Below are 57,671 nucleotides of genomic sequence, written 5' to 3'. Positions count from 1 at the left end.
CCTAAAATGTTGAAGATTGCTGTCGAATTTTAGCTAAATTCGACTAAAAATTTTCATCTATCCAAAAGGAGAATGACCATAAATAAGGAAGATATAACTGATAAATTCTTGTACTCTTTATATTTAAAAGTATTCAATATAGAGAATCATTCATGCAAAGTGAAACAATCACATCTGCGTGTGTTGACAGAAAGGAAGAGGAAAAACATGTGGGAAAAACACCTATTGGTTGAACCGCCCTATCACTTCGATCAAGTGCTGAGACGTTTGTCGAGCGATCCATTAAAGGCGGTCGATCTGGATAAAAGAGAAATCAAAGTACCGATGAGGCTGAATCATAAACCGTACATTGCAGTCGTTCAAGCGACAGGAACAAAAGAAGCGCCTTCGTTCCGGGTACAGGCAAACGGGCCGGAGGAAGCGATCCTTTCTGAGGTGAAGCGGATATTTGGCATGGAGCATCAATTACATGCCGTGCATGACCATTTTGCTCAAACAAATCTTGCGCCCATTTTTGAACGTCATATCGGAACGCCGCTTATGCTGGATTTCCATCTATATCATTGCTTGATGAAATGCATCATTCATCAGCAGCTCAATCTTGCATTTGCTTATGAGCTGACGAAACGGTTTGTTCATACGTATGGTGAGCAAATCGACGGCGTTTGGTTTGACCCTTTACCGGAAACCATTGCATCACTTGAAACCGATGATTTGAGAAAACTGCAATTCAGTCAGCGAAAAGCGGAATATGTCATTGATGTCTCAAAGCGAATAGTGAGCGGCTCTCTGAATTTAGAAGAATTACACGACTTAACGGATATTGAAATTGAAGAACGTCTGCTTCCGATTAGAGGGATTGGACCTTGGACGGTTCAAAATGTCCTCATGAATGGACTTGGAAGACCAAATCTCTTTCCAATGGCAGATATCGGGATTCAAAATGCGATCAAACGTCACTTTGACCTGCCAGAAAAGCCAACAAAAGAAGAGATGGCAGTTTTAAGCAAGGAGTGGGCACCGTATTTAAGCTACGCCTCCCTTTATTTATGGAGAAGTATTGAGACAGACAAATAATTGAAAGGCATTTTCTCTCTTCGTCCAAGTCGTGATATACTATTCAGATGGAATAAAATGAGGACAACCGATAAAGGTTTAAATAGAACGGAGAGAATAAACGTGAAAGAAAAACAGCAAGGAGCCCTTCTGCAAAAGGGGCAGCAGTTCCCGCTTACCATTAAACGCCTTGGCATTAATGGGGAAGGGGTCGGTTATTTTAAAAAGCAAGTGGTCTTTGTCCCAGGTGCACTTCCAGGTGAGGAAGTAGTAGTGGAAGCAACGAATGTTCAAGCGAAATATGCAGAAGGTACGGTGAGGAAAGTTCGCAAGCGCTCAGAACATCGAGTGAAACCGCCGTGCCCAGTATACGAAGAGTGCGGAGGCTGTCAGCTTCAACATTTGGCGTATGAGCAGCAGCTAAAGGAAAAACGCGATATTGTCATTCAATCAATGGAGCGTCATACAAAGCTGTCGGTTGAAAAGATCGACATTAGACCAACAATCGGTATGAAAGATCCATGGCACTACCGGAATAAAAGTCAGTTCCAAGTCGGAAGATCACATAGCGGCGACATCATCGCAGGGCTTTATGGGCTGAATTCCCATAAACTTGTTCCGATCAAGGAATGTATCGTCCAGCATCCGAAAACGAACAAAACAACAGGCGTCGTCCGCAAAATTTTAGAGAAATTCGGCGTATCTGTTTACAACGAGCGGACAAGAAAAGGCGACGTGCGCTCGATTGTTGTGCGTGTCGGCTTTGAAACAGGTGAAGTCCAAGTCGTCCTTGTCACATCAAAGCCTGAGTTTCCAAAGAAAAAAGAAATCGCCGAAGCCATTCAAAAACGTCTGCCAGAAGTGACGTCTATTATGCACAATATCAATGGCGAAAAAACGTCAGTCATCTTTGGGCATAAAACATCGCACCTAGCTGGCAACATGGTCATCCAAGAATTTTTAGGAGACGTCTCATTTGAATTGAGTGCACGGGCTTTCTTCCAATTGAATCCGAAGCAGACATTAAAGCTTTACGACGAAGCGAAAAAAGCGGCCAAACTGACTGGCAAAGAAAAGGTAGTCGATGCGTATTGCGGTGTTGGAACCATTGGAATGTGGCTCTCAGATGGAGCAAAAGAAGTAAGAGGTATGGATGTCATCAAAGAATCAATTGATGACGCGAAGAAAAATGCCAAAAAACACGGCATGAAAAACGCAACTTATGTGACAGGCACAGCTGAACACTGGCTGCCAAAATGGGTCAAAGAAGGCTTCCGTCCTGACGTTATCGTCGTCGACCCGCCAAGAACAGGCTGCGAACGCACTTTCCTAGACACCGTCAAACAAGTCAAACCAAAACGCTTTGTCTACGTCTCTTGCAACCCATCTACACTAGCAAAAGACCTCGAATACATGTCAAAAGACTACAAGATCGAATACATGCAACCAGTGGATATGTTTCCGCATACGGCGCATGTGGAGTGTGTAGTGTCTTTATCTCTTAAATAAAAAGGGAATGACAGCTATGATAGACCAAAATGCATTCAAACGATTCCAACTATATATGGACCCACAGCAGACGAAATTGGTGGACCGAAAACAGCAATAGAAAAGGCAGTAACTAAATGAAAAAACCCTTCCAACAGGAGGGGTTTTACTTTAACTAACAATCTATTTTTTCCTAAGCTCTTTTTTCGTATTCTCTTCTATCATTGTACTTAGACCTCTATAATGAGACATCCATCATGAACTCTCGATTCTCAAACAAAATCATGTCTTACTCAAATATCAGTTGAATGAATTTTGGAATGAATGTCAAAAATCAAGATTCTTACAGGGAGTTATTGAATATGAGACTAAAAGAACATGAAATATAACAACTTTATATATTCGTAAGAGGCCCACCTATTATTTAATCATTAAAACTGCAAAATGATAATTGGAGGGATTATGATGAATGACAAACAGTTTTCTTCATTTATAAAACAAGCAGATGAACCTTTTGTTGGGTGGGATTTCTCATTCATATCTGAAACTGGAAGAATGAAAAGTGAGTTGCTTTCATGGTCATATGGTAGTATAGCTACTTCTCTTGTTCAAAGTGCAAAATCAATGCTGGACATGGGAACAGGTGGTGGAGAGTTTTTATCAAAATTAAGACCTTTTCCAACATCAGTTTATGCTACAGAAGGTTACTTGCCTAATGTACCTGTCGCAAAAGAACGATTAACCCCTTTAGGAGTGAAGGTAGTTCAAATTTCTAATGATGAAAATTTGCCGTTTGAGACTGGAAAATTTAATCTTATCATCAATCAACATGAGTCATTTTCATCTCAAGAGGTGAGAAGAATTATCTCGAATGAAGGTATTTTTCTAACTCAACAAGTCGGTGGACTCGATTGCATAGAGATTAATGAGAATCTAAGGGTACCAATAAATGAAGAATTTATTGATTGGAACTTAAAGCTAGCTTTAAAAGAGATACAGGAGAATCATTTTGAGGTGTTGAAAAGTGCTGAAGAGTTCCCCATTCTAAGATTTTATGATATCGGAGCATTGGTGTATTATCTAAAAGCAATTCCTTGGCAAGTGCCAGGTTTTGAAATAAGTAATTTCAAGGATGAATTATACACCATTCATAAAACCATTGAACAAAAGGGTTATTTTGACGCAAAACAACACCGATTTATGATTTTAGCTAAAGCAATTTAGTTGGAAATGGAGCCTTCGATCTATTTGAAGGCTCCAGCTTAATTCTGAACTAATGTCACTCCTGAATGCACGATACATGGCCTGAAAATGTTTCCTTTTATTATTGTCGGGCTTGAAAGCATTCTAAAAAATAGAGGAGGATAACGATGAGTCAATTTGAGATTTTGACAAAATACATACCGATGCTTCAGGAGGATCATATCGGAGAATGGGTGATCGATCAGGAAAATGATGGAACAGCTGAACGCCCAATCCAGATGCCCTTTGTGAATTATTCCGAAACGGTCCAACGCTTTATTGAAGATGTCTATACCTTTGCAGAACAGCATCAAGAAATGGAACTTACCCACTATAGAGAAATCCTCAAAGAAAATGGCATTGAATGGGGAACGAACGATATGGAGCATGTGGACATCTCAAATTTAAATGCACAGTGTGTACTTGCTCTCATCATGGGGGTTTTGAGAGCTGAGCGATTTAGTGAGGGAGCCATATTCAATTTCTTTAAAAGTGGAGCGATCTTGAAATGGCTTGAAAGATTAAAAAACCTAGATGTATGAAAGCTAGGTTTATTGTTTTTGATACGAGATCACGAGCATGTGAATTGCTCCGCTCCTTGACGAAATAGATTAAGCAGCAGCTGCTTGGTGTTTTCCAGAGAGAGATGGGGGTCCTTATGAGTTAAGACTCCTATCGGGATAAAAGGGTCCTCCATTTCAATTGGAACTTTCACAAACTCGTCTGACAATGGGGTAGAGGAAAGGACGACGCCGACAGAGGGAAATCCCTTTAGAAATGATGGAATGGCTGAAATCTGGCTGACGGTATAAGTGAAGGGCTCCACATTTATTCTTGAAAGTTCCTTTTGTAACTTCATGTGATATAAACAACTTTCCCCGCCTATGATCAGAGGCTGTTCATAAAGTTCCTTGATCAATGAGATCGTTCCAACTTGATCTGCCTGCTGTTTTGCAATAATAAAAGACATTTCCTCCTTGTACAACTCCTCAAACGGAAGTGTGTTCATCACAGGTTCCCCTGCAATAGCAAAATCGATCTCCCCCTGGAGGAGCTGCTTGTGAAGGAAATCTGTATTACCGATGATAAAGTGGCATGTGATATTCGGTTTTTGCTTTCTGAATGTTTGAAGGACGGAAGGAAGAATAGAGACAGCAATTGGTTCTATGACGCCTATATTCAAGGTTCCGATTTCTTCTTTTTGGAGTTTTTGTGATTGCTCTAATACAAAATGCCAATGGAGTATCAACTGATCAATCTCTTTGGCAAACAATTGTCCTGAAGGGGTTAATTCAGCCTCCCATCCTCTTACAAACAATTGAAATCCTAACTCCTTTTCTAATCGTTTAATCTGATTCGTTATGGTCGACTGTGCATAATTCAATTTTTGAGCGGCTTTTGAGAAGGTCCCTTCCTGAATCACGGCTTGAAATGCTTTTAACTCTTTTAGGTCCATTTCTAATATTCTCCATTCGATATATGAATACGTTTTTATATATTATTCAATTATATAAAACGAGTATTGGGATGTAAAATGAAGTGAGACAGAAAAAGGGAGATGACATACATGCCATTTGTAAAAGTCAATTATATGGAAGATGAGTACGATAAAGAAAGCTTAACTTCTATTAGCCAAACGATCATGAAGGCTCTGATAAAAGAATTTCAAGTTCCTAAAAAAGACTACTTTCAGGTATTCAGTTCACATAAGAAAGAAGAATTCTTTTATGATCCCCATTATCTTGTTCGTCATGAAAGAGATCATTGTCTTTTATATATCCAAATTACATGTGGTTCAGGAAGAACCGAGGGACAGAAGCAATCTTTATATAAGGAAATAGCTGACCAGTTGTATAACAAACTCCATATATCAAAAGAAAATGTATTCATTATGCTGATTGAGACAGGCTTGGAAAATTGGTCCTTTGGAGAAGGGCTTGCGCAGATGATCAAGTAACGGAACGATTGAAAGGGGAAATAGCTATGCATCAACCAATCAAGCAAACTGTAAAATTCACTCTCGGAGATTTTGCTCCAGCATTTGTTGAGTATTCAGAAAAAGTTCTCTTTGGAGATTTATGGAGAAGGGAGGAACTTTCTCTTAGAGATCGCAGTATGATTACAGTCTCAGCTTTAGTAAGTACGGGCAGTCTGAATCAGCTGGAATACCATTTACATCTTGCCAAAGAAAATGGTGTCACGAAGAACGAATTGATTGAAGTCATCACTCATCTTAGTTTTTATATCGGATGGCCTAAAGCAGCTTCAGCACTAGAAGCGGCTAAACATATTTTGGAGGACAAATAAAATTCATCAAACAACGAGCCCTATTTGAGATAGGGCTTTTTTATATGCGAATAAATTGTATTTTAAAATCTTCTATTGACTTTCCCCTTTACTGAAAGGTTTATACTGTGATCAGATCAACAAATCGGAGGAGATCAGGATGTTCAAGATTGGCGATTTTTCTATGTTAAGTAAAGTCCCTGTCAAAACCTTAAGGTATTATGACCAGATCGATTTATTAAAACCTAAACAGATCGATCAAGAATCTGGATACCGGTATTACTCAGCTGAGCAGCTGCTTGAGGTTAATCGGATTTTTCTGTACAAGGAATTAGGCTTTACGTTAAAGCAAATGAGTCAGCTTCTTCGTGAAGATATTTCTGTCGAGCAGATTCAGGGCATGTTTCTCTTGAAAGAAAGTGAGATTCAGCAATTGATCGAGAGAGAACAGCAGAAATTAGCGCGTATTAAGGAGCGGATGCACCTCATCAAACGAGAGGGTTGTGTTGAAAAAGAGCAGGAGGTCATCATCAAATCGGTTGAAAGCAAACGCATCATGTCTTTTCAATCCAACGGAACTGTTGAAGAAATCCCTTCATTCTTTCAAATGTTTCATCATTTATTACATAAACATCAACAAGAATCGATCTCGGGACCACAAGTGGTGCTATGGAGAGAATCACTGGATAAAGAAAGTGAGTTCGAATTTGAGGTGGGGTATTCCGTCAAATCGTTAAGATGCTCGCTTCCTCAGGGAATGACAATTCGCACGTTACCTGCAGAAGACACCATGGCGACACTCTTATTTCATTCACATTCTCCATCTGCACAAACTGCTTGTGTTGACCTGGCGACATGGATCGAAAATAACGGATACCGCGTGAAAGAAGATCAGCCGGGCAGAGAGATTTATTACCCATTGTCTGAAAATGAAGAAGGAAGACTCATTGAAATTCAAATTCCTATAAAAAATGAAGTGTAAACATTGCCCAAAGGAGAAACGTCACGATGAAAAATAAAGCCGTTGTTTATTTACTTGCTTTAGCAGCCTTTTTAATCGGAACAATCGAATATATCATTACAGGGATTATTCAAATGGTCGCAGATGATTTACAGGTCACGACATCAGCTGCTGGTTTATTGGTCACATCCTTAGCGCTCTCAGCAGCAATCGGCGCACCGATTGTCATTGCACTAACCATCAATATCGACCGCAGAAAAATATTATCATGGATGCTGATCATTTTTACTTTAAGTAATATCATCACAAGTGTCAGCCATTCGTTTGAAATGGTGCTGATGACAAGGGTTTTACAAGGAATTAGTGGAGGGACGGCCATTGTGGTGGCAATGGCTGTGGCCACTCGTCTTGTGGAACGGGAAAAAAGAGGAACAGCGATTGGCATCATTTTAATGGGATTAAGCAGCTCATTGGTTCTAGGAGTGCCGATCAGCACATTTCTCAGCAGTATGATCGGATGGAAAGCATTATTCGCAGCCATTGGAGTGATCACGCTTATTCCGCTGATTGTTGTGTACAGGCGAATCCCCTCTATGAAAGAACAAGAATCGGTGACGCTTCGTATGCAATTATCGATTTTAAAAGACAAGCGAATATTGCTTGCAGTGGCAGTCACGTTATTCTATGTAGGGGGATATTCGACTTTATTTACCTATTTAACGCCCTTCCTGCAAGCATCAGCCAACCTAAGCATCACAGAAATCAGTGGCATTTTGTTACTAGCGGGAATATGCAGCTTTTTAGGATCAAGCCTTGGAGGGATGGCAGCAGATAAAAAAGGGCCAATCTTCACGATTTTTTCTGGCATCATCTTGCAAATCATGATGCTCATGCTACTAGCATTTGTCACAGGGAATCTCGTGGTCATGGTGGCTGTTATCATGATATGGATGATCGCTACATGGAGCACATCGCCAGCTCAGCAGCTATATCTTGTCACACTTGTACCGAAATCTCCTGATATCGCATTAAGTGTCAATACATCATTTATTCAATTTGGATTTGCTTTAGGCTCGGGGGTAGGAGGGCTTGTATTGAGCAGGACATCTATATTGAACCTCAGCTGGATCAGCGCTGGAACGGTTCTTCTCGCTTTGCTCATGACCATTCTGATGGTGGCATTTGACCGAATTTCTCAGCATAAGAGTTTGAGGCCGATTTCATAAGGCGAGCTGGCTTAACGATTCAAAAATACGTTTTTCTATTTTACAACTCATCTATATAACCTATCTTTTTTATCTATAATTATCGCATTTATTTATTTTTGGAATATTTTATGTAAATAAATCAAACAAGTAATTGATTTGATTTTGGGAGGATAAATATACAAATAATTAGTAATGTTTGATAAAATAGTACTAATTATAGAGGGGGAAGGGTGGCATTTACATGAGTGAAGAGAATAACAAGGATTCTTTGGGAGATTTTGTTTCTGTGATGATGGAAACTTTGAAAAAATTTGATGAGCAATTTGATCAGAATTTTATTAAGCCAAATATAGTTCTTTCAGGCAAAACTGGTGTAGGAAAAAGCACTTTGATCAATGCTATTTTTGGGTCTGAAGTCGCTGAAACTGGTGAAGGAAAGCCTGTTTCGCAATCATTAATTAAATATGACATTCAGGGTATCGATGTAAATCTATTTGATACAAAGGGTTTAGAATTAAACCCGCAAGAAAGGGAAGAATCTCGAAAAAGTATTATTGAAGAAATTAGTAAGCATGCAGAATCTTCAAATGTTAAAGATCATATGCATGTGATGTGGTATTGTATTTCAAATGAAAGTAGAAGAATTGAAGATGAAGAGCTAGAGTGGATAAAAAGTTTTTCAGACTACATGCCTGTAATCATTGTATTAACACAAACACTTGATAGTGATGAGAGGTTTCAAAGAATAATTGAAAAAGAATGCCCAAAATTAAAAATATGTCGTGTACTAGCTGAAGAAAGACAGTTATACGGAAATCTAGCAATACCTCCACACGGGTTGAAAAATTTAATTAGTGAAACCATAGGTATACTTCCAGATGCTACTGTAAGAGCATTTACAGCCGCCCAAAAAATTAAAATTGAGGAAAAAATAAATTCGGCAAAAAAACTGCTAAAAGAACGATTAGATTCAAAGGGTCCTTTTAATTATAAAAATTTAGCACATCTTGCAGATACACTACCAATTGGATTAGATGTGCTAGGTAAGGGAGCTGTTTATCTTTATTTATTTAAGGAAATTATGACTGTCATGGGGATTCCTGTTTCTAAAAATTTCGTGGAGTTTTCGAAAGAGGCTACTCCCCTTTTAAAATCTATATTGCTTCCTTTTATATTTTTTGAAGGAAGTAAAATAGCTGGAAAGTCTATTTTTAAATACGGCAGTGAGAAGTACGGTCCAAAAGTGATGGCCTCTATTACAAAATTATTGGGTAAAAACATAAGTAAAAGCAGCCTAATATTGTCTCCTGTTATCAGTTTAATTATTGGAAGTTATAACAGAAAAGCTACCGAAAAAATTGCAAATGTCTTCATCAATGTATGCTCTGATTTTCTTAGAACTGAGAAGGATTATGATGAACTTTCAAACAAAGAGATTCTAGAAATTCTTTCAACGAATATGCAAGTGAAAATGGAAGAAATCGAAGAAAGTCTTGAGGAAATAGCTGAGGAAATTACTCTTTAAATAAAAAACAATATTGTTTTTTACAGTGGTGGGGTTATTACATATGAACTGAATTAAGAATAGAAAATGGAAAAGTGTATAGAGAAGATCTCAATACTTAATTTTCTTGCTTCTTAATTTCTAGAGTATTAAGGAGAGAGAGGAAATAAATCATTATGAAGATTCATTATTTCCAGAGATACCATGCAAAAGAAAATGTTGCTACAGCAAATACGATGTTGTTATTATCTCGTTTGTATCAGTATTCTTCCCATAAATTTTTTCGTTTTTTAAGCTCGGAGTTCTTCGCTGATTCTTTTGATCCCGAAATTGTATTTAAATTACAAGAAAAAAGTGTCGATAGTATTCCTGATGCAACCATCACTCAGGAAAGTTTTAAAATTGTTGTTGAAACAAAAATGTCCGACTGGTTTTATGACAAACAGCTTATGCGACATTTGAATTCTTTCAATGATGAGAAGAACAAGGTGTTGATTACATTAGCTCCTGAGCTGATGGCAGAAGACAAAAAGGGAATTTTTGAACAACAGTTAAAGAGGTATAATACAACCCAAAATAGACCTGTTATTCACATCAATACAACTTTTGAAGGTATCGCAAATGCAATTCAGGAAGTAATAGATGATAGGGATTTTGAAATGCAAGAGGTTTTGGATGATTATCTAAATTACTGTAATAATGATAATCTCATTGCAGTTTCTGATTCTTGGAAATTTATGAGAATGCAGTTAGCAAACAATACTTTTGATTTTAACGTCAGTCAAAATCTTTATTATGACAATGTTGAACGTGGCTTTAGATCACATGATTATCTTAGTCTATATAAAAACAAAAGTGTACGTGCAATTGGCAAGGTTAGTGCTCGTATTACAGCGGTTAAAACGGAAGTTGGAATGCAATATGAAGCAGAGTATGGCGATGTAACAGAAGAAAGAAAACAAAAAATTCTTCGCGCAATTTCAGATGGTGACGAGCATGGATACGATCTAAGAACTATTAAACATAGATACTTCTTTGTTGAGAAATTCTATGAGACTGATTTTAAGAAAATGACACCAAGAGCGCCTATGGGATCACGAGTATTTAATTTAACAGATATTCTTGGCACAGAGCAACTTCCTATAACATCAGACATTGCACAATTATTAAAAACAAAAACTTGGAACTGAAAATGAGGTTAAAAAGTAATTGCTTTGTTAGTCTACTTCCTAGAGTGAAAAAATATAGACATATTTACAGTTAATTATGAAAAATAACAGTTGATGAAGAGGGGAATTATTAGTTTAGGAATAGAGGTAAGAAAAAGGTAAGGACAAGATCCCTTACCTTTTTTCATGTCTAAATGTTTTTTTGATGAGTATAGCAATAAATCTTTCCTTGGAATCTTGACTGAGCCAAACAGTACGATCGAACTTTTTCGGATACAGCAGTTTGGCATTCATGGCAAACTGCGTTCTCAGATTTTTGTTCAGAGAAAGTTTGCTTTATGTGCTCAACATGATGCCTTCGCAATTTGTCATCAGTAATATTAGCTTGATTGAGTATTTCAAACAAACGTTTTCGTTCTAGTTCAGAGTAAATCGGTGTTGGTTGCTTCATACGGATATTTGCACTTTTTCGTTTGATAAATTCTGTTAATTCTATATCATAAATCACTAACTCATTTGATTGGATTTTCCTTAATTCTTCATCTACTTTGAATGTACATCGCTTTGTAAATGAGATTAAAGAAACGACTGATGAGGTATCAATCAAATTTCCTGTGCAGCGTTTAATGGCTTGGATGTGCCCATAATTTTGAGCGAGTGGACTTATAAAAGGGAACTTTCCGTTTACTAGCCATGTCTTACGCTTTTTCCCTCCGTAAATGGTACCCTGATAGTTCTTTGTTTCAATTACGAACAAGGCATGCGGCGAAATGACGATATGGTCAATTTGAGAGTAACCCGTTGAAGAAGAAGGATTTTCTATCATCACATCATTTAAAAAAAGAAAATCTTTTGGCAATTGCGAGAGCTGAATATCTATTTTATATTCACCAATTGCCCCTTTTCGTGCGGCTTTTTTGTTGTCATAAGTTTTTTGCTGGATATCTTTCTGCACAAGGGGTGTAGTCGTTTTTTTCTTTTTAAATAAAAAGTCTAAGAACATTTGTCTCCTCGATTCTAGATTCATTTCTTATGTAAATATTATCGTCTCATTCTCATACTTTTGAATGAAATTGACTCAATAGAATTGACGAAAGAACCATGAATAGGTGAAGATGAAATAAAATGTAAGATAAAGGGAGACGAATGATGATACATATCATATTTGGGGCGGCAGCTGCCGGTAGTTTAAAACAAGCAATACGTGAAATGAAGCAAAAACAAATAGATGATGTCATCGCTTTTGATGATATCTATTCAATTGGACCACTTCTACATTTACACGAACATGAAGGACAAGCGAACCGTATAGAATGGCTGCGTAACGTGATGTCAAATGAATTTGGCTATTTTGACGACATGGTCAACGATCAGCATAGAATGCTTCAGCAAATAAAAGAAATAAAAGCTGGCAGTCGTATACTCATCTGGACAGGCAGTAATGCACATGAGCAAATTGCCTTGCGATATGCCATCTATTTATTAAAAGAGAAAAGCATTGAATTGTCTGTAATCAATATAACGACAGCATTTGATCAGCTGTTCAATACGAATACAAGAAGAATGATCCTTCGACATTCCGGAGAAATCGCATCTGAAAAATTTAAAATTTTGTATGAGAGTAAAGAGCATATTCACCCAGTGACAAAAGAAGAGAGAGAAAGATTACAAAACGAATGGCTTTCACTTGCTAAAGAAAATCATACGCTGCGGATATGGCAAAAAGGACAAGTGATCAGCGTACCAGAAGATGAATTTGATGCTTATTTAGTGAAAATGGCTAAGCGGCTTCATCAGTCCGCGCCAGAAGAGGAGTATATCGTCACTCCACGATTAATAGGAGAAGTCATTGGTCATTTAGATCAGTATATCGGTGATGATTTTATTGAATATCGATTGAAGACATTAATTGATCAAGGGATATTTGACATGAAAGGAAAACGAACTTCCATGCGTTATTACTCGATTAAACTGACAGAGTTCGGTCAGAACTTCAAAAAATGGGTGTGCTGTCGAGAGTTTGAGGATCATCCTTTTGTGAAAATTGAAGGAGATTACGGTGGTGAACCTTTTCAATGCGGACATTGTCAATGTCATTTAGAAAGAGATGATGTACCTATAAGCGATGTACTATTCTCTAAAATATGGAATTGGGCCATACAGTATGGTTGTTGGTTTGATGAAGAAACAGATGACTTGCTGCCAGAAGGGGTAGAAATGGAAAAGAAGTTTAATCAAGCAGGGGAGTGTATAACGGAAGAAGTGAAGAATGCGTTATCTCCTAAGTATCAAGTCGAATATAGCCCCAGTGAAATGACAAGATATTTCATTTAAAGAATAAATTTCAATAGCACTATACAAAATAAATCTTTACATCATTCCCCATCATCATGTAATATATGGAGAAATCAAAAGCGAAGAAAAGGACATGAGCAGCTTTTATTGGTTCACAGAGAGGGAAGTCACGGTGAAATCTTCCTAACGCAGAAAAGTTGTCTTACCACCTTTGAGCTGTATTGGTGAAATTACAGTATCCAATACCGTTTACGCCACGTTAAGGCACCAGAGCCATAAAGCGAATACGCATTATGGGAATTTGGGTGGAACCACGGATTACACATTCGTCCCTTTATGAGGGATGGGTGTGTTTTTTTGTTTACTTTTATAGCATGATTGCTTTGAAAAGGACATGAGCAGCTTTAATCGGTTCACAGAGAGGGAAGTCACGGTGAAATCTTCCTAACGCAGAAAAGCTATCTTACCACCTTTGAGCTGTATTGGGGAACATTACAGTATCCAATACCGTCTACGCCACGTTACGGCACCAGAGCCATAAAGCGAATACGCGTTATGGGAATTTGGGTGGAACCACGGATTACACATTCGTCCCTCTATGAGGGATGGGTGTGTTTTTTTATTTCAAAAAAGAGAAAGGTGTGTCAGTAATGAGAGAAAAAATGGTAAAAATTCAATTTCCAGATGGAAAGATCAAGGAGTTCTCCGCAGGTACGACAGTCGCAGAGGTTGCCTCCCATATTAGCCCAAGTTTAAGAAAAAAAGCAGTAGCGGGAAAGATCAATGATCAGACAGTGGACTTAAGTTATCCGTTAAACAACGATGCGGGGGTTTCGATTCTAACACTTGATTCAAAAGAAGGGCTGGAAGTGTTACGACATACAGCTGCACATGTATTAGCCCAAGCTGTGAAAAGGTTATATGACAATGTGACACTGGGAATCGGACCTGTCATTGAGAATGGATTTTACTATGATATGAAGCTGAATCAAACGTTAAGCGTAGAGGATTTGGCAATGATTGAAAAAGAGATGAAAAACATCATAAACGAGAATCACCTTATTCAAAGAATGGAGGTCTCTTACAAAGAAGCTGAAGTGATGTTTGCACATGATCCATATAAACTGGATATTTTAAAAAGTCTCCCTCGACAAGAAGCCATCACGATTTATCAGCAAGGAGAATTTATAGATTTGTGCCGTGGACCTCATTTGCCTTCTACAGGGTATTTAAAGGCATTTAAACTAACGCGTGTGGCAGGGGCATATTGGCGGGGAGATAGCAATCAGGATGTCTTGCAGCGAGTGTATGGTGTAGCATTTCAGCATCCAAATCATCTAGCTGATTATCTTCATTTCATGGAAGAAGCAAATAAACGTGATCACCGGAAATTAGGGAAACAGTTATCCCTCTTTATGTTTTCAGAAGAAGCGCCAGGCATGCCTTTTTATTTACCAAAAGGTCAGATTGTCAGAAATGAATTAATGGCCTTTTCTAGAGAAGTGAGAGGTCAAGCGCAATATGAAGAAGTAAGTACTCCATTTATGATGAACCAAGAACTTTGGGAAAAGTCAGGGCACTGGAATCATTATCATGAAAATATGTATTTCTCAGAAGTAGACAATACAAGTTTTGCTTTAAAACCGATGAACTGTCCAGGGCATATGCTCATGTTCAAAAATAACTTATATTCCTATAGAGACCTTCCAATTAGAATGTCTGAATTTGGTCAGGTGCATCGTCATGAATTCAGCGGAGCATTAAATGGATTGTTCAGGGTCAGAACATTTTGCCAAGATGATGCCCATATTTTTTTAAAAGAAGATCAAATCGAAGCTGAAATCAAACGGATTTTTCAATTAGTTGATTATGTGTATCGGACATTTGGTTTTGAGTATAAAGTCGAACTATCCACTCGTCCAGAAAAAGCATTAGGGGATGACGCTATTTGGGATATATCCGAAAAAGCGCTAAAAAATGTGCTTGATCAGTTAAAGATTGACTACCATTTAAATGAAGGAGATGGGGCATTTTATGGTCCGAAGATCGACTTTCATATTCAAGATGCACTAAAGCGGAGCCACCAGTGCGCCACAATTCAGCTGGATTTTCAAATGCCAGAGAAATTTGATTTAACATATATCAACGAGAAAAATGAAAAGGTGCGGCCAGTTGTCATTCATAGTGCCATTTTTGGTTCACTTGACCGGTTCCTTGGTATTCTCATTGAACATTTTGCCGGCGTCTTCCCGTTATGGCTCGCACCAATCCAAGTACAAATCATACCTGTCTCAAGCGTTCACCTTGATTACTGCATAGAGGTGCAGCAGCAATTAAGAAATATCGGAATTAGAGTCACAATCGATGAACGGGATGAAAAACTCGGCTATAAAATGAGAGAAGCACAAATGCAAAAAATTCCTTATATCGCTGTCATTGGAGATACAGAAATGCAAGAAAAAACACTGAATATCAGACAACATGGAGAAAAAACGTCAAAGCTGCTCTCTATTGATGACTTTAAACACCTGGCAGCCCAGCAAATAAAAGACAGAACAGCTCAAATATGATGTGCTGATTTCATGAAGAAGGATAAGACGTTCATTGAATGATGGGCGTCTTTTCATTTGTGAAAAAGCCGAATTGACAATTGAAAGGGAAAATATTGAAACATTTTTTCGTTAAAATCGTAATAAGGATAGAGCGTTTATCAGAAAAATTTGAAACGAGGAGGAGTTTATCACATGGAACAAGCTGCACTAAAAAAGATGAGGACAAAACAAATCGCTATCTCTAATTTATTTGTCGGACTTATGATCATCATTTTTTTTATGTTGATTCAAATTGTTAAAATCCAACTGACACATTTCCTTTTTTGTTTAGGAATTTTAATCCTTATCCAAGGCATTTTAGGCTTTATCAGAAAAGGAACAACAAAGTCTTTCATCCCTATTTTAGAGCAGGTAGCTATTTATGAAAAAGAGAAATTAGGGAAAGAGTGGGAAAAAGAAAAACGGTTAGATCATGTGTGGAAAATCATATTGAGTGTCATTATGTTTATTCAATCATTCACTTTACAAAATGTGGATAATGCATTCAGTGACGTCGATCCTGCATTGATCATTTTCTTGTTTTTGATGGTTCTAGCCATTTTAAATATAAGCATGCTTTTTCGTTTTAGAAAAATCGACCGATCGACTGTAGGTGAATTAACAGGCTACACAAAAGAGTCAAATATAATGGCAATCGCTTTAGGATTTTTTATGGCAATCGTCATTTTCATCTTTATCGTTATTTTTATTCTTCCATAAAACATCATCATTTTGAGGTGAATTCATTGAATGCAAACATTCAACAACTGATCGATCAGACAAAGGTGACATTTGGCTTAGATCTTTACTATCTAAAAAGACACAGTTTTCATCGCTACGTCAATATGTTCAATGAAACGGTGTATACATTGAATATGGAATGGTTTCCCTCTCATGAAACGGAACCCGAGGACGATGATCTAAACCCAGACGGCACAGCTGTCATTGAAGTGAACTTGAATACAGGACAGACCGAATCAGTTATTTTTGTTATGGACAAAACCTATGCGCAGCATGGTGTCACGTTTAAGAGACCTTATCCAGCTCATGTCATTCAATGGATCGAACAAGAAACAGGATTGATCTATGGAGAGCATTTTCATATGCATCAGAAGGAAAAAGGGGAACTTTCTTTCGAAGAAGCAATAGATGGTGTGAAAGTAACACCTTCAGGCAGAATCGAAGTGAAATGGAATGAACATGGACAGCTCATGTACTTTACACACCACGGTCCATTTTTAGCCAAAACATTACTGAAAGCTGAGGAATATGTGCTTTCCCTTGATCAGGTGAGGAACTTAGCTGAGCAGCAAGTGCAGCTATTTCAATTGCCTTCCTTCGAGCACAATCAAATCCGGTCTATTTATGCTTTAGAAGAAATCTATGTGAAGAACGATGGAACAGGAACTCTTCCGTTTGAAGTTGGGCGTGAAGAAACGCATTGTATACACATGAATAAAGTCATTGAGTGGAATGAACCGATAAACAATGCCTTTGAAAAAAAGGAAATGGACATTCATGAGAACATTTCAGCTGAACAAGCTTTCTCATTGGAACCGTCACCAGATTCCTTCACGATATCAAAAGAAGACCAGGATGAGTGTATCAAAGCAGTCCGCACCTTCTTGGCGCAAAAATATCCTAAGGATACAGGAAAGTGGGTTCTAAAAACACTCCAACGTGATCACGGATACATCCATGCGATATTAAAAACGAATGAACAAGAAGGCTGTGGATTTATGGATAAAATCAAGGTCTTCATTGATGCCAACACTTTTGAAGCCATTAATTACATAGATAAAAAAGAGATGTTTCAAGTATGTGGGATACTCAATCCATCTCAAACAGCTAGTGAAATCACCATAACTCAGAAACAAGCCTTTGAAACATTGAGAGAACGCCTCGAACTTATACCTATCTATGTCTATGACGATGTGCAAAAACAATATGTTTTATGCGGCAGGCTCGATTGTCATGATGGCATTGATGCAGTGAGCGGCGAAGTGTTCTCTTTGACAGACCTTTCATAACTTCCAAAAGAACAGTGAGGAGCTGTTCTCTTTTTTGTCCCATCTCCCTCTTTTTTGCAGAAAAATGGAATATTGTAGCAGGAAGTTGTCGTTTCATCACGAAAGAAAACAGGTAAGAATATGATCATAGGTCCATTGTTTGGATTCGTGGTGGAGTCAATGAGATGACATAGGAAACGTTATACATATTAAACATTCGTGACAGTACAGTTGATCTACAGTATCAAGTCTAAAAAGTGAGTGATCATGTCTCAAGCCGTATGCGAAAATACGTGTACCGAGATCATATGATGAGTTGGTTCCGTTTGTTTTTAGGTGAGTTTGAAGCCAAGTTAGAAGAAAGTGAGGATATCTACCTTGAGTACATTGGAAGTGTTTCGTCAGTTTTTGGTTGACCATTATCCTGCGTTACAAGATGAGCTTTGGCTGAAAGATGTTGATACCCTTCGAATCTCTCCTATTCTTCATCCTTTTCTGAAAAGCAAGCTGCCAGATGGGATTGAAAAATTCACTTGTGTCCTATTCACGCAGCAAACAGATCAAACCACTGCCCCGCTCAAAGTATACCTTCTATTAGATGAATATGGGCAATCGCTTTACGCCATTGATTTGATGAATGAACAAATCGTGCTTCATTAATACAGAACCAAAAAGCTGCTTGAGCTTGTCTCAGCAGCTTTTTTTATGATGAACATCAGTTTGTCATATCAACCAATCTGCGGTGCAAGTTGTCCAATTCTTTTTTTGTTGGAAAAGAGCTGATCAGCAGCGTAGATCGCCCGAACTGAAGAGGAAGCTCAGTATCGGTCACAATCATATCAATCCCAAGTTGATCCATCGTGACATCATTTAACGTATTTTCTGGACTTGTGAAAATGTGAATGAGAGGAGGCACACTTAATTTAATTAAATCAGCAATAAACAAACTATGATAATAACCTAATGTTGAAGTAACAAAAATGTTCAGCACGTTTCTCCGTTCCATCTCCAAATGAACAAGTCCTCTCCAGGAAGATGTAATGATACGAATCAATTCCCGTTCATTTTTCACAAAAGAAGCGAGGATATCGTCTGTTTTTAACTCTTGGATGATATGACTAATCCTCGAATAGAAGTAGGGAAACTGTTTTTTCACCTCTGATAAATAGCTCGATTTCTTTTTGAAAAGGAATCCATCTCTCACGGTAATTTCATTGGAATACACATAATATTGGAGAAGAACGAGTGTCATCACCTTACGATTCGCTATTTCTTGATGAAAAATCGACTCCAACTGGGTGATAAATGAATGAATGGCATCATAGAGGCGTGGTGTATGCGACTGAAAGAACGTCAATTTTTCTTCGACAGACTCAATTGATTTAAAGTGTCCAATAGCTGGTTCGATCAATAGCAAAAAGACAAATTCATGATGATCCAGCGTCACATCAAATACGTCTTTGGCCATTCGGCAGATGTGCTCTTCCCATCTTCTAATTTGATCATAGATTCCTTTAGCTGTAGAGGTTTGTTTTTCTTCATTCATTGAGTATGTATATTTACGGCTGATTGTAAAACCTTTTCGCATTCGGTGAATGGAAACGCCGAGCCACAGGCAGTATTTATCTATCGCGACATCTGGTAGATTGACTTCGAGCACCTGAAATAGTTCTTGTAATAAATTCACTGCGTCTTGTTTTTGAATATCATCAAATGGCCAAAGGCGGCTTCCATACACTTCAAATAAAAATTCAACAAAGAATTGACGAATCTCCTTCTCATTTCCATGAAACTGCATACTATCTGGGCGTAACTCGATGTCATAGGATGTAAGGATCGAGTTGATTTTATGAATCGTGTTATACAATGTGGATCTACTGATATTCAGCGTTTCCATCCATTCATAGAAAGATCTGTTTTCTTCAAAAAAAATGCCGTCAATCAATCGAATTTCAATCGTATCCTTTAGAATTTCTTTGATATAGTAATCCACTCGTATCGTCTGCGTATTACAAATGGATATGCCTTGTCTTGGCTTTATGTGGATTAACGGTTCTCCATTCTCTGTTTGGAACGATTTCATTTGTTCTAAATCGCTTTGAATCGCACGAACCGAGCCGATACGTTCATTCGATATCTCTTGAAGGCTCCACCACTTATTTTTGGATACAAGCAATTTTAAAATGTTTATCCATCTCTTTGATTTATTATCAATGAGCTCCATCAAACAACTAACTCCTTCCTTTAGCTTGCCTCTATATTATGAAGTTCACTTAAAGAACATTTGATTCTCAAAATAGGCATGAAATGATTGTAATGTTTAGGCTAAATCGTTTTGTCTTCACTTTTCATGATAAAAGAGAAAAAAATTAGACGAAAACAAATGTTATGCCCTGATTCTCCATATTTTTCTATTGAAAGGTGATAAATATGCCAAGAATCCTATAAAAATGGATCATTTTAGATATTTTGTTTATTTTTTTGCTGCTCAAACGGTAAATGTAAGAATAAAAAGCATCGGCTTTTTGATTACCATATGGAAGGGAGTAGAAGGAATGCGATCTATATGATGCTGAACTATCTCACCATACATACCATATGAGTCATGCTTGTTTTATATGAACGTTCTATATGTGAATATATGCTTATATATGCATGTACTAATCATTTGTTGTTCGTTCCAGTATAAATAGAAAAATTCACATTTATTCTTTTCATGTTCCCTCTCACTATTCCCCATTGCTATAGACCCCTATCCAGCTACTATATCTACTACTCATGATGACCTTTCAAACTCATGGTTGATCAACTCATTTTATTCATAGGGTCTTAAGATGCAATTTTTAGAAAAATTTGATCAGAAGCGGAGTGATTGATCAGACAGTATACAAATGATTTTTTAATCGTTGTTGAAAATTAATTTTAGAAAAGGGTGGATGTATTGAAAAGAATATTGTCATTGGCTCTCATTGCGGTGTTAGTCATACAGTCTAGTATATTAGGAATCTTGCCTTTAGCAGGGGCACAAGCTAAAGACATTCAAGAGAATATCTATGGGAATATTGAATTTGCTGATAGCGAAGGCAACAAGTTATCAAACATAGAAGATCAGCAAGTTAGAAAGGCCATTGTGCATTGGTCGATTAAAGGAATAGATCTAAAAAAACAATATCCGTATGTTCACACTCTTCCTTCAGCCATACAGGTAGAGAAGGAGCAAAAGGAATCCATTACAGTGGATGACATCATTGTTGGCGAGTATACTGTTTCAAAACAAAATGAAGTGAAAGTCATATTTAAAGACGATGTTGAGATTAATCCAAATTTAGAAGGATCAATAGACATCAATGTCACCAGTATAGCTGAGCAAAAAGAAAAAACAAAGCAAAACGAGCGTGAAGAAAGCCTTCCAAAAGATGATTCAACCTTATCTGAAAAAGAAGACAAGAATCAAGAAGCCGCTCAAACGAAACAAAGCGATGAAGATGAGTTACTAAAAAACAAAGTGAACGTGTCTAAGCGTGTAGGGCTGCAAAGTGTTTCAAAACAAATGCAGATACAAGAAAATCTCCTTACTGACGCGAAATTAATTTTTGAAGATCAGGAAGGTAATTCAGTTGATAAGCCTGACGTCAACTCACTGATTTCCATTAACTATAAGTGGGCCATCCCGAATGGTCATAACTATAATGGCGGGGATGAATTCCATTTCAAGGTTCCAGAGGAATTAGTCATTTACGAAAAAATCGATCGTCTCGAGATGAAATTTAATCAATCGATCATCGGTTATTTTTCTGTAGATGAAAGCGGAAATGCCTCTATCGAATTCACAGATTTTATTAAACAATATTCAAATATCCAAGGAACACTTCAAGTTTGGACACAATTAGATAAACAAACAGTGATCACTGAAGAAAAAGAAGTGGTGATTACCCCGATTGAAGGCAAAGATACGATATCGATTCCGATTCAATACATTCCAAATGGTCCGAATGTCTCTAAAAAGGGAGAACCCAATCGATCTTACAATGCTGAAACCATTCAATGGACAGTCGATTTTAATATGGACTTAGATGATGTGAAACAAGCGAAACTGTTAGATCCGATTCAAGAAGGTCAAGCGTTAAAAAAAGATTCAATCAAGCTTTATCGTGTAGATACAAAGCTAAATGGTGAAACATCGCTTGGACAGCTGCTTGACGAAAATCACTACACCATCGGCCAAACAGCAGATGGTCAAGATTTCACGATCGAATTTAAAGATGACGTGCATCTCGCTTACCGTTTAATGTATGAAACGGACATTACGAATCAAGATCAGTCTGTGTTTCGTAATAAAGCGTCCCTTGTCTCTGCTGATAAAGAGATTAGTTCAGCAGAAGGAACCGTGAATGTGACAAGAGGCAGTCCTTTAAATAAAAAAGCCGCCCACTACGATCCAGTCACTCAAACGATTACTTGGGAAATTCGGTATAACTATAACGAAAAAAAGCTGGCTCAAAAGGATGCTTTAATAGAAGACTTCTTTAACGGTACACAGGCGCTAATATCTGATTCAATTCAAGTCAAAGAAGTCACAATTGATGAGAATGGCAAAGAATCAGGAACAAAAGCGTTTGAAGATTATGTGGTTCAACCTCAAAAAAAGGATGAACAAAACGGGTTTACCTTGCAATTCAATCAAGATATCCAATCGGCTTACCTGATCACATATCAAACAAAAGCAACCGAGCGAATTTTCGAAGCTGAAGACATTATCAATACTGTAACAGCTGGCAAAGAGAGCGAACAAGGGAAGCAAAGAATTGATCAGCAAATCCTAACGAAAGACCACGGAACACCGGATTACAAGAACAAGACCATTCCATGGCGTATCATCTTCAACAAAGATCAACAAACCATGAACAACGTAATATTAAAAGATTCGTTTACAAACGAAGGATTGACGCTGCAAAAAGATAGTTTAAAAGTGACGACAGATAATACAGTGCTTGAAGAAGGCACAGATTATCAAATCGTTGAACATGCAAATGGATTTGATATTCAATTTACGAAAGAAATCAAGACAGAACATACCATCACATATACAACGTCTTTTGATTATGAAAAAAGAGCAGATAAAGATCAAAAGAACCTACGTAACCATGTAAAACTTGAATGGGTAAATGAAGATGGCAAGGATTTGACGAAGGAAAACCAATCTGTCTTTACGCCTGACACATACACGCAGTCCAATGGGTTCAAGAATGGAACATATGATGCAAAGCAAAAAGAGATCACATGGAATATCGGTGTGAACTATAATTTGAAGCATCTAGAAGAGGCGAAAATCGAGGATTTCATTCAAGGAAATCAGCGTTTGCTTAAAGAGTCAATCATCGTCTACTCGCTTGATTTACAAGGCGGGGAAAATGGTGCGGAAGAAAAAGAAGTATTAGCGAAAGAACATTATGACATCAAATTCCTCGAAAATGAAAAGGGAGAATCAGGCTTCGAAGTCATTTTCAAACATGCCATTGATTCCCCATACAAAATCACGTATCAAACAAGTGTTGAAGGAATGGATTTAGTACAGAAAACCTACGAAAATAAAGCGACCCTTTATGATGGAAAGACGAAAGAATCAGACGTGAATGCTGTGGTGTCTATTCCAAATGGAGGGAAATACACGAGCAAATCAGGAAATCAACAAGGGAAAGTCATTGATTGGAAACTGAATATCAACTTTGGACAATCAACAGTCCAAGATGCGACGATTATCGACCATCCGAGCAGTAACCAAGCCATAATAGAAAACTCATTTCATCTGTACTCGACAACAATAGATGAAAAGGGGCAAGTGACCAAAAAGGAAGAGCTGGAAAAAGGGAAGGATTATGAACTAGACCTTGAATTCGATCCAGATTCTTTTCAAATCAAATTTAAAGAAGAAATCACGAGACCCTATATTTTAGAATACCAATCTCTCATTTTAGATAAGGTGGGAAGTACACTTCAAAACGAAGTAACGTTTAGAGGTGAAAATGTAAAAGAAATCAAAAAGGAATCCGAAGCCTCAATTGTGGTCAAACGTACCGCTGGCATGGGAGATGGCACAGGAGCGATTGGCGCTTTAACCATTCATAAGGTAGATGCGAGTAGTGGAAAAGCGCTAAAAGGAGCAACCTTTTCTCTGACAGATGCTGCGAGCGGTATCGTCATTGGAACAAAGACAACAGATGAAGAAGGAGCTCTTCGATTTGATCGTCTTCTGTATGGTGACTATATCGTGACAGAAGAGAAAGCACCTGATGGTTATTTGAAAACGAAGGAACCGATCAATGTCACGATTGATCAGCCTTACGAATCAGGAGATCAAACGAAAACAGGAAATAGCATGACGGTGCAAAACCAAGAAATCCGCCAGCATGTGAAGCTCACGAAAAAAGACAAAGAAACGGGTACGGCATTAGAAAATGCAGAATTTGAACTGAGAAATGAATCCGGAGATACCGTCCAAACCCACTTGAAAACGGATGAAAAAGGAGAAATCCTATTCAAACATCTTGAGCCAGGTTCTTATTACTTTGTTGAGACAAACGCACCGAAAGGCTATCAATTAAATCAGCAAAAATGGCCGTTCACCATTAAAGAAAATCAAACAGAAACAACGGTTGTCACTGCAGTAAATGACATCATCAAAGGCTCTGCAGAATTGAGCAAAATAGGTGAAGGCGGAGAGAGACTAGAAGGTGCACAGTTCAAGCTCTTAGATCAAGATGGGCATGAGCTAAATGGTGCGCTTGTCACAGGAAAAGATGGCAAGATCACGATCAACGAACTAAGACCGGGTACGTATCAGCTCATTGAGACAAACGCACCAGACGGTTATGTATTAGATGAAACACCCATCACATTTGAAGTACCACTCGATCCGAAAGAACCAGTCATCATTTCACAAAAGAACCTCTATGAAACAAATGCATTAGAAGTGATGAAAGAAGGGGAAGATGGCAAGAAGCTTCAAGGTGTTCGATTTGAAGTCTTGGATCAAAATGACAAAGTCGTGCGTAAAGATTTGACAACAGATGAAGATGGGAAGCTGTTGGTCGACAACCTCAAACCGGGCAAATATCAGCTTGCGGAGACAGAGAGTATTGATGGTTACCAAAAGAAAAATAAACCTTATCCATTTACCATCGAAATCGCACAAAAAAAACCGGCAGAGATCAAAGTGATCAATGATCTCAAAACTGGAGCTGTCCAGCTCACGAAACTCGGTGAAAAGAATGATGTGCTTGAAGGAGCAGAATTCAAGCTAGTAGATGCAAATGGAAAAGAAATAAAAACAGGTCTCGTCACAGATGAGAACGGAGAAATCATCGTCAACGATCTGAAACCTGGAACCTATCAGTTTGTTGAAACGAAGGCGCCATTCGGTCATGAGCTTGACGAAACACCTGTCACTTTTGCTATTCCATTTAACCCTGAGAAGCTGGTCAGTGTGACAAAAGAAAATAGCCGCACAACTGGCGGAGTGCTGTTACACAAAAAAGGAGAAGATGGGAAATCATTAGAAGGGGTTGTCTTTGATCTATCTGATGCCAAAGGAAAGATAGTGGCAGGAGGAGAAGGGATTACAACCAATCAGGATGGAAAGATTACCTTCACAGGTTTAAAACCTGGGGAATATCAATTTGTTGAAAGAAAGAGTCTTGAAGGCTATGAATTGAGTGCGAAACCACTTGTTTTTGAAGTTGAATTAGGTCAAAAAGACTTGATTCAAGTGGAGGCAATCAATCAGCTCAAGAAAGGTTCTGTAGAACTAACTAAAATAGGGGAAGAAAAAGAAAGATTGAAAGGCGCAGAATTTACCCTTTTCAATGATGATGGTAAAGAATTGATGTCAGGTTTAACAACCAACGAAAAAGGCATCATCACTGTCAACGATTTGAAACCAGGCGCTTACCAATTGGTTGAAACGAAGGCTCCTTTTGGACATCAACTTGATGCAGAACCAGTAGACTTCAAGATTGATTTCAATCCAAATCAACTGGTGAAAGTGACGAAAGAAAATATTCGGACGACAAGTGCTGTGAAGCTTGAGAAAAAAGGGGAGGATGGTCAGTTGCTCGCTGGCGTGACCTTTGACCTGATTGATGCGCACGATCAGCGTGTGAAGAAAGACTTAAAGACAGACAAAAACGGTCAACTGACAGTCGATCAACTGAAGCCAGGAACCTATCAATTTGTCGAAACAGCAAGCATTGCCGGCTATGAATTGGATCAGACACCTGTCTCATTTACGATTCGATTAGGTCAAGACAAACCAGCAAAAGTAGAAATGATCAACAAACTGACGCCGGGAGCAGTGGAACTGACCAAAGTAGATGATGAGGGACACACGCTGGAAAACGCAGAGTTTGCTCTTCAGAGTAAAGACGGGAAAACGCTGAAGAAATCACTTGTAACGGATCAAAAAGGAAAGCTTCACATCACCGATCTAAAACCGGGAGAATATCAATTCGTTGAAACGAAAGCGCCTCATGGCTATGAATTAGATGATCAGCCGATCCGGTTTACGATTGAGAAAAATCAGCAGAAGCCTCTTCAATTAACAGCGAAGAATCACTTGATTTTAGGAAGTCTGCGTATCATAAAGGTAGACCAGCAGACTGATAGAACCTTAAAAGGTGCAGCCTTTGACATTCGTACAAAAGCTGGGAAAATCATCAAATCTGTGACAACAGGAAAAGACGGAGAAGCCATTGTCAAAGGGCTTAAACCTGGTGAATATACACTCACAGAGACGAAAGCTCCAAATGGTTATGTAGCGTTAAAAAAACCACTCGCTTTTACAATTCAAATGGGCGAAGTGGAGATCAAGACATTGATTGTGAAAAATGCTCCAATGAAGAATGAAGTGGACCACACAAATCCTCCAGCTTCAGATCAAGGGGATCAACATCCGCCTCATGACTCAAACGGTGAATTGCCAAAGACTGGGGAAGAATGGCTACGTTATTTGATGTATGCAGGGATTTTACTAGTAGTGTCTGGAACTGTTCTTCTTGTAGTCAGAAGAAGGACCATTCAGTAAAAGGAAGGAACGAGTGTATTGATGAAAAAAAGAACCTTATTAGGCAGCTTTTTGGTGGTCGCAGGACTAATGCTCATCTCCGTTCCTTTTCTATATGAGTGGCGAACGTCTCAAGAGGCAGCAGCCATGGAAGAGGCATTGAAAATGATTGAAGAAAATGACAGTGGTGCCCTTTCTTCTATTCCACATTTAACTGTGTCAGAAGAAGACCTGCGAGATACGATGGAGCTTGAGATCCCGTCAATTGATTTAAACGAAAAAGTGCTACCTGTTACAACAAAAGAAAATTTAGGTATTGCACTGACTCAAATCAAATCTCATCAAATGCCAGGTGAAGGAAATTTCACGATTGCAGGCCATAGAGGGTATAGAGGCGACCGGCTTTTCCGGCAGCTGCCAGAGGTGCCTAAAGGAGAAAAAGTCGTCTTACATCATCAAGCAGAAACATACGAATACAAAATTGTCAGCTCAGCTACGATAGAACCGACGGATGTTGATGTACTAAAGGATCGCGGGAAAAATGAACTGACATTGATCACTTGTACTCTTGATGGCCAGAAACGATTTGTCTTAAAAGGAATACGAATCAATGCTTCAAAGGATAAGCAACCGTCGGATGTATAACACCAACATAATAGATGATGAGTTTGATGGAAAAGCAACGCTCACGACCGACATGTTACACCAACTGTTAGTAGAGCATTATCCCACTTTAAAAAACGAACGTTGGGATGTGGATATAGATACAATTCGGATTTCGCCTATTCTTCATCCTTTATTAAGAAGAAAGATTCCGATAGGTATTGAAAAATTCACATGTGTTTTGTTCACGCAGCAGACAGGGTCCTTTGGAGAGCCTTTGATTGTGTATTTTTTATTGGATGAAAAAGGCGAATCGATTTACGCAATGGATTTCTTGCTTGAGCAGCATGATCCACATTAAACGAGAAATAAAAAAGGAAGGGCTTTGATTAACGGGTTCGGTTTTAAGGTGGGAAAATTGTATTAGTTATATAATGAGAACTCTAATTCGTATATGAATTGGAGTTCTTTTATTTGTTTATTTGATATGTTGTTGCTCCATATTTTAACAGACGTAATCATCGGCGGATTGTGGTTAAACGGACAAAGAAGATCATCTAGTTTTTATCCCTTCCCCTATTTCTCCGGCAAAAATATCGGAAAGAATCAGTTTTGACTCCAAACTTCTGATAAAATTCATTTAGATATCCGTCATTAGTAGGTATGGAGGTAAAAGAATGTTAAAAGAAGACCCTGAATTATATTTTTCGTCATGATGCACGACCAGAAGCTGTTCATGATTTAGCCGATGTAGATGAAAATGCCACTGAGTTAGTAATCACAGGAAAAACTAAAAATATTGAAAGGTTGAACTCTTTTTCTAACCTGACGAAATTGTGGATTTACAAAGTGGGCCAAAAGGAATTCAATACGATCTTGAGCTTAGTTAATCCCAAAATGCTCTATATGCGTGAACTGAGAGTAGAAGATTTATCAATCATCAGTTCTCTTCAAGATGTTGAGGTATTGTCACTTGAATGGAATACAAAGGCACAAAGTTTATGGGATCTATCAAAAAACACTTTTTTAAAATCTTTATCCTTAACAGATTTTTCAAAGTTGAATGACATAGCCCCTTTGCAAAAAAACACTGGTTTAGAATGGTTACAATTGTCAGGTGGGATTTGGAATACATTAAATTTAAATACGCTTCAACCTTTAAGATACCTCAAGAATTTAAAATATCTGTGCTTATCAAATATAAAAGTGAAGGACGAGTCTTTAGAGCCAATATCGGCATTAGAGGGACTCAAGGAACTTGATATTTCAAACCAATTCCCGACAGAAGAATACGCTAGATTATCCGTCACCCTTCCAAATACGAAGTGTGATCGTTTTGCACCATATATCTTTTTATCAAGTCCTATTGTAGATAAAGATGTAATGGTGATTGGAAAGCGGAAACCGAAATTAAATTCAAAAGTTGATGGGGAAAAGTTGCAAAAATACGAAAAACAATTTAAAGCGTACCAAGAAAAGTATAAAAATTAACTTAAAAAGCAATGGATAATCTATTCCATTGCTTTTTCTATTACGCAAACAACTTCAGCCCAACCACACCTATCACAATCAGCAGCAAGCTGAGGATACGAATCATGTTTTTCGGCTCTTTAAATAGAATCATATTAAACAAGACAGAACCCGCTGTTCCAAGTCCAATCCAAACCGTATAGGCAACGGAGACTTGAACGGAAGAGAACGAGGCGTACAAAAACAAAAAGGATAAGGCAAATCCGCCGACAAATATAATGCCTGTCGTGAGTTGCTTTTTCTTACTAAACATATTGAGACCAATGGTTCCGCCAATTTCACAGGCAGAGGCCAACAGTACAAAAAACCAGCCCATTTATACCGCTTCTCCTTTCTGCTCATGTGCATCTCCATCAGACACTTTCAGTCCAATAATTCCGAGAATTAAAATGCCCATAAATAAAAGCTTTTCTAATGAAAACGAACCGCCGAACAGCGCATAATCCATCAAAGATGTACCAATCGTTCCAACTCCTGCAAACACGGCGTACACAGTCCCTGTCGGCAGCTTCTCGCAGGCTTTCATTAAAAAATAAAAATCAACCGGGATCAGGCAGATAATGATCGCCCACTCCCACACAGCATCAGCTCTATTTAAACCAAACACCCAAAGTAATTCAAATAAACATGTGAGTGCAACATACATCCAGCTTTTTTTCATCGTATTTCCTCCTAAAACTGAAAACTGACGATTCGTCATTTTAAAACCAAAAAAGAGCGTACAGCAAGTGCTGTACTAAGTTAAGGTGTCTCTATGCCAAGTGCGTAAAGGAGAAATTGCTTCACCTCTCGTTTTTGAATCAGAACCTCTTCTGTATCTGTTTCTGTAAATAAGTACATTTGCTCAGCTGATGATTCAAGTAAACCGATAATGAATTTCGCAGCATATTGACAGTTCAAGTTCGCACGTACTCTTTTGTCCTGTTTTGCCTTTTCTAAAAAAGAAGCGACCCATTTGTAAATCGGTTCATAAATATCTTCCCATTCCTTTAAATGCTCGGTGGCAGCTAAACCTGAATACGTTAGGGCAAGAACATCACGGTATTGTCTTGTAAAAGAGAAAATAAATTCAACTAGCGCATCTGCTTGATCAAGTACATCCGCATGCTGAGTGAGTTCCATTTCAATGGCTGGTACCATCTGTGCGATCAGATGTTCAGCGATGGCAGGCATGACAGACAGCTTTGAAGGAAAATATAAATAAAAAGTTCCTTGCGCAACACCTGCAGTTTTCACAATATCCGATATGGTCGTCTTTTCGATTCCTTTCTCTTTAAAGGCATCAATCGCAGCAAGCATAATTTTTTCTCGTTTTGACACAGGATCACCGACCTTAAAATGACTGAATGTCAGTCAGTATACCGAGAAAATGACGATTTGTCAATATGGGTTTCTCGTCATTGAATAGGAGAATAAGTGATGAATAGATGCGGGCAGGCCTGAATAAGCTGTAAATATGGTCAAGCATTATGTGAGAAAGGGGCAGCTCTCCGTATGACATTCAGTGCGATGTTTTCCATGACTTATTTCCTCTTGCTCGTCCCGCTCTATTTACATATGAGATACAGACAGGCGAAAAAACAAAAACGATTTATCTATTTACGAACTGAAATCGTTCTTGCCTGTCTGTTTATGTATACAAATGTTTTATTATATTTGACGGTCTTTCCTAATCGTTTTTCCGCACCAAGGGATCAGGTGAGTGTCAACCTCATGCCTTTGCAGTCCATTTATCAAAATCTCCATGCCTATCATCATGGCTATCCCAATCTTGTTTTTTTAAATTTGGCAGGGAACATTTTGTTATTTGTGCCACTTGGTTTTTTTCTTTATCAAGCATTCCGAACCTTGCGCTGGCAAAAGGCAATTCTTGCTGGCTTTTTCTTGTCAACAATAATTGAAGTGCTTCAATGGATATTCTCGCAATCTGGTATGATTACAAGAAGCAGCGATATAGATGATATTCTCTTAAATACACTTGGCACAGCGCTAGGTTGTATGTTGTATCGGATGTATCAACGAAGGAAGGAGAAAATCAAGTGAAGCGAGTTTGTATCATTCCATGTGGCGCCAAGAAAATATGGGACGTCCATCCAGAGGCAGGGAGCCAGCCGGCGAACCTCGTTTATTTAAGTCCGCTGCATCAGCGTACGAAAAGCTATGCGCGAACGTTCTTTTCAGACTACCTAATCATTTCAGCGAAGCATGGATTCTTAAAGGCAGATGATATTATTCATGAAAATTATGATGTGGCTTTTGGTACACCGCATACTGATCAGATAACAAGAGAAGCACTAAATCAGCAATTTCATGAAAAACATCTCACTGCATATGATGAATTAGTGATACTAGGTGGAAAGAAATATCGAAAGGTGATCGATCCGTTATTACTTCCTCATCAGACAGCGATTTATCCGCTGGCTCCATATAAAGGAATTGGCTATATGCTTCAGGCATTAAAGAGAGCGACTGAGACAAAAGTAGAACTTCCGCCGCATATTTAACGTATTCACATCTACCGGTAAGCAGGGTTTTGATCATTAAAAAGAGAATGAATGAAGTAGCGATGCTGATTGTTTCATATCTTTTCAGCAGCCACTTGGATGTCCGCATCGCTTATTAGAGTGGCTATATGAAAAAGGAGGCGTATGAACATGACAACCATCTATTTAGCTGGTGATTCAACCGTTTCATCTTACCCAGATCGTCCTGTTCAAGGAGGGTGGGGAGAGTTTTTACATCGCTACACAGCGCAGGGTGTGAGCGTCGACAACCGTGCAATCGGTGGAAGAAGCTCAAAAACATTCATTGAAGAAGGACGGCTTGATAAAATATTAGCTGACATTCAGCCTGGGGACTGGCTGTTTACACAAATGGGGCACAATGATGCTTCAACGGAGAAGCCCGAACGGCATACAGATCCTTTCACAACGTATAAAAGCTATTTGTCTCAATATATTCACGGAGCAAGAGCGAAAGGAGCTACACCGCTTTTATTAACCCCTGTCGGCCGCTTTCATGAAAAAGACGGAGAATATATCAATGATTTCCCTGATTACTGTGCCGCGATGAAAGAACTAGCCGATGAAGAAGAAGTTCTTCTCGTTGATTTAAATACAGTTAGTCTCCAGTTTTATCAAATTTCCGGCATAGAGAAAACGACTTCTTACTTTATGCTGTCAACAGGCATTGAGGATCGCACGCACTTTACAAAAGAAGGAGCAGATGCGATTGCAAGACTTGTTTCGCTGGAATTAAAGGACCTTGGATTAACGATTGTGTGATGGCTGACAGGACGAGAAAGCGCTCGTCCTGTTCTTTTTTTGCAGAAAGCTATTGATTCCCTTCACCAGAGTAGACTACAATAGGTACATATGATAATGAGAATCAATATCACTTATAAATAGATCAATCGATGAAAAACTGGAGGGACTCAAATGACAGAACAACTTGAATTGTTTGACGTTACCATTATTGGCGGCGGTCCAGCAGGAATGTACACCGCCTTTTATAGTGGGATGCGGGATTTAAAGACGAAGGTACTGGAGTATAACGAAAGTCTTGGCGGAAAAATCCTTCTATATCCTGAAAAAGTCATTTGGGATGTGGGCGGTTTGCCGCCAACAAGAGGTGAACAGCTGATTCAGCAGCTAGAAACACAGGCGAAAACATTTGAACCAGAGATTGCGTTGAATCAAAAAATCACGCAATTCGAGCGGGATGAGAATGGTCATATCCTGCTGACGGCTGAAAATGGCGATCGTCATTTGACAAAGACCCTCATCTTAGCCATGGGTCACGGAATTCCAGTTCAGCGAAAACTTGAAATCGAGCATGCAGACCGTTATGAGGTAACAAACCTTTATTACACCGTGCAGGAGCTAAAGACGTTTGCAGGAAAGCGGGTAGTCATCTCTGGAGGAGGAGACTCAGCTGTTGATTGGGCAAATGCCCTCGTTCCAATTGCAGAAAGTGTGACCGTTGTGCATCGTCGTGATATGTTTGGTGGACATGAAAAAAACGTCGCCAACATGAAAGCATCTAGTGCTCGCATTCTCACACCGCATGAACTCACAGAGCTTCATGGTCAAGGTGACAAAATTGAAGCCGTCACCATTCAGCACTTAGAAACAGGCGACATCGAACGAATCGAAACCGATGCTGTCATCGTGAACCATGGCATGAAAGGTGATTTAAGCGTTCTATCAGAATGGGGACTCAAGCAAGGTGAGTGGGGACTCATCGAGGTCAATGAAAAGATGGAAACCAATTTACCTGGCGTCTATGCAGTTGGCGACTTATGCACACATAAAAGTAAAGTGCGTTTAATTGCCGGTACGTTTGTTGATGGAGTCAATGCACTCAATAGCGCAAAGCTATACATCGAACCAGAAGCAGAAAAAGTAGCGTACGTGTCTTCACATAATGAACGCTTTAAAGAGAAAAACAAAGAATTACAAACGGCTGGAGCGCGATAATCACCATTCGGTCAGACATTGAAGTGCTAAAATGGTTTATTTTAGCACTTTTTTATATGGAAGGAGAAAGAGAAAATGACCGCCTATACTCATACAATTCTTCGCATGAAAGAAAGCAGTAAACGATCTCTTTCTGTGAAACAAACGGACTCATGGCAAACATCTTCACTGATGTTCTTGACTACGGACGGTGCGGTGAGACTTGACATGGAAGGAATTCGATATGAGCTAAACGCCAAAGACAGTGTGTTGATCCGCTCAGGAATAGATGTCATGGTTGAATCTTTATCCAGCGAGCAAGTAGTGATCTATACTGTCACATTTGACCAATTCACTCTGGCACATGATGCACAAAATGAATTGGTCTATAAGGTGAATTATGATCATCTCCCTGATAACGGGGAAGTGGTGAAAGGCTCTGCCGTCCTTTTTTCTTACATCAAACAAATACAGACGAGCCAAATCATACAAGAACAGGCGAAATGGCTGGAAGAAATCATGTCCATTTTCCGCAAACAATCCAAGCCATACAACGAAAAAGTGCATTATTCGATTAACATGATCTTGCAGTATATGGCTAAGCATTATGATCAAAAACTAACAAGAAAAGACTTAGCTCATAAGATGGGGTTTCATGAGAGTTACTTTTCTACCTTTTTCAAACAAAGTATGGGAATGAGTGTGACAGAATACATTGCACAAATTCGAATAGACGAAGCCAAAAAACGTCTTTTGCAAACAGACGATCAAATTCAAATCATAGCACGGCAAGTCGGGTATGCAGACAGTTTATATTTCAGCAGGAAGTTCCGTCAAAAAACAGGGAGAACGCCCAGTCAGTTTCGAATGAACCGAAGACCAGAGCGGATTGCTGCTTTTCAATTTGTCGGGTCATTGGTTGCAATAGGCATTGAGCCTGTTTGTATTGACGAAGAAACCGATCTCCATTCAGATATACTGAAAGAACAACTGGCCGGTTCGCTCGTCATAAATGAACATACGCCTGATGACGTCTTTAAATCACTTCAATTAGATGTCATCATCGTCCCTAACTATTATTATTCAAAACCTGCATTGATCAAGCGGTTGGAGCAAATCGCACCTGTTCTTGTTCTGCCATACGCCGGTCATCATGCTATACAAGAGGTACTGTCTATAGGACGTCTTTTAGGAAGAGAAAATGAGGCAAACGATTGGGTGAAACGATTTGAACAGCTTAGTCACAAGGCAAGAAACACCCTGTCTTCCTTTAGAGAAAAAGGCGAGACCGTTGCGATCTATGAAATGAGAGGACATGACAAAGTGTATATGTGGTCCTATGAGGCAAGAGGGGCCTTCTATCTTTACGAAACGCTTGGCTTAAAACCTCCAAAAGCCATTTTAGAAGAAGTTCTTCTTCCTAATCAACATACAGTCATTCCTTTAGAGAGACTTGGAGAATACGAGGCGGATCATATGTTTTTTATTGTCTCTGACCAATATGGGTGGTATAAGCAAATGGACAAGCGAATGGAAGAAAGTGATGTTCTTCGTCAATTATCGGCTGTGAAAAATGGTACCTTTTATCCAGTAAAACTGGAGGAGTTTCGATTTGATGAAGGAGAGCGTGCACTTCTTTTAATGGACCGGTTTGTCTCTCAATTGACACAGCCAGCCTATCCAACAATTGTCCATATGTAAGTTGCGAGAATCCTCCATAGACCACTACGGGTGAGGTTGATAGAATACATGAGACTAGTAATTGATAACTATTCTCATTTGTAGTGGCGAAAATGAAGGAGGAATATGGAGATGAAAAAGACGTATTGGATATGTGCTGTCATTCTTCTAATGATATTGACGGCTTGTGGCAATAAAGAACAAGCCAAAACAGCAGAATCAAAGCAAGAAACGAAATCGGTTGAAACAGTGAAAGGAAAGATAGAGATTCCAGCTGAACCTAAACGAATTCTTGTAGATGGATATTTAGGGAGTGTGATTGCACTTGACGTTCAGCCTGTGGGATCGACCACGCAGGATTTAAAGAACGTACACTTAAAGGACAAGATAAAAGGAATAGAGGACATCAGTGACGAACGTTCAGCTGAAAAAGCACTTAGCTTAAAACCTGATCTGATTATCACAGCCGTACAGGATGAAAAAGTCTATGATGTGTACAAAAAAATAGCGCCTACCATCGTGTATCCTTACGGTTCTTTCAAAGATGCACATGAAGAATTGACGACACTGGCAAAAATTTTAAATAAAGAAGAGGAAGGAAAAGCATTCCTCACCGCCTTCGATCAACGAATTGAGGCTGCTAGGAAAAAAGTGAAGTCTGCTTTAAAAGAGAATGAAACGGTCTCGATCATGGGCGCTTTTAAAAATGATGTCTATGTATATGGTAACGGAATTTATCGAGGCGGGCAGGCATTATATCAGCAATTACAGGTAAACCCGCCAAAACAGGTCAGAGATACGATTTTAAAAAGTAAGACAGGGTATGAAGTCATTTCGTATGAAACCCTTCCTGAATATGCAGGAGACTACATTTTCATTGATGAAAGCAACGGCGGAACATTTGATAAAAACAATTCTATTTGGAAGAGTCTAGAATCTGTCAAAAAAGAGCAGACCTATCAAATGGATACAGAGTTCTTCTGGCCTTACGATCCGATTGCAGTAGCCAATCAAGCGGAAGAGTTTGCTGACATATTGACAGAAATGTCTGATCGGTAGGAGGTCTGTCAATTGTTAAAGCGTTTCTTCTCATACTACAAACCATATATGGGGCTGTTTATATTAGATTTTTCCTGTGCGGTACTGGCAGCCTTACTCGAATTATCCTTTCCCCTTGCCATCAGTAAAGTGATGGACGATTTGCTGCCAAATGGTGATTGGGATGCCATTTGGTTTTGGGGCATTCTGCTCCTCGTTTTATACGTGATCAGTTCTACGATGCATTATGTCGTGACCTATTTTGGGCACAAATTAGGCATTAATATAGAAACGGATATGAGGAATCAGCTATTTTCTCATGTACAAAGAATGTCCTTTCGCTTCTTTGACAAAAAGAAAACGGGAAAACTCGTGTCCCGTATGACAAATGATTTAATGGATATTGGAGAAATCGCGCATCATGGCCCGGAGGATTTATTTATCGCGATCATGACACTCACGGGTGCCTTTGGCTTGATGCTGTCGATTAATTGGCAGCTGGCAGTTCTCACATTTATTGTCGTTCCATTCTTGATCGGATTATCCGTCTACTTTACGAAAAAAATGTCTGCTGCTTTTGATAAAATGTTCTCGAGTATTGGTCAATTCCATTCACGTGTGGAAAACAATATTAGTGGCATACGGGTTGTGAAAGCATTCGGAAATGAATCACATGAAATGGACCGATTTATTGAACATAACGAGCAATTTAGAAAGACAAAGCTAACCACATATCAAATGATGGCTGTGCATACCGCTGTCAGTCATTTTCTTATTAAGAGTGTGACAGTGTTTGGCCTTGTATGCGGCGCATGGTTTGTGCTGCAAAAAAATATGACGTATGGGGAATTTGTGTCATTTGTGCTATTAACAGGCATCTTCTTAGGACCCATTCAACAAATCAATGCAGTCATTGAAATGTATCCAAAAGGTGCAGCGGGCTTTAAACGATTTGCATCACTCATCGATCAATCGCCAGATGAAAAGGATGCGGATGATGCCATTGAAGTTGATCAGTTAAATGGGGATATCGTTTTTGAGCATGTGTCTTTTCAATATGAATCAGACAAACCGGTTCTTCATGACATCAATCTTGAGGTGAAACAAGGAGAGACCATTGCGGTCGTAGGTCCCTCTGGTGCTGGAAAATCGACGCTTTGTAGTTTGCTGCCACGCTTTTACGAATGGCAGGAGGGTACCATTACAATTGATGGCATAGAGACAAGAAAGATGACACTTCCTTCGCTGCGTAGACAAATTGGTGTCGTCCAGCAAGATATTTATTTATTCCATGGGACCATCCGAGAAAACATTTTATACGGAAAACTCGATGCATCTGATGAAGAAGTGTGGCAGGCAGTGGAGAAAGCCCAACTAAAGGATCTTGTAAATAGCTTGCCAAATGGGCTTGATACGATCATCGGTGAACGCGGAATGATGTTATCTGGCGGACAAAAACAACGTATCTCCATTGCACGTATTTTCCTTAAAAATCCACCAATTTTTATTTTAGATGAAGCCACATCTTCTCTGGATACGGAGACAGAATCCTTTATTCAGGGCTCACTTGAAGAACTATCTGAAGGACGAACCACGTTTATTATTGCGCATCGCCTAGCGACCATCCAGCATGCTGACCGGATTGTGGTTTTGACAAAAGAGGGCATCAAGGAGCAAGGCAGGCATGAAGACCTGCTGGAAATGGACGGGATGTACCGGCGTTTGTATGAAACACAGTTTAGAATGTAAAAGAGGAAAAGCCGGCATATTGCCGGCTTTTTAGCGTGTGATCATCATCCGACCATTAACTGCGGGGGGCAAATAACATCACACTGACACCAGCTAAACAGATCAAAGCACCCATCCAGTCATAGAAATCAGGGGTTTTGCGATCGACCCACCAGCCCCAAAACACAGCGAGAACGACAAAAACACCGCCATAGGCCGCATAAACCCGCCCAAAGGTCGGGAACTGCTGGAATGTAGGGATGACGCCGTAAGCGACCAAGATGAGGCTACCTGCGATTCCATAGCTGACGGGTTTTGCTTCACGCAGCCACAGCCAGACAAGATAACCGCCACCTATTTCAGCCAGACCAGCTAATAAAAAAAGAACAATCGTTACAATCATTGACGGACACTCCAGTTCTCCTGTTTCGTTCTATTATGACATGTTGAAAGGGTGCGTTCTACCTGATGTAAATTGAGAGACGAATGAGAGTTTGCTAAAATCAACTGAACAGTGAATGAAACACATGGATTCTTGACTTTCAATGAGGCGGGTGATCCAAATGGTCAATCCATCCGTTGAGTATGTACATTCTCATGAGGAACACATTTCCTTTTTCAGCGCCCTTTTTTTCTTCTTGAAAAAAGAGTAAAGTACAAAGGAGGCTGATCTCAGCAATTTGAGTGATGAGCCATACGTGAAGATTTCATGATGAATGCATAATGCTCTTTCTCATGAAAAAGGAAGGAGATGACCATGGACACACTGAAGGATTTTGAGCTGTATCACAAGATCAAACATGATCGACATAAGCCCTCGCTTGAATTATTGTACGATCGCTATGAACGTGTGTTATATTCGTTTATTTATAAAATGACTGGAAACCGTGAGCTGGCGGAGGAAGTGCTTCAAGAAGTCTTTATCAAGCTCTGGCGCGGCATAGGAGAATACAATACAGATAAAGGGAAATTTTCCTCATGGTTATTTATGATGTCACGAAACACGGCAATCGATCTATTAAGGAAACACCGAAATGAAACAGCTCTTGAAGATGAGTATATTGAATACTTGGCAGATCATCAAGAAGATGTGTCAAAAGAAGTAGAATGGAACGAAGAAAAACAAATCATACGTGAAGCAGTATCAACATTGTCGAAAGAACAGCAAACCATCATCGAAGATGTCTATTTTAAAGGAATGACACAAAAGAGCATTGCGGAAAAACTAGGCATCCCTATTGGAACGGTGAAGGGAAGAGTTCGATTGTCATTGAAGCATTTACGAACGAAACTGTCTCGCGGAGGAAAGGAGGAAGAGGCATGACTCAGTGTAAACATCAAGTCATTGATTACTTTAACGGGCATTTACAAGGAGAAGAAAAGACGCAATTTGAAGAACACATCAAACATTGCTCGGCTTGCAAAGAAGAGCTTGAAGAACTGACATCGCTCATGTCTGATATTCCGTTTCTAGCAGAGGACGAAACGCCTCCGGCAGGGATGAAAGACCGCATTTTATCAAGAGTATTTGCAGAAGAGATACGAGAGACAACAATCGCTGCAAAATCGAACCCGCCTCAAGATCTCAAAATAGTTCGTGATGCAAATGAGATGAAACCGCCAATGAAGAAGAAAAATCAATGGCTTTTGCCTCTCGTTGCCGCACTACTTCTCATTTCTGCAGCTGGGAACGTGTATTTCTTAACAAATGGAACAGATCAAGCAGAACAACCTGTCAAAGTTGTTGCGACAAAATCACTGGCATCTGCCGAATCGGCAAAAACAACGGGTGCTTTTTCAGTGATTGAGCATCACGGCAAAAAAGAGCTTGTCGTGAGTGCAGACGGATTAAAAGGCCAGCTTGATTCATCGGCTGTTTATCAAGTATGGCTCATTAAAGGAGATCAGCCTGTTCCGGCCGGTGCCTTTAAAACAGATAGCAAAGGGGAGGGCACCGTCACCTATGCATTATCTGAAAAAGAAGCAAACGAATCATGGGATACTGTGGCTGTCACCCTTGAACCAAAAAAGGATAACAAGCTTCCGCAAGGCCCTGTCGTACTGAGTGCTGCATTTTAAGCTTGATTCATGAAGGATGCCTTTTTCAGGGCATCTTTTTTGATAGGCAGAAGGAACCTTATGACAAATGAGACGTACTACATATAGAGGTGAGACACATGCAGCGATACATAGAAAAACAACTATTTCTCTTATCAGGTAGACACGCATTTACCGCATTTTATTTTTTGGTGATCCCAATCATTATAAAAGACCTTTTTGAATCAACTCCTTTACTTATGGTCATGATCTCTCTTTTTATCATTCATCATCTAGTGACAAGTATCGTATGGTTTTATAAATCAAGAAACATTCGAAAGCGTCAATCAGGTGACCTAACCAAACGGGGACATCTCGTTATCCAGATCGTGCAGAGGCTCGAACAGCTCATGATGCTCGGTTTTGTGATGTTATTGATCAGTGGATCGATGCAGGGAGACATTGTGACGCTATTATTCACAATTTTTCTGTTCATCGTCGTTTTCTTGCAGCACATTCAGTTTTATTATGTTCAGTACTTTTTTAAATCGAGCGGCTGGTTCACCTATGTCCTCTCTTTACAAAAGGCTCGTCCTTCTTACATCGTGAGGGAACGAAGGGCTTTGAAGAAATCCTAAATGTGCAATCGCTTGCTGACTGATCCATCAGCATCAGAAATGTATGATAAAATGTGGAAAAGAAGCATGGAGAAAGGGAGTGCGAGCGAGTGAAAGCAGTTGGACTATTTGAGTATTTGCCAATTGAGCATGAACAAAGCTTGATCGATCAGGAGGTGGCAAAGCCCAAAGCAGCTGGCAGGGATATTTTGGTGAAAGTAGAGGCTGTGTCGGTGAATCCAGTGGATACAAAGGTGAGGTCACCGAAGAATCAGAAAGAAGAAGAACTGAAAATTCTTGGCTACGATGCAAGCGGTACGGTGGTGGAAGTGGGCGAAGCGTGTACGTTGTTTCAGCCGGGTGACCACGTCTATTACGCAGGAGATATCACGCGACAAGGCTCAAATAGTGAATACCAGCTTGTGGATGAGAGAATTGTGGCGAAAAAGCCTGCAAATCTCTCTTTTGCCGAAGCAGCTGCCATGCCTCTTACAACAATTACGGCATATGAAGCGCTATTCGACCGAATGCATATGAAGCGGAATGCAGAAGGCTCGACCTTGCTGATCATCGGTGGAGCAGGCGGAGTGGGCTCTATCGCCATTCAACTCGCCAAATTAGCAAAGGCGACTGTGATCGCCACTGCATCAAGACCTGAAACAAATGAATGGTGTCTCTCATTAGGGGCTGATCATATCATTGACCATCATCAGCCGCTCTTAGCGCAGCTTCAGGAAAAAGGGATTGGCGAAGTGGATTACATTTTATGCTTAAATGATACAGATGGCCATTTCAAAGGGATGGCAGAAGCGATTAAACCTCAAGGGACGATCTGTACCATTGTTGAAAATCAGCAGCATTTAGACATTCAATTACTCAAAAATAAAAGTGCTGCATTTGTATGGGAATTCATGTTCACACGGCCGATGTACAAAACATCGGATATGATGAAGCAGCACGAGCTTTTAAAAGAAGCGAGTACATTATTTGAAGAGAAGAAGTTAAAACATACATTAACAAAGGTGCTCAGCCCCATCAATGCCGCCAATTTGAAGCAGGCACATCAAACACTTGAGCAAGGGAAGATGATAGGTAAATTTGTTCTAGAAGGATTTTAAGGAGGGGCAATAGATGACATCATTACAATATCCGATTGGCTTATATGAACCGGTGGACCAACAAACGAAAAAGCAGCTGGAGGCATGGATTGATGAGCTGGCACTCATTCCTCAAAAGTATGAAGAGGCAGTTGTCCCATTGACAAATGATCAGCTGGATACCCCATATCGGCCAGGTGGATGGACTGTTCGTCAGCTCATTCACCACGTAGCGGACAGCCATCTGAACGCTTACTTGCGATTTAAGCTTGCGCTGACAGAAGAAACACCGCACATACGTCCATATGATCAGGAGGCATTTGCTTCACTTCCTGACAGTAAGGCGCCTATCAGCCTATCACTGCCGTTAATCAGCAGTCTGCATCGCCGGTGGGTCACATTACTTCGCGAGATGACAGAGGAAGATTTCAACGCTGCATATTACCATCCGGCCGATCAACAAACGGTGTCCTTATATGATGCAACAGGAATGTACGTCTGGCATTCACAGCATCATCTCGCCCATATCACGGAATTAATCAAAAGAAATCAGTGGAAGTAAAGGAGTCAACACATGTCTAGTAGAAGAATTGTCGGCGCTATGTTTATCTGCATGGCGGCATTGTTTTATATAGCAAAATTCGTTTTGTTTGAGATTCGTTATGGTGGAAATGTAAGCACAGTAAGAACGATCGAGGAACTGGAAGATATACTCCCAGGCGGTACGTGGATCAGCATCATTTTTCTCATTATCGGTTTAGGTTATCTCCTGTGGGATGATCGGGAAGTCATTCGTCAATATCTTTTCACCCCAGATAAACAAGGAAAAGAAGAATTAAAAAAGACGGACCTCAAGTGACCGTCTTTTTTTCTTTTTTAGCCACGTTCAGGACGAAGTGCTTTTTCTAAAATGGCTAGACCTTCATTAACTTTTTCTTTTTCCTCGTCATTGAGCCGTTGCAGGGAATTTTTAATTTTTTCATGCCCTTTTTGATAAATACTTCTGAAAATATTTTTCGCTTCCTCTGTCAATTCGACGACAATGATTCGACGATCACGCTCAGAATGCTTTCGTTCCACAAAGTTCGATTGTTCTAACCGATCAAGCAGCCCTGTCATATTGGACAAAGAAGCCCCCATTTTTTCAGCAATTTCGGACACTTTAAGAGAGCCATGGTTATTGAGCAGCATGAGCACCTTCATTTGAGGCATACTCATATCCAGCTTCATCCATTCAGAAACATCTCCAAGTCCTGCAGCAGTGAGCACTTTCATATACAGCACCCATGTCTTTTTTTCCTCAGGAGATAGGATTTCCTCTTTTAGTACGGTGGTGTCATGAATATTATATTCCACGCTTGTTCACTTCCTTTAAGCGGCTCTTTTCTTTATATTACTGATTTTTACTTCTAATTGAAAGTATCATGAAGCTTTTGAATGTTAAACTGCATGAATTAAGTGGTATTTGTTGTATAATAATGGTCAGTTGAAATTAATGAAGCAACTTAGAAAGTTGGGAAAAACATGTGGAACAAAAAAACGGGTATGACGATCTTAAAAATGCTCTTTCCGATCGTGATCATCCTTGTCTTAATTTTTGTCGCCAAGCAGGAGCTGAGCGGCCTTTCCATTAAAAAGACGTTTTATATTATTGACAGCTTGAATCGAATGGACTTGTTTATTCTTGTCTTTCTTGGACTTGTCGCTGTTTTATCCATGTCCTTATATGATTTTATTTTAAGAAAAAGCCTTGATATGCCCATCAGCGGCTGGAAAACGATCCGAATTTCTTGGATCGCCAACTCCTTTAATAGTGTACTTGGATTCGGTGGTTTATCAGGAGCAGGGCTTAGAACGCTCCTATACAAGGAATACATAACAGATACGAAAAAACTGCTGAAAGGCATTGCCCTTTTAACATCCTCTGTTCTGCTGGGCTTATCTATTTTCAGTGATTTGATTTTAGTTAGGGTCTTGCCAGTTGAAAGTATTATTAGTCAGGAGCCGTGGTTATGGGCATTTGTCATTATTTTTGCTTGTATTGTGCCCATTTACATCATCATGGCGTCCATTCGAAAAAGCTCGATTGAGAGCGGTGAAAACGGACTGAAGCACCCGATCTATGCTTATATTGGTGCATCGTTTTTAGAGTGGCTGGCAGCTGGTCTTGTCATGTACATGGCTGTTGTCTCTATGGGGATGAACGTTGATGTCCGTATTGTATTAGGCGTCTTTGCGATTGCGTCAATCGGCGGTTTAATCAGTATGGTTCCGGGCGGATTTGGTTCGTTTGATCTGATCTTTTTACTCAGTATGCAATACATTGGGTTTGATAAAGAGATGGTGCTGACAGCGCTTGTCTTGTACCGCTTCGTTTACTCCATTTTCCCGTTTATTCTTGGACTTTGTCTAGCGGCATACGATTTAACTGGAACAACACTCAGGCGTCTTGAAGGCAATCCGAGAATGGCGCCCGCTATTGAAACAACGAACGTCTTAATTGTTTTGCACCGAGCGCTGCTCATCCGTTTATTGTACGGATCTTTGTCCATTTTAACGTTTGGAAGCGGTTTGCTCATTATGGCTTCCGTTGTGCTTCCTGTTGATCGTTTAGGTGTGATTACAACCATTCCACGCTTTTTGTTATCAGGATTTAATGGTCTTTCTTTAATGTTCGGGATCATTTTAATGATTTTGTCCATTGAAGTGTATAAAAGAACGAAACGGTCTTATCTATTGACAATGATTGCCCTAGCAGGCGGCTTTGTGTTTACTTTACTAAAAGGGTTTAACCTGAGTTTGATCTTTATATTGCCGGTCATCATGGTGGTATTTTTCTCGCTTCGAAATCAATTTGTGAAGCAGCAGGCCCCTTATTCTTTGAATCAGTTTGTGGCCGCCGCCGCCGGATATTTACTCGTGTTGTTTAACTATAATGTCATTGGGAACTTCATTTGGATGAAAATTGGTCATTTCCTAAGCAAGGACTATTTGGTTCATAATGAACGGCATATCACGATGACCAGTATGATTGCTTTAATTGGCGTCCCTCTTTTCTTTTTCATTAGCAAATTGATTTTTAATAAAAAAGCAGTTCCAATCGGCGAAGAAGCAGATGAAGAAAAATTAAAAACTTTTCTCGAAGAAAAGGGAGGCAATGCTCTTAGTCATCTAGGTTTTTTGGGAGACAAAAAACTGTTTTTCTCAAGTGATGGAGAGGCGATGCTTCAGTTTGGCCGGATTGGCCGCTGCGTTATTGTGCTTGGAGATCCTTCTGGCCGTAAAGCCTCTTATCCGCTTGTACTAGAAGAATTTTTGGAGCAGACAGAAAAAGCAGGCTATCGTGTCGCTTTTTATCAAGTAGAACGTGAAGGAATGGCGCTTTATCATGACCTAGGTTTTCACTTCTTTAAGCTTGGGGAAGAAGCCATGGTCGATTTAGAAACGTTCTCTTTGTCAGGAAAGAAAAAATCAAACTTACGGGCTGTTGCAAATAAATTTGAACGAGAAGGCTATACGTTTGAAATGCTGGAGCCGCCCTTTTCAGAGGAATTGATCTCAACCTTAAAACAAATCTCTGACAGCTGGCTGGGCAAGAAAAAAGAAAAAGGATTTTCATTAGGCTATTTCCATGAAGACTACCTTCAAAAAGCACCGATTGCGATTTTAAAGGATGAACAAGGGCAGATCATATCTTTTGTGTCCTTAATGCCGATGTACCAAAAAGGAGAGATATCCATCGACCTCATGCGTCATATGCATGATGCACCGAACGGGATGATGGATGCGCTGTTTATCCACCTCTTCCAATGGGCGAAAGAACAAGGCTACACATCCTTTAACATGGGAATGGCGCCATTATCGAATGTAGGCACGTTCCATCAGTCCTTTCTGACAGAACGTTTGGCGAGTGTCATCTTCAATAACGTCAGATATATGTATAGTTTCAGCGGCTTACGGTCGTTTAAACAGAAATATAAACCAGAATGGCGCGGAAAATATTTAGCGTATAAAAAGAATACATCACTGCCTGTCACAATGGTGCTCGTCACTAAGCTGATAGGAATGGACCCAAATCGAAAACGGCGTCCATAAGTCCAAAGAACCTTTACCTTTCACTAGGTGAAGGTTTTTTTAGACAAAAGAATAGCAAAAGTGGTAAAGTTGAAGGGTAAGGGGGATGTTCACATGACACTAAATGAATGGTTTACAAAGGGATTAGCTGAACGTACATATGTACACAACATGGAGAAAAATCGTGAAAACTTACTCACGGTGTACAACCAGTACGCAATTCATCAAAAGGAAAAAGAGCTGCTTCAAAAACTTCAAAAGAAAAAACTGAGAGCGCTTGTGATCACGGCAGATTGGTGCGGCGATGCGATGGTTAATGTACCTATTTTCATGCGTATTGCAAATGAAGCACTGATTGATGCGCGCTATTTCATTCGGGACGAGCACCTAGACCTGATGGATCAGTATTTAACGAACGGGACCGCAAGATCTATTCCGATTATCGTCATCATTGATCAGGACGGGAAAGAAGTGGGGAAATGGGGACCTCGCTCAGCAGAAGCTCAGCGCTTTGTCGACGAGAAAAAGCCGGATAAAGATGCACCCGATTTTGAGGAAGCATTTAAAGTGTTTGCGAAAGAAGCCGCACATCACTATACGACAGATCGTTACTTATGGAAAGATATTGAGAAAGAAATAGTAGAAGTTTTGGCAAAAATATAAACCAAAAGACTACTTCGCCGCAATGGGAAGTAGTCTTTTTTTATCTTGTTTTTGCGTTTCACCTACAAAACACCGCATAAAGATGTAGAAAAACCGCAGAATTCTATCAAATACCGCAGAAAACCGCAAAGCATCACGATTTTCCCAACCACTTTTAGTTGAAAAACCTCATATATGCCATGAAAACAGCTATTTTGCCCTTATCTAAAGGCTCATATAACGCACGTCGGATGGCTTTTTCCCAATACAAGAGGCCCAGCAACTATAGTAATCTAGTTGTAATCTCCTTTGAACGAACTAAAAAAAATAAATGAAGGAAAAGGGCTGGCGATCAATTTATGAAAAAAATCATCTATCTCGATCAAGAAAAAAAGAAGCTCGCTGAATCAAAGAAAAGAGAACAGCGTTCCATCAAATCACTCAGACTGCTTGTGTTTTATGACGGACAAAGTCCTTCATGTGCAAAAGCGATTGATCTGTTGAAATCACTCGATTGGAAAAACCGAATTCACTTTGAATCATTTAGACACTCACAGCTGCTGAGACTGAATAAAATTAGTGAAGAGAAGGCAGAGAAACGAATCGTGTCTATTTCCTTAGCGAAAAATCAAAAAAACTCAGGGATTTATACGTGGCTGAGAATGGCTTGTCACATCCCTGCATTATGGGGAACGGTCCCATTCATTGTACTCAGCATTTGGCTTGGCTTTGGGCAGCATGCTTACGATTATTTTGCGAGAAAACGGTACATTCATTCTGTCGAACAAGTCACCCGTCCCGATACAGATCAACAAAAAACCATCTAATCATAGAAAAAGCATGACCTTCGATCGGCAGAAGGTCATGCTTTTTTGTAATATGGGATAAATGATGCTAAGTGATCAAGCAGCTTCGTTGTGTAAGACATATATGCACGCTTATCAAGCTCAGAAGCCGCATAGGAAAGCAAGGTTCTAAGAGCAAACAAGTACTCATTGTGGAGCTGATTGTGTTCAAAGTAAGGAATCGCTGCTTCTACTAAATAAGTTTTCAAATCATGAGGATTCTCTTCAATCATCAATTTATAGATTTTAATCATATATAAACAGTTTGGTTGAATACGAGGCTGTTTGAGCAGCTCGTGTATGTATGGAAGCGCCTTTTTGCGATCATATTCCGCATACAATGTTGCGATTTCATAAAGCGTTTCACAGTAACGATCTTCTATCTGTTCTTGATTAAAATAATTGAGTGAATCTAGTAAATAAGGCACAGCGGATGAGAAATCTCCTTGGCGTTTTAAGAGAACCCCGTAATAAAAATAAGCTGTCATCTTAATATAAGCATCAGGGTGAAGCGACGTGTGTAAAATCACTTCTTTTAAATATCTTTTAGCTGTTTGAAAGGCCTTTAATTCCAGTGAGATGACCCCATGAATGAGTGTACAATGAATGACCCGCTTGAAATTATTTTTTTGTCTATACAAATCCATTGCTTGATGTGTGGCCTCAAGCGCATCACCGAGATGCCCCATAGCTCCAAGTGCTTTTGCATAGTGATAATACAGGTCGCTCTGTTCAACAGAAGCGTAAGAAAAGCAGCTTTCAAGTCTTTTCAATCCTTCTTCGAGCTGACCGATTTTAATAAGATGGATGCCATCTAGATATTCAAACGTTTCTTTTTCTGTGTCAATAAAGGTTTTTTCAAACTTCTTAAGCACGCGGTGCGTTTTTAAGGCAAGCGGCTGTTTTTCTGTTAATAAATAAAATTGAAATAAGGACAAATGATACTGAATCCCTAAATCTAGCGAAAAGAACTGTTCCTCGTGATGAATGATCATTTCTGCATTTTGCTCTGCTTGATCGAGTGCATAGAAATACATGTTCATTTGAAACTCATCGAGCAATGACAGCAGGTGACGCGCCTTTTGCGACAGCGTTTCTTGACTAATTCCAAGCCGTTCAAGCAAAAGATTGATCGTATCTTGATTGGCCTCTTTTGAGCCATTTTCAATTTTACTTAAATGAGAGACAGAACAAATTCCTTCTGCCAACTCCGATTGGGTCATATTTTGTTTGTAACGATAGAGTTTGATGATTTGCCCAATATTGATTTTCATTCCATCCAGAAGCCTCCCTTCCAATCATGGGTTGAAAGCTTTTTGAAAAAATAGCCGCATGAGACAAAGTGGAAATACCTGAAATCATTTCATCATCTTGGCTTTTTTCTCAAAATTTGTTTAAAACGTAATATGATTGTAACATTACTTGAAAAAGTCAAACAACTTTTTAGCAGAGAGGTGAGGTCCTATTTGCAAACAACACATGATCATGTTTATAATGTGAATGAGAATCAATTTCAATTAAGGTTGATTGAAAGGATGACATATATGCCAGAAACAAAACAACAAACAGAAGCGTTAACGGTTCGAGACGCTGTCAGATATAGACGATCGATTCGAAAATTCAAAGAAACACCGGTGAGGATTGAGCAGCTTCAGCCATTATTAGAGGATGCAGTCTATGCACCCAATCATAAAATCACGGAACCTTGGCGTTTTTTATATGCAGTGACGGATGAAGCAAAAGAGGTATTTGTTGAGCGGTTCATTGCTTTCTTTAAACGCAACAACCCAGACGCAAAAGAAGAAAAGATCAATCAGTACAGAGATTATTTTTCTAAAGTACCAGCACTTTTACTTGTTGTTCTAAAAGAAGACGAAAACCCAGTTGTGAGAAATGATGATTTTGCCGCTGTGAGTGCGCTCATTCAAAACTTCCAGCTGCTGGCTTGGGATCAAGGAATCGGTATGGTATGGAAGAGCGGCCGTATTTTATACGACAAAGGGTTTCAACAGGATATGGGATTAAAGGAAAACGAACGCTTTGCCGCGATTCTTCACATCGGTTATCCAGAAGAGGTGCCTGAGGAAAAGTCACGTCAGAAGGCATCAAGCCTGCTAACTGAAATCAAATAAAAACAGACCTTATCAAAAGGTCTGCTTTTTTTTTACTTATTGTTTTTTAGCACGCTGATCGGCTGCTTTCATACGTGCCATCGCTTTTACGTCATTCGGATCTGCAAGTTCTTTGGAAAATTCAACATATTCGCCATCCGTCTCTTGTGCCGCAAGCTGGTGGTTGGATTTTTTGTGTTGGTCTTTTTTCAAAGCTTTTCCCTCCTTTACAAGATCACTTTAGTTATGTGCTTGTAAAAGAGGAATATCCGCTTTATTTGTTTCTTTTTTCTGCTGCTCTTTCCGCTTTTTTGAATTCCTGCTGATACAGAACTTCCTGGGTTTTCTTCAGTTTTGAAGTCGGCTGGTGTTCTTTTTTCTTCATCAAAATCGCCCCCTCATCTCATTTTTAATAGGATGGGTGTTTTTGACAACATTTATTCCTCTGAATGCAAAATCGCTTCTTTTAGCTCAGGATGTAAAAATTCATAAGAAGACAGCAGTGCCTTTTTCGGCAGGGCGCGCTGGCCTTCTAATACAAGCAATGACATGTCGCCAAGTGCAGTTTTGATGACAAAGGACGGCACCTTCAGCCAGTGAGGGCGATGAAGGACAGATGCAATGGTTTGCCCCAGCTGCTTCATTTGAACAGGATTTGGAGACGTGACATTGAGTGGACCTGATATGTGATCATGTAGAATGGCATACGCAATGAGATGTGCTACATCCTCCACGTGAACCCAAGATACCCATTGCGAGCCAGAGCCAATCGTTCCACCGGCAAACAGCTTGTATGGCAAGGTCATAAGAGGAAGTGTGCCTTTCTCTCCTAGCACTACCCCAAAGCGTGTATAAACCGTGCGAATACCGAGCGCCTCAATTTTTTGCCCTTCAGCTTCCCAATGCTTTGACGTATAACTTAAAAAATCAGTCTCGGCTGGAGGGGCCTCCTCCGTAAAATCCTCTGTCTTAGAAGTGCCGTAGATACCGACAGCACTTGCTTGAATGAGCACAGATGGTTTCGATTCCTGCGCTTCTATAATGCGTCTCACTTCTTGTGTGGACTGAATACGGCTGGAGAGAATGCCTTTTTTTGCTTTGTCCGTCCAGCGTGTGAAAATGGATTTTCCAGCAAGGTTAATCCATACATCAATGGGAGGCAATTCATGTTCAGGCTTAGCACCTTCTGTTAGCCACTGCACATAGTGTAAATGATTTTGTTCGGATTCCTTTGGATTTCTTGTTAAAATATATAGATGATGTCCTTCAGCTGCGAGCACCTTTGTGACATGCTGGCCGATAAACCCGGTTCCTCCGGTAATGGCGATATTCAATTGACATCTTCTCCTCTCATATACATATCTATATCTTTCACGATTTTGAATCAGAAGAAACATCCTGACTGTTTGAAAAAAGGAGTGATCACAGGATGCCCTATATTACGAAAATCTCTGCTCAGAAAAACAATACAGAACGCGTGAACATCTTTCTTGATGAAAAGTACGCTTTTAGCGTTGATCTAGATGTGCTCGTCCAGCATGATTTGAAAAAGGGAAAAGAGCTGGACGAAGCCGATATCATAGAGATTCAATTCGGTGATGCAGTAAAAAAAGGATTTCAGCAGGCCGTCGATTATTTATCGTATCGGATGAGATCAGTGAAAGAAGTCACCGATTATTTGACGAAAAAAGACATACCAGCACCTGCTATTAGTGAAATTATACACAAATTAAAACATTATAAGTATGTAAATGATCTTGAATTTGCAGAAGCGTATGTAAGCACCCACCGAAAAACGAATAGCAAAGGCCCGTCAGTGCTAAAAAAAGAGTTAAAGCTGAAAGGCATAGACGATGACACCATCGAACAAGCACTATCGCAATATCCGAATGATTTGCAGCTAGAGGAAGCAGTGAAACAAGTGCTAAAGCTGGTTAAGAAAGAGAAAAACCGGTCCGCAAAAGAAATTGAACAGCGTATCAAATTGCAGCTTCAGCGAAAAGGATTTTCTTTTGATATCATTGATAAAGCCCTTCAAGAAGCCTATGATGGACAAGAAGAGGAAAAGGAAGAAGAAGCCCTTCACTATATGCTTGAGAAGGCAAAACGCAAGGTAGGATATGACGGATCATTTGAGAAAAAAATGAAAGTGAAGCAATTCCTTTACCGAAAAGGATTTGATCTTGATACAATTGATCACGTTTTAGACAAAGGGGAATGACAGATGGAAAAACGCTATAGTGAAATGACAGAATACGAATTAAAGCAGGAGATTGCCGCTCTTTCTGAAAAAGCAAGAAAGGCTGAGCAGCTAGGCATTGTGAATGAATATGCCGTGTTGGAGCGGAAAATTGACATGGCGAAAGCCTATTTATTAGATCCAGCTGCTATTCAAACCAAAACAACTTATCACATCAAAGATACAGACGAGCAGTTTTATGTGGAGTATTTAAATGGGGTTTTTGCTTGGGGCTACAGAGTATCAGCGCAAAATAAAGAAGATGCCCTGCCGATTTCAATGCTTACGCAAAAGGACTGATCCCTAGAGATCAGTCCTTTTCTTTACTTCGAACGTTGTTTACGGACGTTGTTCTGAAGTACGATGTCGTGCTGCGTTTGCTGCGTTTCTCCGTTGACCTGAGAGGCAGAATGTTTAGCATTCGCCCATGGTTGAGGGTAAGCGGTTGTTCTTAATTGAACAAAGTCTTCCATATACGATTTCCCATTTGAACTCATATCTCAAGCACTCCCTTTGGAAAAATTAGCGTTTCCCTGATGCCCTCATACGTTCCTGTGGACGTGTATTCGTCTCACCGTTCGGCCTTTTAGACGCATAAGCATCTGTGGCCCCTGGTTCGCCTTCAAACTTGTGATTCACTTGATTTGGAAAGCCCTTTGCTTTATTACGCATACTGATTCCCTCCAAACAATACAAATCATTTGCGTCTTTTGAAGACGTAAGGGTAGTATATGAAAAAAGAGATTTTTTTAAAAAGGCACTTTCTGCTAGATGAAGGAGGAACCAGTATGGAACAATATTTTGAGCGATTAACCGAACAACTAATGGAAAAAAACAATATGCTCACATATGAAGAAGCACGTACATGGGTAGAGCTCCTTTGGAGTGATTTTGAAACAACCTATGCAAAGGCTGGCCGCAAATATAAAGGACAGGAAACGACTGAACGGATTGTCCGAGAATGGATCGAAAGCTACGGCGCTCAGCTGCATTTATTTCAAAATAAACAATCGAAGGCAAATGAGCATCTGCAACAAAACGACAAAGGGCTGCTTCATTAAAAGGGTTGCCCTTTTCACATCCACTCATCTTTTTCAACAAACAGGAAAATATATAAATGACCAAACAATTTTATGAAACAATACCCAGTCTGTGATCAAAATTACAGGCTTTTTACAATGGATAAACTTAAAATTACATTAAATTCATGTTGGTGAAAATCACTGGAAATAAAACTCTGATATAATGTAACGATTAAGGATACATGAAATTTATGGATAATAAAAAAGGGTTTCGTTTTCTGACAAAAAAGGAATAATGAACATAACAGACTATGTGAAAAAAGTGAAGAGAAGGTGCGATATGGAACGGGAACTGCTCTCTGTTATAATTCCTTCTTACAATGAAGGTGAAAACATCAGACGAATCTTTGAGGCACTCGAGGAAGAGTTTCGCGATTTTCATTATGACTTTGAAATCATCTTTGTGAATGATGGAAGCAAAGACAATACGCTTCAATACATGAGAGAGCTCTCTCACAAAAGTGCAAAAGTCAAATACATTTCCTTTTCTCGTAACTTTGGGAAAGAAGCTGCAATTTTAGCAGGTCTTGAGCATGCAAAAGGGGAAGCTGCGATCATTATGGACGCCGACCTGCAGCACCCAACGTATTTGATTCAGGATTTTGTTAGAGGCTACGAAGAAGGTTATCATCAAGTCATTGCCAAACGAAACCGTAAAGGGGACAGCAAGCTTCGTTCTTACCTATCATCGATGTATTATAAAGTGATGAACAAGGTGGTCGAAGTGGACTTGCGTGATGGTGTAGGAGATTTCCGTTTAATTTCCCGTCAAGCGATCGACGCATTGCTTCAACTGAAAGAGGGAAATCGTTTTTCAAAAGGCCTTTTTTGCTGGATTGGCTTTGAAGAAAAGGTCATCTATTATGAAAATGTGGAAAGACAGCATGGTGATACAAAATGGTCACTGAAGAAATTATTTAACTATGGGATTGATGGTGTCATTTCCTTTAACAACCGCCCGCTGCGTATTTGTTTTTATACGGGTATTTTGATCTTATTTCTCTCTTTGATTTACATCGTGGCGACCTTTATTCAAATCGTCAGAACGGGCATCATGGTACCGGGTTATTTCACTTTAATCTCAGCTGTGCTTTTCCTCGGTGGTGTCCAGCTCTTGAGTCTAGGTGTGATCGGAGAGTACATTGGCCGGATTTACTATGAAACGAAAAAGAGGCCGCATTACTTAATTCAAGAATCAAATGTCATGGAACAAGAGACAAGCTCAAAAGAACAAGACCGAGTGTTAACGCAGTTATTTAAATAACGTGGAGTCAAATAACCGGCAAGCACGAATCGCTTGCTGGGTTGTTTTGTTTCAATGAACAGTGGATCTTTTGGAGAAAGGATTTAGATGATGAAACGTAGATGGATACTCATTGGAATGTGCCTCATTCTTGCTTTATTAGGACACTCCTTTTTCTTATATGAATATACGCAAGGCCGATATATGACGGGAGATGGAGATGGCATTTCGCAAATGCTCCCGTTTAAAAAACTGCTGTATGACGAATACGTCAAAGGAAACTTCTTTTATTCCTATCAATTTGGTCTAGGCGGTGGTACATATACGCAATTAGGTTATTATTTTACAACGTCGATGGTCTTTATGGTCACAGTCGCTGTTGTCTGGCTGTTAAATGCGCTTCACCTTATACAGTCAACAGACATTCACTTTTGGGCAAATGCTGTTATTTGGCTGAGTGTGATCAAGCTGACAGTCATTCTGTTCATCGCATATCGTGTGCTCCTTTCGATTGTGCAACATAGGCTGGGGGCGCTGACAGGTGCCGGTATTTACGGACTGTCTATTGTGTACTTTCGGCATCAAACGTTTTGGGAGTTTTTCACCGACAGCATGATGTGGCTTCCGCTGCTTGTGCTCGGGGTTGAACGTATTTTCAAAACAGGCAAGCCGGCTTGGTTTATTGCGGCTTGCAGTCTCATGCTGATCAATAATTTTTACTTTGCTTACATTCACTTTATCTTTTTAGCCATTTATCTCGTCTTCAGATATATGATTAAGCTTCAAAGCGAGGAGCGAGGCTGGAAGGTGTTCTGGACCCTTGCGATCTCTACGTTGTTATCGTTTGGGATCAGTGCTGCCTTTTTTATCCCGTCTGTTTACGGCTTTCTTAATAATGTAAGACCGCCGTATGAACAGGCGATTCCTTGGTTTGCGCTGCATGATCATCTGCTGTTTACAAGCAAGGTGTACTTATTGCCGGTCATCTTTCTGATTTGTCTGTTTCTCGTTCCGCTATACCGGAACAGATGGTTTTTCATGTTCACATCGATCAGTGTTCTGCTGATCATTTTTCACTACAGTCCAAAGATGGCGAGCGTGTTTAATGGTTTTTCTGCACCGCAGTACAGATTTGAATACATTCTTGCTTTTACAGTCGGAGCAGTCATAGCCATCACCATCAAGCATTTCTGGCAAATGGAGTGGAAGTGGAAAACACGTGCGGTTTTAGGCGCTTGGATTGTATTCCTTCTCGCAGTCGCCCTTTCAGAACGAGCAAAGGGAAATATGGATGTTGTTGTATTTACCGGAATAGGACTGCTTGTGATCAGCTTGTTCTTCCTCTCGATACATGCGGGGAAACGTCTGCACCTTCATCTCTTGTCAGCTGTGCTCATCGTTGTGAGCTTACTGACAGCAGGCGTGTATCAGCAGGGCTACTTATTTGAAAGAAGCAATATTAAGAGCGTATCAGATACGTATCTGAATAGTGAGGCGTATGCTGGACATGAGCAAATGAAGCTCATTCAGCAGATTCAAAGCCGCTCAAAAGAAGATCCGCTTGCCCGGATTGATTGGATGAACGGCGTGCGCAACAACACCCCGTTATTTGAAGGCTTTCAAGGCATGAGTGCGTATTCAAGTATATTGAATCAGCATCTGCTCCATTTCTACTGGAATGACCTGCAAATTGATATGGGACGGGAAAGTGTCAGCCGGTATGCAACAATGGGGGACAGGGCGAATTTATACAGTCTGACCTACGGGAAGTATTATATGAGAGACAAATCGATGTCTTTCTCACCGCCGGTTTATTTTAAGCCAATATTGGAAAGCGAACATTATGAAGTGTATGAAAATACACGCCCGCTCCCATTTGCAAGAACAACGAGTACCGTCTATTCAGAAAAGTCACTAGAGCATGCGTCAGCACTTGATAGAGAACATGCGATGTTGCAAGGTGTGATCTTAAACAAAAAAGGAAATGCTGAAATCGACCAATCGCCTGATCGAATAAAGGATACAAACATTCATACTGAACAAGCGGTATACGAAAATGGCGTGCTTGATGTATACGGGAAAACGGGCGGGCTGAATATCACCCTTCCAGATGATATCGCTCGCGTGGGGGATGTGTATGTGAGCTTTTATGTGAAGCGGACCGACCGTAACGAAGGGTTTCAGTTATCTGTGGATGACTATGTCACATCACGCAAAAGCAATACGTCTATCTACAAAACAGGCGTTAATGACGTGACGATTCGAGTCCCTGCGGAAAAAATCCTTTCCATACGAGTGCCAAAAGGGACGTATGAGCTGAGTCAATTAAAGCTGTATCATGAGCCTTACCACACCCTTGCGCGGGCATATGAAAAAGAAAAACAGGATGATGGCAGCCAGCAGGTGAAGCTTAAAAATAACCGCTTTACGATTTCTTATGAGAACAAGCGCGGCGATGATTATATGATTCTGCCTGTTCCATATGAAAAAGGCTGGGAGCTCACGGTGAACGGCCATCAAACCGATATTGAACAAGCCAATTATGCGTTTATCGGTTTTCCAATAGAAAAAGGAAAAAACGAGATCGTGCTAACCTACTATCCGCCTTATATCAGAATTCTCACATTGATTTCACTCGTCAGTTTGATCGGTGCGATCCTCTATGCACGGAGAAAACACAAGAAACACCACTTTTCAGCGGGACTGACCCCAAAAGATGAGACAAATAAAAAACACCTTTAAGTTTGAAAACGGATCGTTGTGATCCGAAATAAAACATGGAGGTGTTTTTTCTATGGGGACAAGAGTGAGTTATCCGGCTGAAGTCAAACAGAAGGCTGTAGAAATGAGATTGGCAGGCGTACCTATGAAAGAGATCATGCAGGAATTGAATATCAAGAATAAGACGCAGGTTCAGACATGGGTGAGATGGCATAAAACTGGGGATACACACAGGTTCGAACAACCTGTTGGAAAACAATATACCTATGGAAAGGGTCCCGAGTACTCTTCAGAATTAGAGAGACTTCAGGCAGAAAATCGCTATTTGAGTCAACAGAATGAGGTTTTAAAAAAGTACAACGAATTGGAAAGGAAGTTGATAAGGAAACGTCAATCAAACTGGTAGATGAATTGTGCAAAACGATGACGGTACAGGACATCTGTGTCCATTTAGGCATCTCACGCACTTCGTATTATAGATGGAAAAAGAATCTGACTCAGAATCATCCTAAAAGACAACTAGAGAAACAGGTCGGCACGTTGTGCCGAAAGCACAAATATCGATATGGTTATCGGAAAATCACAGCCATACTAAAAATGGGAATGCGTATTAACCATAAAACTGTTCAACGTATCATGCAGAAAAACCAGTGGCAATGCCGGGTTAAAATGAAAAAGCGTAAGAAGAATGGGCAGCCCTATGCCGTGGCTGGTAATATACTGGATCGGAATTTTCAGTCTGATCGCCCTCTTGAAAAACTAGTCACGGACATCACGTATTTGCCTTATGGACAGAAACAATTGTACCTTTCCAGTATATTGGATTTATATAATGGAGAAGTGATTGCTTTTACAATTGGTGATAAGCAGGACACAGACTTTATCTTAAACACACTTAATCAGCTCCCAGCACTTCCTGAGAATTGCGTGTTACATAGCGATCAAGGTTCTGTGTATACATCTTACGAGTATCAGAAAGCTGTTCATATAAAAGGCATTACCATGAGCATGTCCCGTAAAGGGACGCCCGCTGATAATGCCTCCATCGAATCGTTTCATT

At 39.7% G+C, this 57,671-nt stretch carries 55 protein-coding genes, 1 pseudogene and 2 other annotated features; of the genes and pseudogenes, 42 read left to right on the top strand and 14 right to left on the bottom strand.

Annotated features, from left to right (window positions below):
• Positions 1-207 precede the first annotated feature (207 nt).
• The 4 genes from ACTJKA_RS13960 (at position 208) to ACTJKA_RS13945 (ending at position 4,328) form a co-directional block, all read left to right on the top strand.
• Complete coding sequence (locus ACTJKA_RS13960) at positions 208-1,077, top strand: DNA-3-methyladenine glycosylase family protein (protein ID WP_017358802.1); 870 nt, start codon at positions 208-210, stop codon at positions 1,075-1,077.
• Positions 1,078-1,179: 102 nt separating this feature from the next.
• The gene (gene rlmD, locus ACTJKA_RS13955; protein WP_440607804.1) at positions 1,180-2,565 is read left to right on the top strand and encodes a 23S rRNA (uracil(1939)-C(5))-methyltransferase RlmD; all 1,386 of its coding nucleotides are present in this window, start codon (positions 1,180-1,182) and stop codon (positions 2,563-2,565) included.
• Positions 2,566-3,006: 441 nt separating this feature from the next.
• Positions 3,007-3,768, top strand: coding sequence for a methyltransferase domain-containing protein (locus tag ACTJKA_RS13950; RefSeq protein WP_026050056.1), 762 nt, complete (start codon positions 3,007-3,009; stop codon positions 3,766-3,768).
• A gap of 146 nt (positions 3,769-3,914) precedes the next feature.
• Entirely contained in the window at positions 3,915-4,328 is a 414-nt protein-coding gene (locus ACTJKA_RS13945; protein ID WP_156061264.1) for a DUF6508 domain-containing protein, read from the top strand.
• A gap of 29 nt (positions 4,329-4,357) precedes the next feature.
• On the opposite strand, the gene ACTJKA_RS13940 is transcribed toward ACTJKA_RS13945, so the two are convergent.
• Positions 4,358-5,242, bottom strand: a complete 885-nt coding sequence (locus tag ACTJKA_RS13940; protein WP_046526905.1) for a LysR family transcriptional regulator — start codon at positions 5,240-5,242, stop codon at positions 4,358-4,360.
• Between the two features lie 111 nt (positions 5,243-5,353).
• Between ACTJKA_RS13940 and ACTJKA_RS13935 the strand changes: the two genes are divergently transcribed.
• The 6 genes from ACTJKA_RS13935 to ACTJKA_RS13910 all read left to right on the top strand — a co-directional run bounded on the left by ACTJKA_RS13935 (position 5,354) and on the right by ACTJKA_RS13910 (position 10,935).
• Positions 5,354-5,743 (top strand): tautomerase family protein, encoded by a 390-nt coding sequence (locus ACTJKA_RS13935; protein ID WP_046526906.1) that lies wholly within the window; start codon positions 5,354-5,356, stop codon positions 5,741-5,743.
• Positions 5,744-5,769: 26 nt separating this feature from the next.
• Positions 5,770-6,093, top strand: coding sequence for a carboxymuconolactone decarboxylase family protein (locus ACTJKA_RS13930; RefSeq protein WP_046526907.1), 324 nt, complete (start codon positions 5,770-5,772; stop codon positions 6,091-6,093).
• A gap of 139 nt (positions 6,094-6,232) precedes the next feature.
• Positions 6,233-7,054 (top strand): MerR family transcriptional regulator, encoded by an 822-nt coding sequence (locus ACTJKA_RS13925; protein WP_099496393.1) that lies wholly within the window; start codon positions 6,233-6,235, stop codon positions 7,052-7,054.
• Between the two features lie 26 nt (positions 7,055-7,080).
• The gene (locus ACTJKA_RS13920; RefSeq protein ID WP_336750345.1) at positions 7,081-8,259 is read left to right on the top strand and encodes an MFS transporter; all 1,179 of its coding nucleotides are present in this window, start codon (positions 7,081-7,083) and stop codon (positions 8,257-8,259) included.
• A gap of 223 nt (positions 8,260-8,482) precedes the next feature.
• Positions 8,483-9,766, top strand: a complete 1,284-nt coding sequence (locus tag ACTJKA_RS13915; RefSeq protein ID WP_336750346.1) for a GTPase — start codon at positions 8,483-8,485, stop codon at positions 9,764-9,766.
• A gap of 155 nt (positions 9,767-9,921) precedes the next feature.
• Positions 9,922-10,935: a hypothetical protein gene (locus tag ACTJKA_RS13910; RefSeq protein WP_336750347.1), complete on the top strand. Its 1,014-nt coding sequence runs from the start codon at positions 9,922-9,924 to the stop codon at positions 10,933-10,935.
• Between the two features lie 169 nt (positions 10,936-11,104).
• Here the strand turns inward: ACTJKA_RS13910 and ACTJKA_RS13905 are convergent, their stop codons facing one another.
• On the bottom strand, positions 11,105-11,917 hold the full coding sequence (locus ACTJKA_RS13905) for a nuclease-related domain-containing protein (protein WP_171465096.1): 813 nt from the start codon (positions 11,915-11,917) through the stop codon (positions 11,105-11,107).
• A gap of 146 nt (positions 11,918-12,063) precedes the next feature.
• Between ACTJKA_RS13905 and ACTJKA_RS13900 the strand changes: the two genes are divergently transcribed.
• The 5 genes from ACTJKA_RS13900 (at position 12,064) to ACTJKA_RS13880 (ending at position 18,469) form a co-directional block, all read left to right on the top strand.
• A complete protein-coding gene (locus ACTJKA_RS13900) occupies positions 12,064-13,248 on the top strand; it encodes a DUF1835 domain-containing protein (RefSeq protein WP_336750348.1) in 1,185 nt (394 codons plus the stop codon).
• Positions 13,249-13,322: 74 nt separating this feature from the next.
• Positions 13,323-13,546, top strand: a binding site (T-box leader).
• Positions 13,547-13,583: 37 nt separating this feature from the next.
• Positions 13,584-13,808 (top strand) — a binding site (T-box leader).
• A gap of 51 nt (positions 13,809-13,859) precedes the next feature.
• A complete protein-coding gene (gene thrS / locus ACTJKA_RS13895) occupies positions 13,860-15,779 on the top strand; it encodes a threonine--tRNA ligase (protein ID WP_336750349.1) in 1,920 nt (639 codons plus the stop codon).
• A 174-nt stretch (positions 15,780-15,953) separates the two neighbouring features.
• Positions 15,954-16,520, top strand: coding sequence for a hypothetical protein (locus ACTJKA_RS13890; RefSeq protein ID WP_025206950.1), 567 nt, complete (start codon positions 15,954-15,956; stop codon positions 16,518-16,520).
• Positions 16,521-16,546: 26 nt separating this feature from the next.
• Complete coding sequence (locus ACTJKA_RS13885; RefSeq protein ID WP_440607803.1) at positions 16,547-17,830, top strand: hypothetical protein; 1,284 nt, start codon at positions 16,547-16,549, stop codon at positions 17,828-17,830.
• A 357-nt stretch (positions 17,831-18,187) separates the two neighbouring features.
• On the top strand, positions 18,188-18,469 hold the full coding sequence (locus tag ACTJKA_RS13880; RefSeq protein WP_017366847.1) for a hypothetical protein: 282 nt from the start codon (positions 18,188-18,190) through the stop codon (positions 18,467-18,469).
• Between the two features lie 55 nt (positions 18,470-18,524).
• Here the strand turns inward: ACTJKA_RS13880 and ACTJKA_RS13875 are convergent, their stop codons facing one another.
• Positions 18,525-20,033, bottom strand: coding sequence for a helix-turn-helix domain-containing protein (locus ACTJKA_RS13875; RefSeq protein WP_336750351.1), 1,509 nt, complete (start codon positions 20,031-20,033; stop codon positions 18,525-18,527).
• 717 nt (positions 20,034-20,750) lie between these two features.
• Here ACTJKA_RS13875 and ACTJKA_RS13870 point away from each other — a divergent pair.
• The 4 genes from ACTJKA_RS13870 to ACTJKA_RS13855 all read left to right on the top strand — a co-directional run bounded on the left by ACTJKA_RS13870 (position 20,751) and on the right by ACTJKA_RS13855 (position 28,961).
• Positions 20,751-26,888, top strand: a complete 6,138-nt coding sequence (locus tag ACTJKA_RS13870; protein WP_440607802.1) for a SpaA isopeptide-forming pilin-related protein — start codon at positions 20,751-20,753, stop codon at positions 26,886-26,888.
• A 21-nt stretch (positions 26,889-26,909) separates the two neighbouring features.
• Positions 26,910-27,512 (top strand): class D sortase, encoded by a 603-nt coding sequence (locus tag ACTJKA_RS13865; protein ID WP_284564956.1) that lies wholly within the window; start codon positions 26,910-26,912, stop codon positions 27,510-27,512.
• Complete coding sequence (locus ACTJKA_RS13860) at positions 27,505-27,831, top strand: hypothetical protein (protein ID WP_336750353.1); 327 nt, start codon at positions 27,505-27,507, stop codon at positions 27,829-27,831. The genes ACTJKA_RS13865 and ACTJKA_RS13860 overlap by 8 nt, the downstream gene beginning before the upstream one ends.
• A gap of 515 nt (positions 27,832-28,346) precedes the next feature.
• Positions 28,347-28,961 carry a leucine-rich repeat domain-containing protein gene (locus tag ACTJKA_RS13855; RefSeq protein WP_407708000.1) on the top strand — a complete coding sequence of 205 codons (615 nt, stop codon included), beginning with the start codon at positions 28,347-28,349 and terminating at the stop codon, positions 28,959-28,961.
• Positions 28,962-29,001: 40 nt separating this feature from the next.
• Here the strand turns inward: ACTJKA_RS13855 and ACTJKA_RS13850 are convergent, their stop codons facing one another.
• The 3 genes from ACTJKA_RS13850 to ACTJKA_RS13840 form a co-directional block, all read right to left on the bottom strand.
• On the bottom strand, positions 29,002-29,316 hold the full coding sequence (locus ACTJKA_RS13850; RefSeq protein WP_017358818.1) for a DMT family transporter: 315 nt from the start codon (positions 29,314-29,316) through the stop codon (positions 29,002-29,004).
• Entirely contained in the window at positions 29,317-29,661 is a 345-nt protein-coding gene (locus ACTJKA_RS13845; protein ID WP_003217798.1) for a DMT family transporter, read from the bottom strand.
• Positions 29,662-29,741: 80 nt separating this feature from the next.
• On the bottom strand, positions 29,742-30,320 hold the full coding sequence (locus ACTJKA_RS13840; protein ID WP_017358820.1) for a TetR family transcriptional regulator: 579 nt from the start codon (positions 30,318-30,320) through the stop codon (positions 29,742-29,744).
• Positions 30,321-30,494: 174 nt separating this feature from the next.
• Here ACTJKA_RS13840 and ACTJKA_RS13835 point away from each other — a divergent pair, with 174 nt between their 5' ends.
• The 7 genes from ACTJKA_RS13835 to ACTJKA_RS13805 all read left to right on the top strand — a co-directional run bounded on the left by ACTJKA_RS13835 (position 30,495) and on the right by ACTJKA_RS13805 (position 37,924).
• Positions 30,495-31,043, top strand: coding sequence for a VanZ family protein (locus tag ACTJKA_RS13835; RefSeq protein WP_045034495.1), 549 nt, complete (start codon positions 30,495-30,497; stop codon positions 31,041-31,043).
• Positions 31,040-31,504 carry a DUF6884 domain-containing protein gene (locus ACTJKA_RS13830; RefSeq protein WP_181891237.1) on the top strand — a complete coding sequence of 155 codons (465 nt, stop codon included), beginning with the start codon at positions 31,040-31,042 and terminating at the stop codon, positions 31,502-31,504. The genes ACTJKA_RS13835 and ACTJKA_RS13830 overlap by 4 nt, the downstream gene beginning before the upstream one ends.
• Before the next feature lie 150 nt (positions 31,505-31,654).
• Entirely contained in the window at positions 31,655-32,284 is a 630-nt protein-coding gene (locus ACTJKA_RS13825) for a rhamnogalacturonan acetylesterase (RefSeq protein ID WP_017358823.1), read from the top strand.
• A gap of 153 nt (positions 32,285-32,437) precedes the next feature.
• Positions 32,438-33,478: an NAD(P)/FAD-dependent oxidoreductase gene (locus ACTJKA_RS13820; protein WP_007496663.1), complete on the top strand. Its 1,041-nt coding sequence runs from the start codon at positions 32,438-32,440 to the stop codon at positions 33,476-33,478.
• A 75-nt stretch (positions 33,479-33,553) separates the two neighbouring features.
• Positions 33,554-35,158, top strand: coding sequence for an AraC family transcriptional regulator (locus tag ACTJKA_RS13815; RefSeq protein WP_265153650.1), 1,605 nt, complete (start codon positions 33,554-33,556; stop codon positions 35,156-35,158).
• Between the two features lie 111 nt (positions 35,159-35,269).
• Positions 35,270-36,196, top strand: coding sequence for an ABC transporter substrate-binding protein (locus tag ACTJKA_RS13810; RefSeq protein WP_216943069.1), 927 nt, complete (start codon positions 35,270-35,272; stop codon positions 36,194-36,196).
• Positions 36,197-36,208: 12 nt separating this feature from the next.
• Positions 36,209-37,924: an ABC transporter ATP-binding protein gene (locus tag ACTJKA_RS13805; protein WP_007496669.1), complete on the top strand. Its 1,716-nt coding sequence runs from the start codon at positions 36,209-36,211 to the stop codon at positions 37,922-37,924.
• A gap of 55 nt (positions 37,925-37,979) precedes the next feature.
• Here ACTJKA_RS13805 and ACTJKA_RS13800 read toward each other — a convergent pair whose 3' ends face one another.
• Positions 37,980-38,306 carry a YnfA family protein gene (locus ACTJKA_RS13800; RefSeq protein WP_017358827.1) on the bottom strand — a complete coding sequence of 109 codons (327 nt, stop codon included), beginning with the start codon at positions 38,304-38,306 and terminating at the stop codon, positions 37,980-37,982.
• Between the two features lie 354 nt (positions 38,307-38,660).
• Here ACTJKA_RS13800 and ACTJKA_RS13795 point away from each other — a divergent pair, with 354 nt between their 5' ends.
• The 6 genes from ACTJKA_RS13795 (at position 38,661) to ACTJKA_RS13770 (ending at position 42,513) form a co-directional block, all read left to right on the top strand.
• Positions 38,661-39,227 (top strand): RNA polymerase sigma factor, encoded by a 567-nt coding sequence (locus tag ACTJKA_RS13795; protein WP_440607801.1) that lies wholly within the window; start codon positions 38,661-38,663, stop codon positions 39,225-39,227.
• A complete protein-coding gene (locus ACTJKA_RS13790) occupies positions 39,224-39,982 on the top strand; it encodes an anti-sigma factor (RefSeq protein WP_048002705.1) in 759 nt (252 codons plus the stop codon). Before ACTJKA_RS13795 ends, ACTJKA_RS13790 begins: the two co-directional genes overlap by 4 nt.
• Positions 39,983-40,080: 98 nt before the next feature.
• Positions 40,081-40,578, top strand: a complete 498-nt coding sequence (locus ACTJKA_RS13785) for a hypothetical protein (protein ID WP_440607800.1) — start codon at positions 40,081-40,083, stop codon at positions 40,576-40,578.
• 89 nt (positions 40,579-40,667) lie between these two features.
• Entirely contained in the window at positions 40,668-41,675 is a 1,008-nt protein-coding gene (locus ACTJKA_RS13780) for a zinc-binding alcohol dehydrogenase family protein (RefSeq protein WP_052320912.1), read from the top strand.
• Positions 41,676-41,688: 13 nt separating this feature from the next.
• On the top strand, positions 41,689-42,216 hold the full coding sequence (locus ACTJKA_RS13775; RefSeq protein WP_041506578.1) for a YfiT family bacillithiol transferase: 528 nt from the start codon (positions 41,689-41,691) through the stop codon (positions 42,214-42,216).
• Between the two features lie 12 nt (positions 42,217-42,228).
• The gene (locus ACTJKA_RS13770) at positions 42,229-42,513 is read left to right on the top strand and encodes a hypothetical protein (RefSeq protein WP_046527466.1); all 285 of its coding nucleotides are present in this window, start codon (positions 42,229-42,231) and stop codon (positions 42,511-42,513) included.
• A gap of 17 nt (positions 42,514-42,530) precedes the next feature.
• Here ACTJKA_RS13770 and ACTJKA_RS13765 read toward each other — a convergent pair whose 3' ends face one another.
• Positions 42,531-43,010, bottom strand: a complete 480-nt coding sequence (locus ACTJKA_RS13765) for a MarR family transcriptional regulator (protein ID WP_008341672.1) — start codon at positions 43,008-43,010, stop codon at positions 42,531-42,533.
• A 168-nt stretch (positions 43,011-43,178) separates the two neighbouring features.
• Here ACTJKA_RS13765 and mprF point away from each other — a divergent pair, with 168 nt between their 5' ends.
• From mprF to ACTJKA_RS13750, 3 genes are all read left to right on the top strand, one after another.
• Complete coding sequence (gene mprF / locus ACTJKA_RS13760; protein WP_057078307.1) at positions 43,179-45,749, top strand: bifunctional lysylphosphatidylglycerol flippase/synthetase MprF; 2,571 nt, start codon at positions 43,179-43,181, stop codon at positions 45,747-45,749.
• A 93-nt stretch (positions 45,750-45,842) separates the two neighbouring features.
• On the top strand, positions 45,843-46,391 hold the full coding sequence (locus ACTJKA_RS13755; RefSeq protein WP_008341670.1) for a thioredoxin family protein: 549 nt from the start codon (positions 45,843-45,845) through the stop codon (positions 46,389-46,391).
• 338 nt (positions 46,392-46,729) lie between these two features.
• Complete coding sequence (locus tag ACTJKA_RS13750; RefSeq protein ID WP_007496690.1) at positions 46,730-47,197, top strand: thiol-disulfide oxidoreductase DCC family protein; 468 nt, start codon at positions 46,730-46,732, stop codon at positions 47,195-47,197.
• Between the two features lie 35 nt (positions 47,198-47,232).
• On the opposite strand, the gene ACTJKA_RS13745 is transcribed toward ACTJKA_RS13750, so the two are convergent.
• Complete coding sequence (locus ACTJKA_RS13745; protein ID WP_336750355.1) at positions 47,233-48,489, bottom strand: helix-turn-helix domain-containing protein; 1,257 nt, start codon at positions 48,487-48,489, stop codon at positions 47,233-47,235.
• 270 nt (positions 48,490-48,759) lie between these two features.
• Here ACTJKA_RS13745 and ACTJKA_RS13740 point away from each other — a divergent pair, with 270 nt between their 5' ends.
• On the top strand, positions 48,760-49,347 hold the full coding sequence (locus ACTJKA_RS13740; protein WP_236798016.1) for a nitroreductase family protein: 588 nt from the start codon (positions 48,760-48,762) through the stop codon (positions 49,345-49,347).
• 36 nt (positions 49,348-49,383) lie between these two features.
• On the opposite strand, the gene ACTJKA_RS13735 is transcribed toward ACTJKA_RS13740, so the two are convergent.
• From ACTJKA_RS13735 to ACTJKA_RS13725, 3 genes are all read right to left on the bottom strand, one after another.
• Entirely contained in the window at positions 49,384-49,539 is a 156-nt protein-coding gene (locus ACTJKA_RS13735; protein ID WP_008341997.1) for a YfhD family protein, read from the bottom strand.
• A 61-nt stretch (positions 49,540-49,600) separates the two neighbouring features.
• The gene (locus ACTJKA_RS13730) at positions 49,601-49,711 is read right to left on the bottom strand and encodes a YfhE family protein (RefSeq protein WP_017358836.1); all 111 of its coding nucleotides are present in this window, start codon (positions 49,709-49,711) and stop codon (positions 49,601-49,603) included.
• A gap of 52 nt (positions 49,712-49,763) precedes the next feature.
• The gene (locus tag ACTJKA_RS13725) at positions 49,764-50,660 is read right to left on the bottom strand and encodes a TIGR01777 family oxidoreductase (protein ID WP_440607799.1); all 897 of its coding nucleotides are present in this window, start codon (positions 50,658-50,660) and stop codon (positions 49,764-49,766) included.
• A 95-nt stretch (positions 50,661-50,755) separates the two neighbouring features.
• Here ACTJKA_RS13725 and recX point away from each other — a divergent pair, with 95 nt between their 5' ends.
• Both recX and ACTJKA_RS13715 read left to right on the top strand, forming a co-directional pair.
• Positions 50,756-51,547 carry a recombination regulator RecX gene (gene recX, locus ACTJKA_RS13720; protein WP_017358838.1) on the top strand — a complete coding sequence of 264 codons (792 nt, stop codon included), beginning with the start codon at positions 50,756-50,758 and terminating at the stop codon, positions 51,545-51,547.
• Positions 51,548-51,550: 3 nt separating this feature from the next.
• Complete coding sequence (locus ACTJKA_RS13715) at positions 51,551-51,865, top strand: YfhH family protein (RefSeq protein ID WP_025206966.1); 315 nt, start codon at positions 51,551-51,553, stop codon at positions 51,863-51,865.
• 23 nt (positions 51,866-51,888) lie between these two features.
• Here ACTJKA_RS13715 and ACTJKA_RS13710 read toward each other — a convergent pair whose 3' ends face one another.
• Positions 51,889-52,062, bottom strand: a complete 174-nt coding sequence (locus tag ACTJKA_RS13710) for a YpzG family protein (protein WP_003217811.1) — start codon at positions 52,060-52,062, stop codon at positions 51,889-51,891.
• A 25-nt stretch (positions 52,063-52,087) separates the two neighbouring features.
• Positions 52,088-52,237: a small, acid-soluble spore protein K gene (locus ACTJKA_RS13705; protein WP_003217849.1), complete on the bottom strand. Its 150-nt coding sequence runs from the start codon at positions 52,235-52,237 to the stop codon at positions 52,088-52,090.
• Between the two features lie 116 nt (positions 52,238-52,353).
• Here ACTJKA_RS13705 and ACTJKA_RS13700 point away from each other — a divergent pair, with 116 nt between their 5' ends.
• From ACTJKA_RS13700 to ACTJKA_RS13685, 4 genes and pseudogenes are all read left to right on the top strand, one after another.
• On the top strand, positions 52,354-52,626 hold the full coding sequence (locus ACTJKA_RS13700) for a YfhJ family protein (protein ID WP_017366871.1): 273 nt from the start codon (positions 52,354-52,356) through the stop codon (positions 52,624-52,626).
• A gap of 301 nt (positions 52,627-52,927) precedes the next feature.
• Positions 52,928-53,911 (top strand): glycosyltransferase family 2 protein, encoded by a 984-nt coding sequence (locus ACTJKA_RS13695; RefSeq protein ID WP_008341983.1) that lies wholly within the window; start codon positions 52,928-52,930, stop codon positions 53,909-53,911.
• A gap of 87 nt (positions 53,912-53,998) precedes the next feature.
• Complete coding sequence (locus tag ACTJKA_RS13690; protein WP_440607798.1) at positions 53,999-56,632, top strand: YfhO family protein; 2,634 nt, start codon at positions 53,999-54,001, stop codon at positions 56,630-56,632.
• Between the two features lie 52 nt (positions 56,633-56,684).
• Positions 56,685-57,671: pseudogene (locus ACTJKA_RS13685) on the top strand (IS3 family transposase); the annotation flags it as partial.

It is taken from the genome of Bacillus sp. 22190, assembly GCF_052045575.1.
GTDB classification, from domain to species: Bacteria; Bacillota; Bacilli; order Bacillales; family Bacillaceae; genus Bacillus; species Bacillus altitudinis.
This window is presented reverse-complemented; position numbering and strand designations above follow the sequence as displayed.

What these genes read in the sequence shown, in the direction of transcription:
- ACTJKA_RS13960 (WP_017358802.1), top strand. Translation starts at nt 208, where the DNA reads ATGTGGGAAAAACACCTATTGGTTGAACCGCCCTATCACTTCGATCAA.
- ACTJKA_RS13950 (WP_026050056.1), top strand. Translation starts at nt 3,007, where the DNA reads ATGATGAATGACAAACAGTTTTCTTCATTTATAAAACAAGCAGATGAA.
- ACTJKA_RS13945 (WP_156061264.1), top strand. Translation starts at nt 3,915, where the DNA reads ATGAGTCAATTTGAGATTTTGACAAAATACATACCGATGCTTCAGGAG.
- ACTJKA_RS13940 (WP_046526905.1), bottom strand. Translation starts at nt 5,242, where the DNA reads ATGGACCTAAAAGAGTTAAAAGCATTTCAAGCCGTGATTCAGGAAGGG.
- ACTJKA_RS13935 (WP_046526906.1), top strand. Translation starts at nt 5,354, where the DNA reads ATGCCATTTGTAAAAGTCAATTATATGGAAGATGAGTACGATAAAGAA.
- ACTJKA_RS13930 (WP_046526907.1), top strand. Translation starts at nt 5,770, where the DNA reads ATGCATCAACCAATCAAGCAAACTGTAAAATTCACTCTCGGAGATTTT.
- ACTJKA_RS13925 (WP_099496393.1), top strand. Translation starts at nt 6,233, where the DNA reads ATGTTCAAGATTGGCGATTTTTCTATGTTAAGTAAAGTCCCTGTCAAA.
- ACTJKA_RS13920 (WP_336750345.1), top strand. Translation starts at nt 7,081, where the DNA reads ATGAAAAATAAAGCCGTTGTTTATTTACTTGCTTTAGCAGCCTTTTTA.
- ACTJKA_RS13915 (WP_336750346.1), top strand. Translation starts at nt 8,483, where the DNA reads ATGAGTGAAGAGAATAACAAGGATTCTTTGGGAGATTTTGTTTCTGTG.
- ACTJKA_RS13910 (WP_336750347.1), top strand. Translation starts at nt 9,922, where the DNA reads ATGAAGATTCATTATTTCCAGAGATACCATGCAAAAGAAAATGTTGCT.
- ACTJKA_RS13905 (WP_171465096.1), bottom strand. Translation starts at nt 11,917, where the DNA reads ATGTTCTTAGACTTTTTATTTAAAAAGAAAAAAACGACTACACCCCTT.
- ACTJKA_RS13900 (WP_336750348.1), top strand. Translation starts at nt 12,064, where the DNA reads ATGATACATATCATATTTGGGGCGGCAGCTGCCGGTAGTTTAAAACAA.
- thrS (WP_336750349.1), top strand. Translation starts at nt 13,860, where the DNA reads ATGAGAGAAAAAATGGTAAAAATTCAATTTCCAGATGGAAAGATCAAG.
- ACTJKA_RS13890 (WP_025206950.1), top strand. Translation starts at nt 15,954, where the DNA reads ATGGAACAAGCTGCACTAAAAAAGATGAGGACAAAACAAATCGCTATC.
- ACTJKA_RS13875 (WP_336750351.1), bottom strand. Translation starts at nt 20,033, where the DNA reads ATGGAGCTCATTGATAATAAATCAAAGAGATGGATAAACATTTTAAAA.
- ACTJKA_RS13865 (WP_284564956.1), top strand. Translation starts at nt 26,910, where the DNA reads ATGAAAAAAAGAACCTTATTAGGCAGCTTTTTGGTGGTCGCAGGACTA.
- ACTJKA_RS13860 (WP_336750353.1), top strand. Translation starts at nt 27,505, where the DNA reads ATGTATAACACCAACATAATAGATGATGAGTTTGATGGAAAAGCAACG.
- ACTJKA_RS13850 (WP_017358818.1), bottom strand. Translation starts at nt 29,316, where the DNA reads ATGGGCTGGTTTTTTGTACTGTTGGCCTCTGCCTGTGAAATTGGCGGA.
- ACTJKA_RS13845 (WP_003217798.1), bottom strand. Translation starts at nt 29,661, where the DNA reads ATGAAAAAAAGCTGGATGTATGTTGCACTCACATGTTTATTTGAATTA.
- ACTJKA_RS13835 (WP_045034495.1), top strand. Translation starts at nt 30,495, where the DNA reads ATGACATTCAGTGCGATGTTTTCCATGACTTATTTCCTCTTGCTCGTC.
- ACTJKA_RS13825 (WP_017358823.1), top strand. Translation starts at nt 31,655, where the DNA reads ATGACAACCATCTATTTAGCTGGTGATTCAACCGTTTCATCTTACCCA.
- ACTJKA_RS13820 (WP_007496663.1), top strand. Translation starts at nt 32,438, where the DNA reads ATGACAGAACAACTTGAATTGTTTGACGTTACCATTATTGGCGGCGGT.
- ACTJKA_RS13815 (WP_265153650.1), top strand. Translation starts at nt 33,554, where the DNA reads ATGACCGCCTATACTCATACAATTCTTCGCATGAAAGAAAGCAGTAAA.
- ACTJKA_RS13810 (WP_216943069.1), top strand. Translation starts at nt 35,270, where the DNA reads ATGAAAAAGACGTATTGGATATGTGCTGTCATTCTTCTAATGATATTG.
- ACTJKA_RS13800 (WP_017358827.1), bottom strand. Translation starts at nt 38,306, where the DNA reads ATGATTGTAACGATTGTTCTTTTTTTATTAGCTGGTCTGGCTGAAATA.
- ACTJKA_RS13795 (WP_440607801.1), top strand. Translation starts at nt 38,661, where the DNA reads ATGGACACACTGAAGGATTTTGAGCTGTATCACAAGATCAAACATGAT.
- ACTJKA_RS13790 (WP_048002705.1), top strand. Translation starts at nt 39,224, where the DNA reads ATGACTCAGTGTAAACATCAAGTCATTGATTACTTTAACGGGCATTTA.
- ACTJKA_RS13785 (WP_440607800.1), top strand. Translation starts at nt 40,081, where the DNA reads ATGCAGCGATACATAGAAAAACAACTATTTCTCTTATCAGGTAGACAC.
- ACTJKA_RS13775 (WP_041506578.1), top strand. Translation starts at nt 41,689, where the DNA reads ATGACATCATTACAATATCCGATTGGCTTATATGAACCGGTGGACCAA.
- ACTJKA_RS13770 (WP_046527466.1), top strand. Translation starts at nt 42,229, where the DNA reads ATGTCTAGTAGAAGAATTGTCGGCGCTATGTTTATCTGCATGGCGGCA.
- mprF (WP_057078307.1), top strand. Translation starts at nt 43,179, where the DNA reads ATGTGGAACAAAAAAACGGGTATGACGATCTTAAAAATGCTCTTTCCG.
- ACTJKA_RS13755 (WP_008341670.1), top strand. Translation starts at nt 45,843, where the DNA reads ATGACACTAAATGAATGGTTTACAAAGGGATTAGCTGAACGTACATAT.
- ACTJKA_RS13750 (WP_007496690.1), top strand. Translation starts at nt 46,730, where the DNA reads ATGAAAAAAATCATCTATCTCGATCAAGAAAAAAAGAAGCTCGCTGAA.
- ACTJKA_RS13745 (WP_336750355.1), bottom strand. Translation starts at nt 48,489, where the DNA reads ATGAAAATCAATATTGGGCAAATCATCAAACTCTATCGTTACAAACAA.
- ACTJKA_RS13740 (WP_236798016.1), top strand. Translation starts at nt 48,760, where the DNA reads ATGCCAGAAACAAAACAACAAACAGAAGCGTTAACGGTTCGAGACGCT.
- ACTJKA_RS13730 (WP_017358836.1), bottom strand. Translation starts at nt 49,711, where the DNA reads ATGAAGAAAAAAGAACACCAGCCGACTTCAAAACTGAAGAAAACCCAG.
- recX (WP_017358838.1), top strand. Translation starts at nt 50,756, where the DNA reads ATGCCCTATATTACGAAAATCTCTGCTCAGAAAAACAATACAGAACGC.
- ACTJKA_RS13715 (WP_025206966.1), top strand. Translation starts at nt 51,551, where the DNA reads ATGGAAAAACGCTATAGTGAAATGACAGAATACGAATTAAAGCAGGAG.
- ACTJKA_RS13710 (WP_003217811.1), bottom strand. Translation starts at nt 52,062, where the DNA reads ATGAGTTCAAATGGGAAATCGTATATGGAAGACTTTGTTCAATTAAGA.
- ACTJKA_RS13705 (WP_003217849.1), bottom strand. Translation starts at nt 52,237, where the DNA reads ATGCGTAATAAAGCAAAGGGCTTTCCAAATCAAGTGAATCACAAGTTT.
- ACTJKA_RS13700 (WP_017366871.1), top strand. Translation starts at nt 52,354, where the DNA reads ATGGAACAATATTTTGAGCGATTAACCGAACAACTAATGGAAAAAAAC.
- ACTJKA_RS13695 (WP_008341983.1), top strand. Translation starts at nt 52,928, where the DNA reads ATGGAACGGGAACTGCTCTCTGTTATAATTCCTTCTTACAATGAAGGT.
- ACTJKA_RS13690 (WP_440607798.1), top strand. Translation starts at nt 53,999, where the DNA reads ATGATGAAACGTAGATGGATACTCATTGGAATGTGCCTCATTCTTGCT.